Genomic DNA, 57,671 nt, shown 5'->3' with positions numbered 1-57,671 from the left:
GTTCATTCGGATCAGAATAGTAATCAGGATTGAATTCATCATCGATCGATACCCCGAAAAGAGAAACGAGACTGGGAAGAAACCCAATCACGCCGAGGACGACGGCAACTGGAAGGTAGAATTTTTTACGCTTGTACCACGGAAGCTGCGATTTCTTTTCCATAGGAAATCCTCCTTTTCACTTAGTGTAACATGTTCTGAGTTAGGCGTGTTAATAATTACCTTCAATACTTAAAAATATACTAAAGCGGTGTATTGGTACATCTGATGGGGCAAAAAGTTTCGCTAGGTAAATCTAGGAAAGGGTCGTTTTTTTTGTCATTGCTGCCAGAATCAAGTTTTTATATAAAAAAGGAACCGAGTAAGAAAGCAATTCTTCTTACTCGGTTCCTTTTATTGAAAATAATCCTTGGCTTGGTCCATCAAGGTTTGAAAGTCTGATTCTTTTTTTCTTATTGCCTCTGTTAGGGTAAATAAATAACCGTTGGGGTCTTTGATGGTCATTTCAAGGGCATTCCAAGGCTTTTCCATCAAAGGTTCCACGATCCACTTTGAGGGAATTTTCTGAGCGATATTCTGAAGATCATTCATCGCTACATTCAAAATTGCCCCATCGCCAACAGTGAACGCTTCTGCTGCAATCAGCATCAAATCTTGGTAGTCAGCAAGACGCAGGTGGTCCATCATCACTTGATTTTCTTGATTGCGAAACTGATACAATGACTGGAAACCCAAGATTTCTGTGAAACATTTCGATGATTGCACAATATCTTTTGTCTTCATTTGGTAAAACATTGGCATAACATAAACTTTCATTTTGACACCTCCTCTTGATTAGAGGATACCGCTTGACGCAGCGTCAAAGTCAATAGACATTTTCGTAGTGAAGCAAAGCTTGATAATGGCGTTTCTTTGGCACTTAAGTCAAGGAAAAATGGGCAATAATTTTTTGACTCACTTCATCAGGTGACAAGTGGGTATTGTTGATTTTCAGCGAAGGAATCGTTGGGAAAAGGGTAGTTAATTCCTCTGGCAGGCTTTCTAAGCGATAGTTTTCATACGAAGACAAAAGCTCATTTCTAGAAAAAGCCAGCGCTCTTTTTGACGGCTTTGCGGCTAAACGGTCCTCATGGCAATTGCGCTTTAAACGTTCCTCAATATCAGCCACTAATTCGATAAAATAGACCTCTTGTCGGGCATCGGTAAATAGCTGGGCGATCTCTTGTAAAAAAGCTAAATCTCCCGCTTGATCGAAATCAATCAAGACCGTAAAGATGATTGATTTTGTCGTATTATTGGCTTCATTATGAACAAAGGCTTTGAAGAGTTCGATCCGCGTTTGATTAGACAAAGCAAATGCTGCTGGGCTATAGCCAAGAAAATTCGCAAAAAGATCAATGGTCTGGTGATTGAATAATAGTTTTGCATCCAATCGTTTTTCCAGTTCTTTCCCCACAGTCATTTTTCCTACCGCTTGCGCGCCAACCAAGACGATCAATGGCATCACAACACATCCTTTTTATCAATCGTAACAAAGGTGGGCTATCGTGTAAATCGGTTCTTAGAAAGAAACGATTGAGAAGCTGGAGTTTTTTATGTGGAAACCAAGGATGCTCTTTTTTAGGTAAAAAGGAATGAGCGAAATTTCTCCGAGACAGGAAAAAAGATCATACAGCATAGTAGCACGGTCTGGAACAACAAAATGACTAGTAGATTGATCGTTTCAAATCGTGAATAAAGATAGAAGTGGATCAGCCATTCGAAGACATTGACAAGGACTAAATAAAGGTAGTGCGCTTTTTTGACCTTGCAGTTTTTCAACCAATAATAGCTTAAGTAATAATCCAACAAGACCATCAGCAGTAGAAAAAGTTTACTGAAAGCCGTCAGATTGTCATGCTGGGAGGCGAGTTTTTGAAAAAACAACAAAAGTGTGGGAGTGGGAATATAAATGATCAATAGGGATAGAAAAAAATAGACAATAAAGGGCATAGGCATTCCTCCAAGATAGTGATAGAAAAAACATAGATAAATTAGCAAATTTGACCGTGCACGTCAATTGGTTTTGTTATCGAAATTTTCGATAATGGATGATTGGTATTGATTGAAGGAAAAAGGATCATAGGAAAGTCGATGGCTATTGATTCAGCAAAGCGCTGATAGCGAAGGAGTAATTAAGGGACAGGAAAAAAGAAATACTCCCTTTCCTTAATGGAAAAGGGAGTAGAGGGATTGATCCAACGGAAACATCTAACCCCATGTCTCATTGAGTTTATCCGCATAAAACAAAAGTGCCTGTCGGTAAGACTGGATGTCTGGATCGCTAGAGGTTTCGGCAAGCAGGGTCAATAATCGTTCAGCGGCTTGCTCATACTCGGCTAGATTAAACAGTGTCATGGCATAGAAGGTTTGCAAAGCATGATTTTTTGGAAACAGCTGCATCGCGTGTAAAAACACTTCTTCGGCTTTTTGATACTTGCCGAGGGCACGATAGGTGCTGCCTAGACCTAGGTAGGCATCTGGCAAGTCGTTTTCTGATAAACCTAACGCGATTGCTTGTTCATAATAAGGAATTGCCTGTTGTTCTTCCCCTAAAAGATCATAACTCCAAGCCGTTTGGTAGTGGACAAAGGCATCTTGGGGATTTTCGGCAGCTAATTGAATCAATTGTTCATTTGATTGTTGCAGCTTTTTTTCAGCCCGCAGTTGGATCGCAGCAGCTAGTCGTTCATTCATTGGTTCGAAGCTCCTTTTCAAATAGTAGAAAATGACACGGATAACTTGCGAGCCTAGCTAAGTGGAAAGATCAGCCCAGCTTTCACCTGCAAAGGAAAAACCGCATGCTTCATACAGCTTGTAGGCTGGCTGATTTTCAACCGTCACTACCAGATAAAGGTGAGTGAGTCCCATGGCTTTTGCTCGTTGGATCACTTCATTCATCATTAGTTTGGATAAGCCTTTGCCTTTAAAGGCTGCGCTCATAACAACAAATAATAGCAGGGGAAGCTCTTGAAACGTGCTGGTTACTACGGCACCGATAGGATAATTATCCATTTGCAACTGAAAAGAAAGCTCTGGACTCAAGGGACCGTATTTTCCGTCAGCAGTCTCTCTCAGCTCTCTTTGCCAGTCAGCAATCGATTCCCCTTCGTCATCCGTCGTTTCATGATAGGCCGAATAAAAAAGTTCTGCGACACTTCGAGAATCCGGGATAAAGGGGTCAAAAGAAAGGGCGGATTCTTGTAAAGCTTTGGGGGTATGTTGTAAGTCACAAGCCATAATGATTCGTTTCATAGAAGCACTCCTCTCTGCTCGTTTCATTTATTATAGCAGAGCAAAGCTTTCTCAAGATCGTTTTTTTCTAATGAAAGCCCAGATACAACGAATTCCTTCGTAGATTGCAGTAAAGACAGCAACCAGAAACAAAAACGACATGTAATGGATCAAAAAAGCCAGTTGAAACCACAAGCCATAGACCATCGGCAGGACGACGAGCAAACAAATTCCTAATTCGATGTTTCGCTTTCTTCTTATTTGAAACCAACGTTCATCTGACATCCTTTTTTCCTCCTGTTCATTCTTTACACACGCTCTCGGATAAATATCCATATTTTTATAAAATATTCAATATAGTTGCGATATTTTGATTAAAAACTAGAAAATTAGTTTATTTTTTGGTAATCTTGAAGATAAGATTAGAAATAGCTGTTGTTTTTTATTTTGACTTATTATCCCACGAAAGACAAGGTGAGCTCAATGGAAAGAAAACCGATGTATTTAAAAAATGGGCTTCCCCTAACAATGGAGCCCGGTAAGATTTATACATGCCTTTACCGAGGCGGTTATTTCATTTGTGAAGAAAAGGGCCAACCGCTGCCATCGATAAAAAGAGAAGCGAAATAAGCGAACTTCTCACTTAAGATTTGTCAGGGATCGAACGGGTTGTTGGAATTGTTATCTCCTTTTTGGTACCAATCAAATGATGTCTAGCATTTTCAAAAAATCTCAACGTTCTTCATTCAGACCATTCTAAGGCTTAAATTGATTTTGACCGATTTCAATTTAGTAAGAACAATCCGATCACTGACAAATGTTAGGTGAAAAGTCCCCAAGAGACTGAACGAATAGTAATGGTTATTCGGACAGCCAAGAGCAGTGGAATTACGAGCGAACATACAATAGTAGAAATCGTCTTTTTCTCATAAAAAACGATTCTACTTGAAGGAAACATTTTTTTTTGCTATAATAGTTCAGGAATTGAAAAATAAAATAGACAAAGGTTGAGCATTTTTTATGCTTCAAGGATCAGGTTTGCCAAGGGGTGAGGCAAACATTCTTGGAGGAATGCTGGCCTTTTTTTTGTTATCAGCATACTTCTTCGTGAGGTATGCTTTTTTTGTTTATTTTTCAGTTGAGAATATAAATCACTATGGGAGGGAAATCGATGAGAGAAGCTTTGACTCGTTTACGAGAAGCAGAAGAAGCCAATGAACAGCAATTGCTCGCTTTGAAAAAAGAACTGCAGTCGGAAGAAGCGCAGCAGCAACAAGCATTGCAAGAGCGGGCTTCCGCTTTGGAAGAAGCCCTTGCTCAGGAACAAGCAACAGTCGAAGACCAGTTGCAACAGTCACTAGAAGCACAAAAGCAGCAGCTGGCAAAAGAGACCCAGCAAGTGTTAGATCGTTACCAAAAAAATATGCAAAGCTTCCAAGAGCAAGCGGTTCAACAGATCGTTGAAGGAGTGATCGGAACTTATGGCAGTAACCAAACTAAATAAACTAACGTTGATCACCCCGAAGCACTACCAAGAAAGGGTATTGACGAAGCTGCAAACGATGCAGTTTGTTGAAATCGAGAACGTATTTGAGCAGGAAGCGAACGAAACTTGGCTACGGGAATTTTTTGCAGGAGCCACCCCAGAAGGTGCTTCTCACCAACCAATGATTCGTCGACTGCAAGAAGCAATCCGCTTTATTCGCCAAAATGGTGATGCGAAAAAAGGCATAGAATGGCAACGAGATGCCTTGCGGCTGTCGGACTTTGAAACAAGCTTCGATGAAGCAGCAGCATTGACGGAGCTGGTTGAAGTCGAGAAGTTGCAAGAGCGCTGGGTAGAGACGATCGAAGCGATCGAAGCAGCGACGCAGACGGAAGAATGGGCGACACAGTGGCAAAATCTTGACGTGCCGTTGGAGATCGAAGCACCTGCTCATACAAGTTTTTTTGCTGGGCGTGTCGAAGGCCCACGCTGGGAAGATCTAGCTGAAGCCTTGCGACAATTGGAAGAGGTTCATATCGAAGTGATCTATTCTGAGCCAAAAAAAGTCAATTTCAGCTGCCTATTTTTAGCAGCGATCGAAGAGCAAGTGTTCCAATTGTTTCACCGATATGGGGTGAAGAAAGAAACCGGTCTAACATCCGAATCACCAAAAGTGGTTTTGCAAAACGCGAAACAAGCGTTGACTTCCTTGACCCAGCAGCGCAAAGAACTGATTACAGAAATCAGTCAGCACAAACAACGGCTGATCCTGTTACAGCAAGCGGAAGAACTGTTTTTGACTCGTGAGAATCGGGCAATGATGCAACAGCGCTTAGCAGCTGGTCAGACCTTTGCCCTCTTGCGCGGCTGGATCGCAGAAAAGGATCAACCGTTAGTGGCGGAAATGGTCCAAGAATCCTTTGCCAACGAGATTTACTATTCGTTTGAAGAACCCACTTCAGAGGAGATCGCTGCTAATCAAGTGCCAACGAAGCTAAAAAACGCCTCGTTTATTCAACCCTTTGAAATGTTGACGGAGATGTATAGCCTGCCAAAATACGATGAGATCGATCCAACCCCATGGATGACGCCCTTTTACTATGTTTTCTTTGGTATGATGGTGGCTGACTTAGGTTATGGTGCATTAATGGCTGTAGCGACCACGATCGGGCTGCACGCCATGCGTTTGCCCAAAGGGACCAAACGGTTTCTGAAATTGTTCCAGATTTTGTCCGTGCCAACTATGATTTGGGGCGCAGTCTACGGCTCTTTCTTTGGCGCTACATTGCCCTTCCAACTTTTATCACCTTCCGAAGATTTTATGGCGATCTTTGGTCTATCCATGATTTTTGGTGGGATCCAACTGTTTACAGGCCTTTATTTAGCAGCCAAAGAACATATCCGCAAAAAGGATCTTTTAGGTGCAGTCAACGATGGCTTTGCGTGGCTAGGACTTTTGAGTGGTCTTTTAGTGGCAGCCGCAGGCAATCTTTTGATCGATGTCCCAGCACTAACAACCGTCGGCTTGATTTTAGCAGGCTTTAGTGCCTTATTGATCATCGTGGTACCGATTCTGAAAGGGAAAACCAAAGTGGGCGGCTTCTTTTTTGGGTTGTATGACTTGTACGGTGTGACCAGTTACATCGGCGACTTTGTCAGCTACAGCCGCTTGATGGCATTAGGGATCTCCGGTGGGAGTATCGCAGCAGCTTTCAACTTATTGGTGGGCTACTTGACGCCAGCCGCTCGTTTTTCTGTAGGCATTCTCTTATTGGTTGTTCTACAAGCTTTAAACATCTTTTTATCGTTACTGAGTGCATATGTGCATGCCGCACGTTTACAATATGTAGAGTTTTTCGGAAAATTTTTCACTGGTGGGGGGCGCCAATTTGAAACCTTCAAGCCAAGTGAGAAATACGTTGATTTTGATAAAGAAAATGGAGGAGACAATAAATGATTGATTACTTAATTAATAATAATGGTGGTATGGTGTTTGCAATTATCGGAATGGGGATCGCTACGATCTTTTCTGGGATCGGTTCAGCCAAAGGGGTGGGCCAAACTGGTGAAGCAGCGGCAGCCTTAACGACGAATCAGCCGGAGAAGTTTGGACAAGCCTTGATTTTACAATTACTTCCCGGAACGCAAGGGCTATACGGATTCGTTATTGCGTTTATGATCTATGGTAGCTTAAGTGGTGAAATGTCGACAGTGACTGGTATGGCGTATTTGATGGCCTCGCTGCCAGTTGCCTTTACTGGCTTATTCTCAGGAATGGCCCAAGGGAAGGTCGCTGCAGCTGGGATTCAAATTTTAGCGAAGAAACCAGAGCATTTCTTTAAAGGGGTCATGTTCTCAGTAATGGTTGAGATGTATGCCATCTTAGGTTTTGTTATTTCTTTCTTACTTTTAGGAACGATTTAAAGGGGGCGAAGATATGGACGCAATCGACAAAATGATTGCTGAACTAGACCAAGAAGCGCAGACAAAACGGGAACGTTTGGCTGCCGCTGAACGTGCTAGGATCAGTGAAACGATGGCACGTGACTGGGCGAAAAAAGAGTCGGACTTGCAGCTTCGTGCCCAGCAAGCAAAAAAGCAAGCCGAAAAACATTATCAGCAAGCCCTGAATCGCCAAGCAAGTGCCGCTAAGCAGCAGCAAATGGTGAAACAAAACGAATACCTGACACAACTTTTTGAGCAAGCGTATCAACAAATGGTTGCCTGGACGCCAGAAGAGCTGCAGTCATTTGCTGAAAATGTGCTGCAGCAGTTGCCGATCAGTGGGACGGTGACCTTCCACTCTGGTCCTGAGCAAGCAGCCCATCTAGATGCCGCTTGGCTTACGTCTTATCAATCAAAACTGCCGTATCAAATCAAAGCCGGCGCACCATTGACAGAAGCAGGCTTTTTGGTGGATGACAACGGCATTCAATACAATTTTACCTATCAGGTATTGCTTGATGAATACAAGAAAGAAACCCGAGAACGGTGGTTGCAGATCATACAACAAGGAGGTTGATCCATGAGGAATTATCATCAATTGAATCCAATCATTCGGCTGAAAGAGATGACGTTGCTAAAGCCGCAAGAAGTCGAACAAATGATTGCGGCAAAAGGGTTTGCTGAAGTCGAAGCTGTCTTGCAGCAGACCCATTATCAACGCTATTTGAAGCCAGATTTTCATGAACGATTCGAAACCTATCTCGATGAAGAATTGTTAAAGACGATCAAAGAATTGGCCGAGTTGGTTCCTGATCAAGAGATCCTCCGACTGTATATGATGCCTTTTACTTTCCATAATCTAAAAGTCTTGACCAAAGAGTCAGTCACTGGAAAAGATTATGATCATCTACTGATCGAAGATGGTTTTTACACGATCGATGAGTGTCGGACCGCCATCAAAACGGGAACCTCAGAGGTATTGCCTGAGAAAATCGTGACTACGATCCAAGAGGTGCGGGAGTACTTAGAAGGTGGCGCCGTGCTGCAAGGCATCGACATCATTTACGATCGCCGGTATTTACATGAACAACGGCGACTGGCAGATGAAATCAAGATCCCTGAGCTACAAGAAGCTGTCATCAAGATGATCGATCTGACCAATATAACGATTGCCGCTCGTTGTGTACTTCAAAAACGTTCGCGCAGTTTTATGGAGGCAGTCTTAGTGAGTGTCGGCAGTATCCCGAAAGAAGAATTTTTAGCGTTTGCGGATGCGTCCTATAGTGACTTTTTAGCCTTCTTATTAGAAAGTGATTACCAGGAAGTGTTACGGCCTTTGATTCATGAACAGGTGATCGACTTTGCTGGCTTGGCACTTTTACAAGACAATTTGATCACAGAAAGCTATGGCCAAGCCCAAACGGATGCTTTAGGACGACTGCCTTTACTGGCATTTTTGAATGCTAAGGTTTTGGAACTGCAAAATCTGCGTATCTTGCTAGTAGGCAAACGCAGTGGCTTTACGGAAGAACAACTCAGAGAAAGGATGCGGCACTATGACTCATAAAATCGGCGTAATCGGCGAGAAAGAATCCGTCATTCCTTTTCAACTATTTGGCTTTCAGGTCTGCTATGCCTCGGAAGAAAAAGAAGTGAAGCAGGCGCTGGCAAAATTAATGAAGAACAGTACGATCATCTACCTGACTGAAAAATGTGCCGAGCTGATTCCCGATGAATTAGCAAAAGTCCAACAAAAAATGACACCTGCAGTCATCTTGATTCCTGATTATGATGGTTCCCGAGGAATCGGCAAGCGAATGATTCAAGAAAATGTCGAAAAAGCAGTTGGACAAAACATACTATAGAGAGGAGCCGATGTTGTGGACAAAGGAACAATTATTAAAGTATCTGGTCCATTGGTGTTAGCCAAAAATATGGGCCATGCAAGTTTAGAAGATATCTGTTATGTAGGAGATTTAGGCGTGGTCGGTGAGATCATCGAAATGCGCGGCGACGTCGCTTCGATCCAAGTCTATGAAGAAACGTCTGGGATCGGACCTGGTGAACCAGTCGAAACCACCGGTGAACCGCTATCCGTCGAATTGGCGCCTGGGATCATGTCACAAATGTTTGATGGCATCCAACGTCCCTTAGAAACCTTCATGTCTGTCACCCAAAGCAACTTCTTGACGCGTGGGGTGCAATTGCCTGCGTTGGATCATGAGAAAAAGTGGCCCTTTGTACCGACAGTCGAAGTCGGCGAAGTAGTCAGTACCGGGATGGTCATCGGCACCGTGCAAGAAACACCGTTGATCAATCACAAGATCATGGTTCCTCATGGCGTTTCAGGAACAGTCAAGGCTGTTTATGCGGGGGAATTTACGATCGATGAAACGATTTATGTTTTAGATACACCCAAAGGAGAACGGTCTTTCACGATGCTGCAAAAATGGCCCGTTCGTCATAGCCGTCCAGTAAAGCAAAAACTGAATCCAGTCGAACCAATGATTACTGGCCAGCGAGTGATCGACACCTTCTTTCCAATCGCTAAGGGCGGGGCGTCAGCCGTTCCAGGACCTTTTGGTGCAGGGAAAACTGTCGTTCAGCACCAAATCGCCAAATGGGCGGATGTCGATCTGGTCGTCTATGTCGGCTGCGGCGAACGCGGCAATGAAATGACCGATGTAATGAACGAGTTTCCAGAGTTGATCGACCCTCGTAGTGGTGAATCTTTAATGGCGAGAACCGTGTTGATCGCTAACACCTCCAATATGCCGGTAGCCGCTCGGGAAGCGTCGATTTATACTGGGATCACGATTGCGGAATACTTCCGAGACATGGGGTATTCCGTGGCGATCATGGCGGATTCCACCTCACGTTGGGCAGAAGCACTGCGAGAAATGTCTGGTCGTCTGGAAGAAATGCCTGGGGATGAAGGGTATCCAGCTTACTTAGGCAGCCGCTTGGCAGAGTATTATGAGCGTTCTGGAAAAGCGATTTGCTTAGGTTCTGATCAAGAAGGCAGTATCACTGCCATCAGCGCCGTTTCACCATCAGGCGGCGATATTTCAGAACCAGTTACCCAAAATACGTTGCGGGTCGTAAAAGTCTTTTGGGGCTTAGATGCCACTTTAGCGCAAAAGCGTCATTTTCCATCGATCGATTGGTTGAAGAGCTATTCATTATACGAAAACGAATTGGGTGCCTTTTTGGACCAACAAATGCAAGTAGATTGGTCCAAACAAGTAACAGAAGCCATGCGGATGCTGCAAAAAGAATCTGAGTTGTCAGAGATCGTTCGACTTGTCGGCATCGACGCTTTGTCCGAAAAAGATCAGTTATTGCTGGAAACCACCAAATCATTGCGAGAAGATTTCTTGCAGCAAAACGCTTTTGACGACGTCGATACGTTTACCTCTCGTGAAAAGCAGTTCAAAATGCTGGAAACGATCTTGCTGCTCCACAAAGAAGCGGAAGATGCGTTGACACTAGGTGCGTATCTTTCAGAAATCTATGCAGGAACCGAAGAATTGCGAGATAAAGTGGCACGTATGAAGTACCTGCCTGAAGCAGAATTAGCAAAAATTCCTGCTTTGCATCAAGAGATCAAAGCAACGATGAAAGAAATTTTACAGAAAGGAGACCGCACTGATGATCAAGGAATATAAAACGATTGGAGAAGTCGTCGGACCATTGATGGCCGTCGATCGCGTCTCCGGTGTCAAATACGAAGAGTTGATCGAAGTCCGCATGCAAAACGGCGAAACGCGGCAAGGACAAGTACTTGAGATCCAAGAAGACAAAGCGTTGGTCCAAATTTTTGAAGGAACCGGCGGGATCAATTTGCGGGAATCTGCGGTCCGCTTTTTAGGACATCCTTTGGAATTAGGCGTTTCCGAGCAAATGATCGGGCGAGTCTTTGACGGCTTAGGTCGGGTCAAAGATGGCGGAGTAGAGATCGTCCCAGAAAAATTTATGGACATCAACGGCGAAGTGATCAATCCAGCAGCACGGGATTATCCTGATGAGTTTATTCAAACGGGGATCTCATCGATCGACCACTTGAATACGCTCGTTCGGGGACAAAAGCTACCGATTTTTTCTGGTTCTGGTCTGCCTCATAAAGAATTGGCTTCGCAAATTGCGCGTCAAGCACAAGTGCTGAATTCAGAAGACGATTTCGCTGTTGTGTTTGCTGGCATCGGGATCACCTTTGAAGAAGCAGAATATTTCATGGAAGATTTTCGTCAAACTGTCGCCATCGACCATTCTGTCGTCTTTATGAATCTAGCCAATGATCCAGCGATCGAGCGGATCGCTACTCCCCGAATGGCACTGACGGCAGCCGAATACTTGGCTTATGAAAAGGGCATGCATGTCTTGGTGATCATGACGGATATGACCAACTACTGTGAAGCTTTGCGGGAGATCTCCTCTGCTCGTCGTGAAGTGCCAGGACGTCGCGGCTATCCTGGGTATCTATATACCAATCTATCCACGTTATATGAACGTGCTGGACGGATTCGCGGCTTGAAAGGTTCAGTGACCCAGCTGCCGATTTTGACCATGCCAGAAGATGACAAAACCCATCCGATTCCCGATTTGACCGGCTATATCACCGAAGGACAAATCATCTTGTCTCGTGATTTGTATAAAAACGGCATCCAGCCGCCCATCGATGTCTTGCCGTCATTGTCACGGTTAAAAGATAAAGGGACCGGCGAAGGCAAGACACGTAAAGACCATGCCGCAACGATGAACCAGTTGTTTTCTGCGTATGCTCAAGGAAAGCAAGCCAAGGAATTGGCAGTCGTTTTAGGAGAATCGGCATTGTCGGAAGTAGATAAAACCTATGCCAAATTTGCGGAACGCTTCGAAAATGAATACTTGAACCAAGGGTACCGCACTAACCGTTCGATTATCGAAACCTTGGAATTAGGGTGGGACTTGTTGGCGATGCTGCCAAAAGTCGAACTGAAGCGGATCAGCGATGCCTTACTGGCGGAATACTTACCGGGAGAGGAGAACAATGGCGCAAAAAACCGTTAATCCAACCCGCATGGAGTTGTCGCGCCTCAGCAAACAATTGGCGACAGCCAAACGCGGACATAAATTATTAAAAGACAAACAAGACGAACTCATGCGTCAATTTATTGAATTGATCAAAAAGAATGACCACTTGCGTAAAGAAGTAGAAGAACAATTGCAGCGTGCCATGAAGGCATTTCGCTTAGCCAATGCCACGATCAATGAAAAATACATTGAAGAAATGTTTATTTTACCAGCAACTGAGGTCTCCCTTGAGTTATCCACGAAAAATATCATGAGTGTGGAAGTGCCAGTGATGCATTTTGATTATGACGATACGGTGATGCAAGCGCCGATCGAATATGGCTTTTTGAATTCCAATGTTCCGTTAGATAATGCGGTCGCCCGTTTTACCGACGCCATGCCGAAGCTGTTGGAGCTAACGGAAATCGAAAAGACCTGTCAATTGATGGCAGGGGAAATCGAACGTACTCGCCGACGCGTCAATGCCCTAGAATATTTGACGATTCCCGAGCTGGAAGAAGCCATTTATGGAATCAAAATGCGGCTGGAAGAAAATGAACGAGCAAACGTAACAAGAATGATCAAAGTGAAGAATAAATCAAAATAAAATGGTATGATAAGTGAAAAACAACTGCAATAAACTAGGATTACCAAGCCATTGGTTTTTGCAAAAGGTCAAAGGAAATGAAAATGAAAAAAAGAAATCGTTTGAAAAAAAAGCTGGCATCGCAACGCTTTTTGATTCCGCAGATCGTCACACTGGTCTTCGTTTTGTTGATATTGGCAGGAACTGGCTTACTGATGCTGCCGGCTGTCACCCAAAGTGGTGAAGGTACCAACTTTTTAGATGCACTGTTTACTGCCACATCGGCTGTTTGCGTGACGGGTCTTTCGACCTTGACAGTAGCCGACCATTACAATCTCTGGGGCCAAGGGGTCTTGCTGATGTTGATTGAGATCGGTGGGATCGGCTTCATGTCGATTCCCGTCTTCTTTTACATCTTGGCGAGAAAAAGAGTCCATCTTAGTACCAGGATGATTTTGCGGGAATCATTGAATCTGGATCGGATGTCTGGAGAGATCCATTTGGCATGGTACCTGATTCGGATCGCCTTTTTGATCCAAGTCAGCGGGATTATCTTGCTGGCTTTTGCATTCGTGCCCCGTTTTGGTTGGGAGCAAGGCCTTTGGTACAGTGTTTTTCATGCGATCTCGGCCTTTTGTAATGCTGGGTTTGATTTGTTCGGAAACAGCATGGTAGGGTTTCAAAATGACCCGTTTGTGCTGGGGATTATCAGTTTCTTGATCATTGCCGGCGGTCTTGGGTTTCTCGTTTGGTTCGATCTCCTGCATACGGCGTCCAAAAAACGGTCCCTGCATAGCCGCTTGGCATGGATCGCTATGATCGTTTTGGTGGTTTTTGGAACGGCAGGGTTCTTTTTGACCGAAGCCAATTCACAGTTGATCACGGGTGACTCGGTCATCGAACGTTTTTTCCAATACCTCTTCTTAGCGGTCACCCCAAGAACCGCGGGATTTTTCAGTATTGATTACGGACAAATGAGTCAAGCAGGCTTGATGCTGACGATGATTTTAATGTATATCGGCGGGACCTCGGGATCAACGGCTGGGGGATTGAAGACAACGACGTTTGCAGTCTTGATCATCAAGATCCGCAGTTTATTGAAAGGGCGCAGTCGAGCGGAAGTGTTCGGTCGCACGATCAAAGAATCTGCTGTATCGCGTGCCTTTACGTTGTTCTTCCTTACCTTGACGTTATGCTTCGTAGCGATTTTCTTATTGTCGATCACTGAGCGTATGCCACAAAACCCAAACTTTGGATTACCAACCATTGCCTTTGAAGTTTTTTCCGCTTTTGGAACCGTGGGGTTGACCATGGGGTTGACGCCTTACTTGTCGGTTTTTGGCAAACTATTGATCATTTTTTTGATGTTCATTGGTCGAGTTGGCATCATGACCGTTGCTTTTTCACTGATGAAAAAAGCCAACAAACAAGAAGCCGGCTACAAATATCCTGATGAAACCGTGATGATCGGGTAACGAAACAGGGAAACGAAGCACGCTTCGTTTCCCTGTTTTTCGTTTATTGAAGTACTTCTAACATCACATCTCGTTGGTCATCGCTGACATTCCCCGCATAATTTGGTGTGATTAAAGATAGACCACCCTCTTTATTTGTAAATAGGTACAGGTTTTGGTTAAAATCAGGATTTCCATTGGAAGTGATCCCTTTCGAAAAGGTCAACTGAGTGTTCACTTTTACTGTGCGAATCTCATTGTTTTTCGCAGAAAACACGCGAATCTCTTTTGTTGCGATCGTATCGACTTGTGCTTCATAGCTTGCGCTGTCGCCGATCGAAATGATCAATGGGCTCGTATTTTGAATCGTGACAGCATCTGGTACATTGACGCCATGGAAATAAAAAGTCAGTGAAGGGCCATATTGGGAAAGATCAACGGCATATGGAAACTCATTGGTGGATACTGAGCTTGCTGTTGTTTGCGTTGCGTCAGAGTGATCCGTCGATTGCTGGCTTGTGGTTGAAGTTTTTGAAGTGGAGCTTGACGCTAAGGAGCTGCTTTCAGTCGTTTGCGCCGTCGTGCTTTGTTTGCTTTCAGTAGACACACGACTCTGACTTAGCTCGCTTGTTGATTGCGCGGTATCTTTTTCGTTGTTACAGCCTGTCAAAAGCCCCAAACTGACGAGCGTCAGTGTGCCAATCAAAGAAAATGTTTTTTTCATTGTTTACTTCATCCTTTCCTTAGAATACTAAAGCATCTAAAACAAGCAAACTATTGTGTCGGAATGCACAATTTTGCTGACATAGCGTTTAAATATTCTTTAATGTTAAAGATATTGTAATCCAGAACACTGAAAAAGAATAGGAAGTTTTTGCTGAATTTTTCGTCAATTCTATCATAAAATATTCATTAACGTCCGCAGCAGCTGGCTAGTTTTGTATAATAAAGTTTCAGCCATAGTGGCGAAGCTTTCTGGCGGCTTGCGTAACGCAGGGATCTAGATTAAAATACCTTGGTATAAGAGAATGGGGTGGTGAAGAGGATGGAAAAAGAACGGATGGGCCAATGGTTAGCCTTCACGAATCAGCATCAAGCGATCGAAGCTCGCTTGGAACAAGCCCTCAAAGCAGAAAGCAATCTGTCTTTGAATGAGTATTACGTGCTTTATTACTTAGAAAAGACCCCCAATCATAGCATGCGCCTCAACGATTTGATCGCCCATTTTGATTTGAGTCAAAGTGCGATGTCACGCATGATCATGCGCATGGAAGACAACCTGTGTGGTGTGATCGAACGGCATTCTTGTCAAGAGGATAAGCGGGGGATCTATATTGATTTGACCCAATCAGGGGAAAAGAAACTGCAGCGCTCAAAAGTCGTTTTTGAAAAAGTCTTAGAGGAAATGCTAGACTAAAGATGTTTTCACTTGTTTTCTCCTTGATTCTTTTGTAATATAGATGCATGTGCATGTATATTTTGGCAAAAGAGAAAAAAATGCACCGATTTGCTTTAAGGATCTCCTTAGGTAACCAAGCCAGTCAGATTTACAAACCGAAATGAATCCAATGGAAAAGGTGGGAAACCCATGCGAAATGTAACAGACAAAGCAACATTTAAGCGCGGATTACAGTTGAAAAATCGAATCATTATGGCACCAATGACGACCAAGATGTCCTTCTTTGATGGGGTGATTACGAAAGATGAGTTGGCTTACTATGGCTTACGCTCTGGGGAAGTCGGAGCAGTCATCACAGCGGCAGCCAATGTCCAAGAAGATGGCAAGGGCTGGGAAGGGGAATTAGGCGCTTATGACGATGCCTTTTTACCTGGATTAAGCAAATTAGCCAGCACCATCAAAACAAATGGGACCAAAGCCATTTTACAGATTTTTCATGCCGGTCGGATGACGGATGACTCAGTTCTACGAGGCACACAACCCATATCCGCCAGCGCGGTTGCAGCTGAACGACCAAATGCCCAAGTTCCCCGAGAAGTTACGGTGGATGAGATATTAGCGATTATTGAAAACTTTAAAAAAGCTACCGAACGGGCGATCAAGGCGGGGTTTGATGGCGTAGAACTCCACGGAGCCAATACGTATTTGATCCAACAATTCTTTTCTCCTCACTCAAATCGTCGATCCGATGAATGGGGTGGCTCACTAGAGAACCGTTATCGTTTTATTGAGAAGCTCGTCGATGAAGTATTGGAAACAGTAGACCAATCAGGTGTGAAGGAGTTTATCGTCGGTTATCGGTTTTCACCGGAAGAATTCGAAGAACCAGGGATTCGCTTTGAAGATACGTTGTTCTTAGTGGACCAACTGGCAGAAAAAGGATTAGACTATCTGCACATTTCTCTTGCAGATTATACCCGTAAATCGATTTCAAAAGCGTATCAAGAAAAATCGATGTTGATGTATGTCTATGAAAAAATCGCTCAGCGGGTTCCTTTGATTGGTGTAGGGGATGTCCGAACGTCGAAAGATGCCGCGGGCTTGCTAGAACATGCAGATTTTGTTGCAGTGGGGCGGGCATTATTGATCGATCCTCATTGGGGACAAAAAGTCTTAGACGGTCAAGATGAGTTGATCCGCACCACGGTTTCTACTTACGAACGTGAGGAACTCGTATTACAAAATGGCGTTTGGGGTTTTATGGAAAACATGATGCCAGATCGACTAAATGAAGAATAATAAGCAGACAACCACCTTTGCCTTGGGCAAAGGTGGTTTTTCGCGATTGCCACTCATTTGGGTCACGTTGAGAAAAGCTGTTTTTTTCTCTAATGAAACCTTGTTAGCTTCAAAATAGCGAATCAAGAGAAGAATTTGAGAAACAAGCCTGTAATCGGAAGAAAGAGCGTGGAAAGATTTTTTTAGTTAAAATACACGAATGAATTTTTGTTTTATTTTAATAAATAGTCAAACAATTCAGAATCATTCATTTTTCTTACAAAAAGATAGCGCAAGTCGAGTTGATTGATAAAAAAACAATCAGTTGTTAGACTGAATACAGGTTAAAAAAACAAAAAGGGGATGTAATGATGAAAAAAGGATTCAGAAATTATTTAGGTTCAGATGAGCGGGAGGCAGGCTATAATTTGTCTTGGGGTTCTATCTTTGCAGGGGTCGTAACATTTATCGCATTGTTCATGACACTGTCAATGATCGGCTCAGCAATCGGTTTTGGTTTGGTGGAACCAACATCAAATAATCCATTAGATGGTGTGGGTACAGGATTATTGATTTGGACAGTCATTACCTTTGTCTTGGCATTATTCGGTGCTGGTTTTGTTTCAGGTGTGGCGGCTCGACGTGTTGGATTGGTTCATGGTTTCTTAACATGGGCAACTAGTATGATCGTGATGATGGTTATGCTCTCTTACTTAACGATCGGTGCATTTTCTGTAGTCGGTTCACTTTTAGGAAACGTTGCTTCTGCTGTTGGCAGTGGCGTTGAAACAGTTGCCTCAGGTGCTGGCGATGTCGCTTCAAAAGCCTTCGATGAAATAACAGGAAACATGGAAGACGTCAATACAGATGAATTACAAGCGAATGTCAATGATGTTTTACAAGATACCGATGTTCCTGAATTGCAACCAGACTACTTGCAAAATCAATTGTCTGATGCGACGAACGACATCAAAGATGCCGGCAAAGACATTGCAACCAATCCAAATGATGCTGATAAAATCATTGATGATTTAGCAAGCAAATTACAAGATCGTGCTACAACGATCGGTGATTCAGTCGATAAAGAAGCAATCTCAAATGCAGTGGCTCAAAACACAGATCTAAGCCAACAAGAAGCGGAAGAAGCAACGAACAATATCGTGAACGGCTTACAAGATGCTTCTGATGAAGCACAAAAACAAATCGAAAATGCACAACAAAATCTTGAACAAGCCAAACAAGACATTGACCAAGCAGTGGAAGACGCTCGTCAAAAAGCGGAAGAAGCAAGTGATGCAACAGCCAAAGCGTCTATTTGGGGCTTTGTGGCAATGGTCTTAGGACTCGCTCTTACGTCAATCGGTGGTATGGTGGGAGCAAACTTAGTTAAAACTGCTGACCACGAAAACCGTATCTAATTTTACCTCTCATCAAGAGAGCTAGTGATTTATAAACCAGTGAACAGCGTTCTGCCAAAGATTCAAATGGCAGCAGCGCTGTTTTCTGCTTTTAAACAAGCGGTTGAAAATCCCCATTGACGAGTGATTTTTCTCATGCTACACTGGCTCTGAGGATTGTTACCGCTTTAGGCGGGCTATACCTATTTTTTTGTGTGAAGAAATCTAAAGAAGAATAGGGTCGTTAAAATGAACGTAACAAAAGTGATCAATAACAACATTGTGATTTCTGAGAATGAGGAAAAACAAGAATTGGTCGTCATGGGCAAAGGCTTAGGCTTTAAGAAAAAGCCGGGCGATGCGATCGACGATACCAAGATTGAAAAAGTCTATCTCAGTACACAAGAGTGGAATGTCACAAAACTAACCCAATTACTTTCTTCTATCCCTATCGAACATATTCAAGCAGCGAATGAGATCATCAGTTTTGCAAAAGTTTCCCTTGGGAAAAAGTTGAGCGAAAAATTGTTTCTGACGCTGACCGATCATATCAATTATGCTATCGAGCGCTATCAAAACGGCATGGAAATCAAAAATGCCTTGCTATGGGAGATCAAGCGGTTTTATAACCATGAATACCTCATTGGCAAAGAAGCGTTATCGATCATTAAAAATCGCTTGGCGATCGAGCTGCCGGAAGATGAAGCCGGCTTCATTGCTCTGCACATCGTCAATGCTGAGTTGGATATGGCGCAGGTCAGTCAAGTATCGGAAATGGCGAAGATCATTCAGCATATCCTAAACATCGTCAAATATCATTTTTCAATGGAGCTTGATGAGTATTCATTGAACTACGAGCGCTTTGTGACCCATTTGAAATTTTTTGTCCAGCGCTTATTCAGCGGTACAAAGCTCGATGATGCAGGAACCGGCAGTTTTATTTTTATGTTGAAAGACCGCTACATGAAGGAATATGCGTGTGCGTTGAAAATCAGTGACTACATCAACAAAGAATTCGGTAGACCGTTAGAAGAAGACGAATTGATCTATTTAACTATACACATCAAACGAATAACAAGTGCTTAGGATTGTTACTGGATTGGCAGGCTATACCTAAATGAACTCCCAAGGGGTTTGTTTAGGTATTTTTTTATGGTTTGACACACAAAAAACAAGCGAAAGACCAAAATAGGAGGAACGACATGAATTACAAAGAGTTAGCAAAAACGATCATCACCAATGTTGGTGGGGAAGAAAATATCCAAAGCTTGACCCATTGTGCGACACGCTTGCGCTTCAACTTGAAAGATGATAGCAAACCCCAAGAAAGTACTTTAAAACATACACCAGGGATCATGGGTGTGGTCAATAAAGGTGGGCAATACCAAGTAATCATCGGCAGTGATGTTGGCAATGTCTACAACGAAATCACTGCCCAAACCAATTTAAACAGTGACCAAGAAACAGCAGAAGACGATCGCGGACGTGTTGCGAAAGTCATCGATACGATCACCGGGATCTTCACTCCAATATTACCAGCCATCACGGCAGCTGGGATGCTAAAAGCGGTTCTTTCATTGCTAGTGGTCTTCAATGTCTTGACGGCAGAGAGTCAAAGTTACCAAATATTAAACTTTATGGCGGATGCGGCGTTCTACTTCTTGCCGATTTTGCTGGCTGCTTCTTCTGCACAAAAATTCAAAGCCAATATGTATTTAGCTATGATGGTAGGGGGGATTTTACTCCATCCGAACTTTATCGCGATGGTGACAGCAGTCAATGAGGCAGGCGGCGGCATCCAATTATTCGGCTTGCCGATTTCACCAGTGAGTTATTCATCATCGGTTATCCCAATCATCTTGAGTGTTTGGTTTATGTCTTACGTTGAACCGATCGCCGATAAAGTCTCGCCAAAAGCAATCAAATTCTTCAGCAAACCGTTGCTAACGATCTTCGTCGTAGGGACAGTAGCATTAGTTGCTTTAGGCCCTCTAGGCTACATGATCAGTGAAGCGATCTCTACAGGGATCCAAGCCTTAGAAACGGTTAGCCCATGGATCGTTCCATTACTGATTGGCGCCTTCACACCATTGTTCGTGGCAACTGGTACCCACTATGGATTGGTTCCTATCGGTATCAACAACCGGATGACCACAGGTTATGACACAGTGATCTACCCTGGCATGCTGGCTTCAAACGTCAGTCAGGGAGCTGCAGCTATCGGCGTTGGTTTTAAATCAAAAGATTCTACGATCAAACAACTGGCATTTTCTGCTGGTCTGACTGGGCTATTCGGCATTACTGAACCGGCGTTGTATGGGGTCAATTTGCGGTTTAAAACACCCTTGTATGCAGCAATGATCGGTGGCGGATTTGGTGGTCTATTTATGGGAATCATGCGTGTCCGCAATTTCTCAGGCGGATCACCAGGACTGTTGACTTTGCCAAGCTATATCGGCGATGACACCTTACGTCATTTGACCAATGCTTGTATCGGTGCGGCAATCAGTATCGTGATCACATTTATTGCGACATTATTCTTATACAAAGACCCTGTCACAGAAGAAGCACCTGAAGCAACACCGACAGACAAAGCGCAAGAACCCGCACATCAAATCAGCGGCGCAGAGATCAAAGCACCTTTAAAAGGGGAACTAAAAAGCTTGCAAGCAGTCAATGACGGCATGTTTTCGGAAGAGATTCTTGGCCAAGGGGTAGCGATTGAGCCAACCGTCGGAGAAGTGCTAACTCCAGTAAACGGGACTGTCACAGCAGTCTTTGATTCAAAACATGCTATTGGCTTGACCAGTGAGGAAGGCATTGAACTATTGATCCACGTGGGGATCGATACAGTGCAATTAAATGGTGAAGGCTATGCCTATCAAGTAGAAAAAGGGCAAAAAGTGACAGTCGGGGATCCATTGATTACGTTTGATATTGAATTTATTAAAGAAAAAGGCTATCCAGTAATCACGCCGATCGTTATCACCAACAGTACTGAAGTGGGGGACATTTTGACGGCTAACAGTGGCCCGATTACGTTTGGCGATCAAATCATCAAAGTGATCGGCTAAAAAAGGAGAATAAGACATGGGATTTCCAGAAAACTTTTTATGGGGCGGTGCAACAGCCGCCAATCAATGTGAAGGCGGGTTTAATCAAGGCGGGCGTGGGCTTGCCAATGTCGATGTAATTCCGACTGGCAAGGACCGCCGAGCAGTTATTACCGGCAAGCGTGAGATGCTTGCTTTTGAAGAAGGGTATTTCTATCCAGCCAAAGAAGCGATCGATATGTACCATCATTTCAAAGAAGATATCGCCTTGTTTGCGGAGATGGGCTTTAAAACCTATCGTTTATCGATTGCTTGGTCAAGAATTTTTCCGAAGGGGGATGAAGAAACCCCTAATGAAGAAGGCTTGCGCTTTTATGAAGAACTTTTTTTAGAGTGCCGTAAATACCAAATCGAACCCTTGGTGACGATCACTCATTTTGACTGTCCGATCCATTTGATCAAAGAATATGGCGGTTGGCGCAACCGTAAGATGATCACCTTTTATGAAAACCTTTGTCGAGCGATCTTCACTCGATACAAAGGATTGGTGAAGTACTGGCTGACCTTTAACGAAATTAATATGATTTTGCATGCCCCATTTCTCGGTGCTGGGCTGACCTTTGCTGAAGGCGAAAATGAAGAACAAATTAAATACCAAGCTGCTCATCATGAATTAGTCGCAAGTGCGTTGGCAACAAAAATCGCCCACGAGATCGATCCAGAAAATAAAGTTGGCTGTATGCTGGCTGCGGCTAGTTATTATCCTTACAGCTGCAATCCGAAAGATGTCTGGGAAAGCAAAAAAAGCGATCGCGGCAACTATTTCTTTATCGATGTGCAATCGCGAGGAGAATATCCAAATTATGGTTTGAAGATGCTAGCTGATAAAGGAATCACTTTGGAACGAACCGCCGAAGATGCGGCTTTATTAAAAGCCCATACCGTCGATTTTATTTCCTTTTCATACTATGCCTCTCGGGTTGCTGCTTCAGAAGATTCCGGTGTTGAGAAAACGGAAGGCAACTTGTTCCCGACCATTAAAAACCCGTATTTAGAAGCGTCAGAATGGGGCTGGCAGATTGATCCGCTTGGTTTGCGAATCACGATGAATGATCTCTATGATCGTTACCAAAAGCCGCTTTTCATCGTCGAAAACGGTCTAGGAGCGGTGGATACGCCAAACGAAGATGGAAAAATCAATGATGTGTATCGCATCGACTATCTACGTGCGCATATCGCTGCGATGAAAGAAGCGATTGACCAAGACGGTGTGGAACTGTTGGGCTATACTTCATGGGGCTGTATCGATTTGGTTTCTGCAGGAACCGGAGAAATGAAGAAACGCTATGGCTATATCTATGTCGATCGCGACAATGAAGGCAATGGCACATTAGCCCGCAGCAAAAAGCAATCCTTTTATTGGTACAAAAAAGTGATTGCCTCAAATGGGGAAGACTTGGCTTAAGCCAGTTAACTAACGATTATCATTAAGGAAAGAAACGCCAGCGGAACAGAACTGCTCATGGAAGCAGCCTGGTTCTGTTGGCGTTTTTCTTATTTAACGAAAGAAATTATTCTGCTTCCTCCCGCTGGATCGGCAGCAGCAAGCGAACGGTGGTTCCTTCGTTGATGCGTGATTCTACAGTCAATCCGTATTTTTCCCCATAGAGCAGCTTGATACGCTGATCAATATTGTCTAAGCCAATACCCGAATAGTGTTCAAAGTGGTTCGCGGAGCTGGTTGGGTGCTCTTCATTGAACCCGATGCCCGTATCGATGATCTCAATTTTCAGGCCTTCCTTACTGACACGAGAAAAAATCTGGATCAATCCTGAATCCTCTTCGGGAAAGGCATGCAGGTAGGCATTTTCGATAATCGGTTGCAAAATCATTTTCGGTACGAGAATATTTTCACAGCCATCTTCTGAAAAAATCGTCGATTGGATGCGATTGCCATAACGCACGTTCATTAAAACGAGGTATTCTTCCACGATCGCTAGTTCATCTTTTAAAGGGACGATCTCTTTGCGGTTAAAGGTATGCCGCAACAATTGGACAAAACTTTCAATCGCTTGGGTGGCGGCCTCTTGTTCGTTTTGCCAGATTAAAAACTTGATAGCGGTCAAGGTGTTGTAGACAAAATGCGGTTGGATCTGCATTTGCAGTGAACGAATCTCGAACTTGCGTTTTTCGGCTTCTGTGACCATTAAATGATCGACATAAGATTCCAAGTCCTCCAGCATCAAGTTATAGGCACGCCCCAATTCTCGCGTTTCATACGTCCCGTTGATGGTGACCTTGTCGCTGAAATCGCCTTGAGTGACCGCCGGCAGCTTGGCAATCAGCTGATAAATCGGTTGGGTGATGTTGCGGATGATCCAAAATGCCAGCAGACTAAAGAGTAAAATACTGACGACAGAAATCAAAAGAGCTGGCTTGATCAGATTCATATTGCGTACCAGATGCGATTCATCCAAGACATCGTAAAAAGTAAAGTGATACGAATAAAGGGGCAGCTGATTGATGCTAGTATCTCTTTTGACCGTGACGAGGCGATCTTCAAACGGCTGGCCTAAAAGGCTCGGATCAGAAGTGGAAAGAATTTGATTTTGTTCATTGACGATATAGATCGAGTGGAGACTGGTATCTAAGAGTTGACGATAGATCGAAGAAAAATCGGATTCTTTTAAGAAAATCAGGGCATAGCCGAAAATCGTTTCTTCTTTCATTAATTTGCGCACGTACATCAAGCCAGGGGAGTCGCTGGTGGAGGTACTTAAGCCTTGGTCCAAGAAATAATATTGACTGATGGCGTCATTGTCATTGATCTGCTGGATAAAGGCACTGGCGAGAAAATCATCTACTGATTGATTGCGAACCGCATCGTTTTGAAAGAAAGTGCCCCCGTTGACCCCAATCAACACCAAATTCGAGGGGATGTCTTGAAACAAAGAGCGCGTGTCTTTTAATTGCTCGTTTAATTCTAAAATCGTACGGCCTTGATTCATGTCGCCTTCTAAGTATGTTTCAACGGCTTTGCTTTCATCGACGATATCAAAAATTCGATGGATATTCTCGTTCAGACGCTCATAATCTTCTTGGATTTTTTCCAGTAGCAGCTGATTGGAACTCTGGTACGAAGCAACATAGGCATCTTTCGAGCGACCATAGATCACGACGACGGTTAGCAGACAAACACTAATGACCCCGACGACAACAAAGAGGAAGATCCGACTGAATAATTCATTTTTCTGAATCCATTGGTTGATTTTCATAATTGATTCAACCGCCGATACTTCGATGGAGTGACCTGACATTCTTTCTTAAAGATACGAGAAAAATAGCTGATATCCGAATACCCGACCGCTTCACTGATTTCAGATAGATTCAGATCAGATTGTGTCAGTAGTTCTTTGGCTTTATCCAAGCGGGTTTTCTTTACATACTCAGAAAAGCTCATTTTCAGTTTCGCAGAAAGAAAAGCCGAAAGATAGGTGTAACTAAAATGAAAGGTTTCAGCCAGTTCAGACAAAGACAGACTTTTAGTGTAGTTGTCTTGAATGAAGCGCTGGATCGCAACGAGTAGATCATCTTCATCCAGCGGTGATAAGGTCGTCAGCTGTTGACGAATATCATCAATGGTCGCCAACAACAAATCAGAAAAATCTTCCAAATACTGCACGTGACCGATGGCATGCAAAAATTCGGCTTTTAAGCGGCTAAAGCGTGGAGCAGTGGGAAATTCTTCTTCCAAGCGGGACAGTAACGTGTAAAAAATACTGCTGGCCTGCTGTTTTAAAAATGTCGGATCGACATTGGATAAGATCATGTCATTAAAATATTCCTCAATTCTGGTGATTCCTAATAAAAAGTTGTTGTCTAACAAAGCCCGTAAGAACTTCTTCGTATCAAAGCGATCACTTTCAATGTACAAAAAGAGTTCGTGTTCTGGCACCAACCGTTGACGTTTATAAAAAAACGATTGTCCTTGGCTTTTGGCTTTGAGGGTCACAAAATGGTCCCGCAACTGTTCAATCTTTTGAAAGGGCACACTGAGAGTAAAGAAGGCGTCTGGCTCGGTAAAACGCAATTGTTCCAACGTTTCTTTCAAAGAGGAATAAACATCCGTTCCTTCTGGATAACTGATCACTAAGCCGGCATCTTTGTTACTGGTTTGAAAAAAGAGCGTCTTTACCTGCGGTTGTGATTGAGTAAATTCCGTTAATGCATGCAGCAGCTGATCATTGGCACGAAAGCCACTAAAATTGGTGGTCAAAATTCGGGCTTGCTGTTGCGACTGATCTAATGCAAGGTAGTCCGCCAAAGGAGCCAACGGTTCTTCATACCCTGCTAAATAGCGATTCAACGATTCTTGCAGCTGCGTCTCCTCAGTCACGGAGCCTTTCGTATGTGACAGCTTTTGTGAGATGTTGTGCAGCGTCTTCAACAAGAGTGTCGGTGTCAGTGTCGGTTTTAAAAGATAATCTACGGCACCATTTCTAAAAGACTGACTGACGTATTGGAAATCATCGTAGCTGCTCAAGACCAAAAAATGGACTTCTGGATATTGTTGTTGAATGATCGTTGTGAGTTGAAGACCGTCCATTTGTGGCATTTTCAAATCCGTGATCACGATGTCGGGATTCAGTTCATGGATCAGCGCCAATGCTTCTTGCCCGTTCGCTGCATCGCCTAAGAGACGGAACCCTTCTTGCTCCCAACGTATCATATGTTTCAATCCATCTCGGATCGTTGCCTCATCATCAACGACTAAGACCGTGCGTAAAATAGTCATGGTATCCCCCCTATATCTCTTCTTTATTATAAACGCTTTCAAAAAAGAAAGGTATTGTAACTTTTTTCTATTTTTGGACAAATTTAGTAAGCTCTTTCATAATCGTTGAATACGGTTACAAAATCAGTGTATAGTTAGCCTTGTAAATAAAAGGAAAGAGGGATAAAAATGAAAAAACTACTTGCATCGATGGTAACGGCGGCTGCAGTGCTGACTTTGGCGGCTTGCGGAAACAGCAACACAAGCTCTGGGGATTCCGGCGAGTCCTCAAACAAAGTCACGGTCTGGGCATGGGATGAGACCTTCAACATCAAGGCAGTCAATGAAGCCAAAAAAGTGTATGAAAATCAAGATGTCGATGTGGAAGTTGTGACGATGTCGCAAGATGATATCGTCCAAAAATTAAATACTAGTCTGGCATCAGGAAATACGGACGGACTGCCAAATATCGTCTTGATCGAAGACTACCGAATCCAAGGGTACCTTTCTTCTTATCCAGATGCGTTTAGTGATCTAACGGATATCGTGAATGAGGAGGATTTCTCCAGCTATAAATTTGCGGTCAATAAAGTCGACGATGTCATTTATGGGGTGCCATTTGACAGTGGCGTCGCAGGACTATTTTACCGCACAGATTATTTGACCGATGCAGGCTATGAGCAAGCGGATCTCCAAGATATTACCTGGGATGATTTTATCAGCATTGCCAAAGATGTCAAAGAAAAAACGGGTCACGCTATGATGTCGTTAGACCCAAGCGATCTTGGCTTGGCACGAATCATTATGCAATCTGCAGGCGAATGGTATACCGGTGAAGATGGCTCCACCGTGACCATCAAAGACAATGAATCCTTCAAAGCCGGTCTAAATGTCTTGGCAACATTGTTGAATGAAGGCTTAGTTGAACAAGTTTCCGATTGGGATGGCGGGGTCAATGCCGTTCAATCGGGGAATGTTGCGTCTGCGCCAACCGGTGCGTGGTATTCTAGCACAATTCAAGGCGCTGAAGATCAAAGCGGCAAATGGGCGATCGCTCCGATCCCATCCATCGCTGGCGATAGCAATTCAGTCAATGCTTCCAGCATCGGCGGAGCAGGCTGGTACGTGATCAAAGGGGTTGACGGCGAAGAAAATGCCAAAGACTTTTTAGCCAATACCTTTGCTTCAAACAAAGAATTGATGGGTACATTAGCTACCGAGATCGGTTTAGTTTCAACCATGAATGCTGCAGAAGAAACGGAAGAATATACGTCGGGTCTTGATTTCTATGGCGGTCAAAAAGTCTTCCAAGATTTCTCACAATGGTCACAAGAAATTCCAGCCGTGAACTACGGCAATCACACCTATGCCATTGAATCCGTCTTGACTGAAAGCTTGCAACGAGTGATCAACGGTGAAGACATCGATAAAGTATTAGAAGAAGCACAATCACAAGTGGAAGCACAAATTGCAAACTAATCGAACAACTTTGCAGAAACTCGTGAGCGATCGCGAGTTTCTGTGTTAAGGGGGAATTACAATGAAAAACAAAACAAAAAATTGGTTTGCAAACGGCAATGCCTTTATTACCTTACCCGTCATTTTGATCACGATGCTGGTCTTTATCCCGATGGTCTCGGCATTGTTCACGTCATTCCAATCAGGACCACCGACAGCGATGACCTTTAACGGTCTTGGCAACTATCAGCGGATGTTGAGCGACTCAACCTTTAAAAAAGCCTTTGGCAATACGTTTTTATACTTATTAGTCCAAGTTCCGATCATGCTCTTTTTGGCGCTGATCGTATCGAACATATTGAATGACAAAAAATTGAAATTTAAAGGGCTGTTCCGCACCGCCTTGTTTTTACCATGTATCACATCCTTGGTTTCTTATTCCTTGATCATGAAAAGTCTCTTTTCGGCAAACGGGTTAGTCAATAACTTTTTGACGCAGCTACATCTGATCGATGCGCCGATCCAATGGTTGACAGATCCTTTTTGGGCAAAAGTACTGATTATTTTTGCCATCACGTGGCGTTGGACCGGCTACAATATGATCTTTTTCATCTCTGGCATGCAGAATATCGATCCAAGTATTTATGAAGCGGCAGAGATCGATGGCGCTTCAAAATGGGATCAATTCTTCAAAATCACGATTCCCAACTTGCGTCCAATCATCCTATTTACCACGATCACTTCAACGATCGGTACGCTGCAATTATTCGATGAAGTTCAAAATATTACTGGCGGTGGACCAGCCAATGCTACGACGACCTTGTCACAATACATCTACAATTTAAGTTACAAATTCACGCCAAACTTTGGGTATGCCGCTGCGGTCTCCTTTGTTATCGTGATTGCAATCGTGATTTTATCGATCATCCAAACGAAAATAGGAGGAAAAGAAAATTGAAAACAATCTCACTCACTTTAAAATACGTCTTTCTTGCGATTTTGGCTTTCATCTCTATTTTTCCATTTGTTTGGATGATCCTAGGGATGACCAATCAAACCTTTGATATCGTTGCCGGGAAAATCATGATTGGGGATCAGTTGGTCATCAACTTCCAAAATCTTTTTTCTTCCGATTTGAATTTTACTCGGGCATTAGGAAACTCAGCGGTGATTGCCGTGATTACGACCTTCTTTGCACTGTTGTTCTCCTCCATGGCAGGGTATGGCTTTGAGATCTATCGGACGAAAACCAAAGACCGTATCTTTAATATTCTATTGCTGTCGATGATGGTACCTTTTGCCGCTCTAATGATCCCGTTATATCGGATGTTCAGCAAGCTTAGCGGCACACCAATCGGGATCAATACCTTCGCTGTCGTGATTTTGCCCTCGGTCTGTACCGCCTTTTTGATTTTCTTTTTCCGCCAAAACATCAAGGCATTCCCTAGAGAATTAGTCGAAGCTGCTCGGATCGATGGCTTGAATGAACTGAGTATTTTCTTTAGAGTCTACATGCCGACGGCTAAAAATACTTATGCAGCTGCCGCGATCATTACGTTTATGGGCAGCTGGAACAATTATTTGTGGCCATTAGTTGCCTTGCAATCACCAGACAAACGGACCGTTCCACTGGTTCTTTCGGCTATGGGTGCTTCTTATACACCTGATTATGGCATGATGATGTGCGGCATTGTGATCGCCACACTGCCAACGGCCATCATTTTCTTCGTTTTACAAAAACAATTTGTCCAAGGTATGCTGGGATCCGTGAAATAAGCGGGGCATCAGCGAACAATTATAAAGTAGAGGGTACGATATGATTCTTTTTGACAAACAATTAAACGTCTTTCATTTAAGCAACGATCAAATCAGCTATCTCATACAAATAGAAGAAGGGGGCAATGTGGCACACCTTTATTTTGGAAAAAAAATCGCTCATTATTCTGGCGGCTATCGTTATCCACGTCTTGATCGGTCCTTTTCGCCCAATCCCCCAGACAGCAGCGACCGGCTTTTCTCATTAGACACCTTGATGATGGAATTTCCTGGCAACGGCTTCGGAGATTTTCGAGAAGCAGCTTATAGGATTCGCCAGTCTAACGGTAGCCGAGTCAGCCATTTTGTCTTTAGTGATTACCAGATTCAACAAGGCAAACCCGCCCTAGCAGGATTGCCTCAGACACATGGTGCCGACGACGGGATCGAAACACTGATTCTGTCCTTAAAAGATGATGTGGCGGGACTCGAACTGCAGCTGTTTTACACGCTTTTCGAGGATGCGGCAGTGATCGTCCGCTCAAGTAAAATAATCAACCACGGAATCCAACCTGTTACGATCGAGCAGCTGGCGAGTCAAGCGCTCGATTTTCCTAACCGTCCCTTTGATTTGATCCACTTGCCGGGGGCATGGGCGAAAGAACGCCAAGTCACCCGAGAACCAATCAATCGCGGCATCAAGCGTTTGGACAGCAAGCGTGGTTCCAGTAGCCATCAGCAAAATCCCTTTGCCGTCATACTGGAACCTAATGCTACGGAGTTTGCTGGGGAGTGTTTTGGTTTTAGTTTGCTGTATAGTGGCAACCATGAAATTATCATCGAAAAAGATCCTTACCATCAGACTCGTGTGATAATGGGGATCAACAGCCATCAATTTGCCTGGCAATTGCCGCCAACTGAAAGCTTTCAAGCCCCAGAAGCCGTGATTGCTTATAGTGAGGCTGGCTTGAACCAGCTGTCAGCCACCTATCATGACTTTTATGATGAGCATTTGATTCGGGGCAAATACAAAAAGCAAGAACGGCCGATCCTGATCAATAACTGGGAAGCAACGTACTTTGATTTCAATGAAGAAAAACTGGATGCCCTCGTTGATGAAGCGAAGGAGCTGGGAATTGAACTGTTTGTTTTGGATGACGGCTGGTTTGGTCAGCGAGAAGATGACCAAACCTCATTAGGCGATTGGTTTGAAAACGAAGGCAAGCTAGCTTCTGGCTTGGCAGGATTTGCCCAAAAAGTCCATGACAAAGGGCTGCAATTCGGGCTTTGGCTGGAACCAGAAATGGTTTCGGGTGACAGTGAACTGAACCGACAACACCCCGATTGGCTGTTACAAGTACCAAATCGCAAGCCAGCGCTTAGCCGCAGTCAGTATGTGTTGGACTTTTCTCGACAAGATGTCAGAGACCATCTCTATCAGCAGTTAACCCAACTGTTTGATACGGTTGCCATCGACTATATCAAATGGGACATGAACCGCAGTCTGTCGGATGTCTATTCCTTGCTCCTCGATCCTGCCCAGCAAGGGGAGGTCGCGCATCGCTATCTGCTGGGCTTGTATGAGTTCCTAGAGAAACTGACCACTGCCTATCCGACGATCCTGTTTGAAGGCTGTTCTGGCGGTGGCGGGCGCTTTGATGCCGGTTTCTTGTATTATATGCCGCAGATTTGGACCAGTGACAACACCGACGCCATCGCCCGCTTGAAGATCCAGTACGGAACCAGTCTGGCCTATCCGCCATCCACCATGGGGGCACATGTCTCGGCGATCCCGAACCATCAGACCCAACGGGCAACGGATCTAGCGATTCGCGGCAATGCTGCGATGTCTGGCTTGCTGGGCTATGAGCTTGACTTAACACAGCTGACAGAAGAAGAAAAAGCGCAAATCAAAGAACAAATCACTTTTTATAAAAAACATCGGCGCCTGCTGCAGTTGGGCCGCTTTGTTCGACTGCTCAGCCCTTATGAAGGCAATGACGCCGCCTGGCTGTATGTTTCTCCAGATAAAAAAGAAGCGATCGTCTTTTACTTCCGAGTCTTAGCCGAAGCCTCTGCACCATTGGTTACTTTAAAGCTGGCTGGTCTTGATCCTGACCTCACCTATCAAAGTGGGGGAGAGAACTTCGGTGGCGATGAATTGATGCAACTCGGGTTATATATCGATCCTCATTTAGCAGGGGATTACGCCACGCAGCGGTTTCATTTTGTTGCAAAAGTGCCCCACGAATGAAAAAAGCGTTCCGTCAAAACATGCTGTTTTGACGGAACGCTTTATTGTGCTGCCGCAAGCTTTTGGCTAATGATCGGCAACTGAGAGGCTATTTTAGAACAAATGATTTATTTTTTTCTCGAGAAGTCGTATGATGAAGGAGGAGGCAGGCAGTTTGCTTCTGACAATCAGTAAGAGGAGGGTGTTCAACATGGACGAACAGCCACTAGCGAATGAAACAGAAGAAGGGTTGATTGCTGCAGGATATCGGAAGTATCGTGGTGAAGCGATCGATATTTATTACAACAAAGAGATCTGCACCCACAGCGGTAATTGTGTGCGGGGCAATCCCGCCATTTTTGAAGTTGGACGGCGTCCCTGGGTGATTCCTGATAATGGGGAAGCAGCCCAAGCGGCACAAGTGATCCATACCTGTCCAAGCGGTGCATTAAAGTATGTGTTAAAGGAGGAACAATCATGGAAATCTTAGAAGAAAATGCTCGATTTGTGTTAAAAGACGGTGACAAAGAAATTGGTGAAATGACGTGGTCAAAAGCCGGTGAAACGCGTATGATCATTGATCATACCTTTGTCGATCCTGCTTATCGGGGACAAGGACTCGCCGAAAAATTAGTGGCAAAAGGGGTGGAAAAAGCCCGCAAAGAACAAAAGAAAATCATTCCTTTGTGTCCCTTTGCCAAAAAAGAATTTGAACGCAAACCAGAATATGCCGATGTTTGGAACCAATAAATCAACCAAAACAACCCCCGCCAACTCAAGAGTCTCTCTTTGAGGTGGTGGGGGTTGTTGTATGACTGATCAATGTTGGAATTGAGCATGGTACAGGCGATAGTAATAGCCTTGTTCTGCCAGTAATTCTTCATGGGTTCCTTGCTCCACGATTTGACCGGCATCCATTACAAGGATCTTGTCTGCTGCTCGAATCGTTGATAACCGATGGGCGATCACAAAGCTGGTTTTGCCTTCCATCATTTTCAAAAAGGCATCTTGGATTTTTTTCTCAGTCAGAGTATCAACCGAACTGGTTGCTTCATCCAAAATCAGCATTGGTGGGTTACTGATCATCGTGCGGGCAATCGTCAATAGCTGTCGTTGTCCGTCAGAGATCTTGATGCCTTGATGACCGATCGGTGTATCTAGTGTTTCTGGTAAGCGCATCACATATTCATACATATAGGCATGCTTTAGGGCATCATAGATTTCTTCATCTGTGGCAGTGTCATTTCCGTATTGCAAGTTTTCTCGTAAAGAGGCATCAAAGAGCCATGTATCTTGCAAGACCATTCCGAAGCTTTGCCGTAATTCTTCTCGTTTCAACTGACGAATATCGGTGCCATCGATCTTGATCGCGCCTTTATCGACATCATAGAAACGCATCAACAAATTGACCAACGTCGATTTACCGGCACCGGTTTTTCCGACGATTGCGACGGTTTCTCCAGGTTTTGCAGTAAAAGTGAAATCTTCGATCAATTTTTGACCAGGATCATAAGCAAAAGACACCTCCTCAAAGGCAATCTCGCCTTTGATCTCTCCCAGTGATTGAGATTCTTGATCATCGGCTGTTTCTGGCTCTTGATCCAACAGCTCAAAGGTTCTTGAAAGTCCAGCCAATGCCGTTTGGATCTGGGTCGTAATTCCTGACAATTCAATGAATGGTTTCGAAAACTGACTGGAGTAGATCGTAAAGCTGGAAATCATCCCAACCGTGACAGCACCTGAACCAGAAAAGTAAAGCAGACCGCCGACAAAGCCGACTGACAGATACGCCAAATGATCGACGAATCGTGAAAGGGGATTGGTCAAAGAAGAAGAAAACTGTGCCTTTTGCCCCCGGACATTCAATTCTTGGTTGATCGTTTCAAAACGGTTTTGGTTGATGGTTTCTCGATCAAAGGCTTTGACGATTTTTTGATTGCCGATCATTTCCGTAACAAAGCCAGAAATTTCGCCGACGATTTCTTGTTGCCGAGCAAAATGCGATTGTGACGTTCGTGCCACGATCCAGTTGACCAAAAAGATGATCGGGGTCGAAACCAATACGACCAACGTTAAGGGCACACTCATTTGCAGCATGACGACTAAGGCGATCAAGACGACCGAAATACCAGAAAACAGCTGGTTGAAGACTGCAGCGACGGCAATGGAAATATTATCCATGTCATTGGTAAAACGACTGACGATGTTGCCGTGGGAGTTTTGGTCATAATAGCGCAAAGGCAATGTATTGAGATGCGCAAAACCTTTTTTGCGCAAATCGGCGACAGATAAATACGCCACGCGGTTACCCAGTCGCTGGATCAACCATTGACTGACCACAGTCACTAAAACCACTCCGGCAAACAGAAGCAAAATACGATAGAGAGTGCTAAATTGCACTTGATCAGCACCTATCAGCTGATCGACGGCTTGACCAATCTGATACGTCATATAAACCGAGGAGACGCCAGCAGCAATCCCGAGGACAACTGCTGCCCAAGTTTCCTTCGCATAGGCAGTCAAATAAGGGAGGTAGCGACGAAAGGCCGACCAATCGAATGATTTCTTTTTCATGCTTCTTCCTCCTCTGCCTGTGATGCGACGATTTCTTGGTATTCTTTTGAAGATGCCAACAGCTCTTCATGGGTCCCTTTGCCTACCAAATTCCCTTGGTCTAAGACTAAGATCTGCTGCGCATCTTGAATGGAGCGAACCCGTTGAGAGATAATGATGACCGTGCCACGAATGCTTTCTTTTAAAGCCATCCGCAAATCAAGATCGGTTTGATAGTCAAGGGCACTTAGAGAATCATCCAAAATCAAGATATCTGGTTTAGCGATCAATGCTCTGGCAATCGTTAACCGTTGTTTTTGTCCCCCAGAAAAGTTCTTGCCCCCTTCAAAAATCGGGGTATCCAGTTGCTGCGGCAAGGCTTCAACGAAGTCGCGGCTTTGAGCGATTTCGAGTGCTCGCCAACACTCTTCATCGGTGGCCTCTTTTTTGCCCCATTGCAAGTTTTCTCGAATCGTTCCCGTAAACAGCACGGCGGTTTGAGGCACCATGGCGATTTTTTGGCGTAATTGCTGTAAAGGCCATTTCCGCACATCGTGTCCGTCAACGATCACTTTGCCATCTGCCACATCGTAGAAGCGGGGGATCAATTGGGTCAAGGCAGATTTCCCACTCCCGGTTGGTCCAGTGATACCTAAAATAGACCCCGGCGCGACTTGGAAATCAATGTTTTTCAAGGCTAATCCGTATTCTTTTGAAAAGCGGAAATCAACGTGCTCAAAGCGAATCGCTCCGACGTTGTTTTTCGGCTGATCCATAAAGACTTCTGAAAGCTCGTCGCCGATCGACGGCTCAGTGGCTAACACTTCGTTAATCCGTGAACCAGATGCTGCCGCACGGGTAAAGATGATCACTAAGTTGGAAACCACGATCAACGCTAAGAGCATTTGATTCATGTAATTGACCAGTGCCAATACTTGTCCTTGCTGCAAATTGCCAATATTGACCTTGAATCCACCGATATAAAACAACGCGATAATGCCGACATTCATGATCAAGGTGGTGGCAGGCGTCAATAAGGCAGAGAGATTTGTGACCCGTAAATAGACCTCACTTAAATCATCAGTTGCCTTATCAAAGCGTTTCGTTTCCGTTTTTGTGCGGGCAAAGGCACGAATCACCCGAATCCCGCTTAAATTTTGACTAACTAGCTCATTCAACTCATCTAAATGGACTTGAACTTTCTTATACAATGGCACGGTTTTGGCGATGATCCAGAATAAGACGATACAAAAGAGCGGTAAAACGAGTAGGAAAATCAAGCCAGCTTGCCAATCAATGACAAAGGCCATAATCACAGAACCGATACTTAAGAAGGGCGCCCGGACAACCAGCCGAATCAGCATCGCCAAAGCAATCTGCATCTGATTGATGTCGTTGGTCATTCGAGTAATCAACGTATCAGTACCGAATAAGTTCAGTTCGCTATGGGAAAGGGTGTTGATTTTTTTCATCAAGCGATTGCGTAATTCTGTCCCGAATCCTTGAGAAGCGACGGAAGCATAATACTGACAGATGACGGCACAGATCATGCCTACCACGGACATCACGATCATCCAGATCGTCATTTCAACGACTTTCGACCAATTGTTTTGCCGTAGCCCCTCATCGACTAAAGCGGCCATCTGTAAAGGCAGGACCAATTCAAACACCGCTTCTAAAAATTTGAAAAACGGACCAAGAATAATCTGTTTGCGATAATCCTTGGCGTAGCGTAACAAGCTTATCATAAAAAACCTCCTAAATTATTGCGGATGAGCGGACTTGTTCATCCTCATGAGCTTATGAGTGAACTTCAGCAAGATGTTCACTGACTAAACAGGCAAAAACCAAACTATCGGTCCATTCCCCCTTGTTCCACCAGTCTTGGATAAAATGTGCTTCTTGGCGCAATCCAATCCGTTGGCAAAGCTTGGCTGAGGCCTGATTGCGGGCATCTAGCGTCGCTTGGACCCGATGGATCTTCTGACTGGCAAACAACCAGTCCAACAACTCTTTCAAGGCTTCTTGAGCAAACCCTTGTCCGCCAAATGACGGATGGAAGGCATAGCCGATTTCAACGGAAGACGGCTGACCAGTAGACCACACCGACAAATCGCCGATGACCGTTTGATCGTGTAGTACCGCCAAAGAAAGACCTGCTTGGTCCGTCAAAGTGTGCTGTTGACATTTTTTGGCAAAAGACGCCGCTGCCGTTTCTGTCTGCCAAGGCTCATGAAGTAAGAAACGGCAAACTTCCGCTTGCTGATAAATAGCAAAGGTATCGGCAAAATCACTTTCTTGAAACGGACGGATCGTTAACCGTTCACTTTCCATACATACCATAGACAGCCTCCATTTCTTTAGGGACATCTTACCATAGAACGAAATAGCCGAAAACATTATCAGAAAAATACAACAACTTTCTTGTAAAAGAGTGTAAATTTCATGAAAATTCTTTCTTTTACAATTAGAACTTGCCAGTTGCTACCCATTTACCGCGCCTGCCAGCGGGCAAGAAAGGTTTTTTGCCAATCGCCTAAAGGCAAGATCACTCGCTGCATTTGAAAACGGTAGGTTTCCCCTCTATAAATAAAACGAATAGGAACCAGCATGCCCACCACCGGATCTTTGTGCTCTTTTGTTAACTCAGCAAGCGGCACGATTTTGTGCTGCAGGACTTTTGTCGAGAAAAGATTCAATGCCAAAATCGTCAATTGCTGATCATCTAAGACGAGCAGGGTACGGCTGGTGATGGCATTGAAGGACTGCCATTTTGCATAGCCGATCACAGCTCCTTCCGTCAAATAGGGGGCTGCCAACGCTTGGAAGGTTTTTTTATTTAAAAGAAACATGGGTAGAAAACTCCTTATAAGTAAGAATCGTTTTAGGCAGAGTGTCAACCATCATCGAACAGCGTGAAGACGCTTAGTCAGTTGTAAATGGCTGCAGCATCCGCCGAACTTTTTCAGTATACGCCTGTTTGAGGGCTAACGGTTCGATTTCTTTGATGGTTGGCCCAAATTGCAAGAGAAAGTCAGCTAGAAAATCAAGCTCATTGTCGGCAATGTGTCCTTCTAAGCAAAGATCACTAGGACGTTCCACCACTGCCATATCAGGATATTTTTCTTGCCACAAGCGTTCCTTTGCCGATAGATCAAAGCGGATGTGATAGCCCAGTGTTTGTGTCAACACTTGTTGCTGCAGCTGTTTTTCAGCTAACTGCTGCAAGGTATAGCCTGTTTTTTCAGTCGGAGCAAGTCCCTGAATTGCATCACAGCGATAGCGGCGAAAGGCCTGCTTTTGACAATCAAAGGCCAAACAATACCAGTAACCAGCACGAAAATCCAGCTGATAGGGTTGTACGGTCTTTTTCGTTTTTTGATAACGCTGATAGGTAAATTGGATGACCTGTTCTTGTACGATCGCTGAAAAAAGCGCTGAGAGGATCGGTGCACTCGTCAATTGAGGCACCCCTTGAAATGAAACCGCCGTCTCCATTTTTTCTAACCAGTCGGTATCTCCTTGATAAAAAGACTGCAAAAGTTTTCGCCGCAGCCCTTGATAGCTCCGATCAAAAGGAGAATCGGATAATTTTTGTAAGAGCTGTAAAGCAAAGAAAAGGGTATAACGTTCATTTTTGTCAAAGTACAAGGGGGTCAGTTGATTTTTTAAGATCTGATAGCCGCCATAACGACCGGTTTCTACCACGAGAGGCAAGCCCAGCTCTTCCAACGATTGGACATCGCGGACGGCTGTGCGTTTTGAAATCGCAAAGGTTTTCATCAAATCAGCTAGATGAAAAGTGGTTTTTCCTTGTAAATACAATAGCTCCTGAGTTAAACGTTCTGATTTTTTCATTTCTTTCTCCAATGGTGCCAAGTTTTGGCAATATTCACAGTTACACTTATGGTAACAAGAAAAGGAGGAACCAACAAATGATCGAACCAAAAATCGCTTTATTTTTAACCTTAGACGGCAAAGCCCAAGAAGCCATCCACTTTTATCAGGAAACATTAGACGCGACCCTCTTATTCGCCATCACCAACCAAGAATATCAAGAAAAACTTGATCCAACACTGGAGATTCTTGCAGGTCAAGAACAGTATCTTTCTCATTCCATCCTACAAATCGGAGATTTCCAGTTGCAGCTGGCTGACAATCCATTGATCGAAGGGGAGCCCATTAAAGCAGGGAATCACTTATCCTTGAGTTTGACGATAGACGACACCAAAACAGCTCAAAAGCTTTATCAACGACTAGTGGAAAAGGGCAGTCAGGTGATCCAGGCACCTAGTGAAAATCCGTTTGCGTTTTTTTATGCAAGTGTTCGCGATCCATTTGGTGTAATTATTCAGCTTACTGTCGAAAAAGAAGTTGATCCATCAAAAAAGGGTGAATGAAAAAAATCGTTTTTTAATAAAATATCCATAGAAGTTGACTAATTATCCAGCTTTCTTTCATCATCAGAATTATTTTTAAGGAATGTTTAAAGGACTTCACAGAAAAAGAATAAAACTTCTTAAAAAAATAGGCGGATCGCAAAAATTCTGGTACAATCGGGGAGAGCAATTCAGGAGAAATGAAGGAGGCACTATGGATAGAAAGACGAGATATAAACAGCAAAGAGCCCACAAAGCGCGCAACAAACGCGTGATTATTGGAGGAATCTTTCTTTTCGCCATTGCAGGCATCGTTTTATTTGCCGGCTATACGTATTATGCAGCAAAAAATTCAGTGGATAAAATGTTTAAAGAATCCGCTGTAATCAGTTCCAATAAAAGTAAAGAAGACAACTCATTGAAAGCTTCTGATGTTAATTCAAAGTTTGGGATCTTGCTGATGGGTGTCGATAATGACGCGGAACGTGAAAAGACAGAACATTTGGACAGTGCCCGTACCGACAGTTTGATTTACATGGTATATGATGGCGAAAACAAGAAAATCGATATGGTTAGTCTCCCTAGAGATATTTGGACCAATATTTATGATGGAACAGGAACTGGGACAATTGCTACTACAGCCAAGATCAATAGTGCATTCACGATTGGTGAGGAAGACGCAACGATTGAAACAGTCCAAAACTACCTGCAATTGCCAATTGACTATTACGTAAACATCAATTTTACAAGTTTTGAAAAAATAATCGATGCGATTGGCGGAATCACTGTTGATGTGCCTTACGACATCAACAAGAAATATACTTCAGACAACACGGGAGAAACGTTGATTCCAGAAGGACGTCAATTGTTGAACGGTGAACAAGCCTTGATTTTTGCCCGTATCCGGAAAATGGATACTGATGTGGATCGAGGAAACCGTCAGCAAGAAGTTATTGAAGCAGCGATCCACCAAGCTTTGAAAATCAATAATGTCACCAAGTACCAAGAAATTTTAGATTCTGTCAGCGAAGATGTGAATACAAACTTTAAGTTTGAAGACTTAGTATCTTTAGCGGGCAATATGTTGTCTGGGTTCGATATTCAAAAACATACCTTTGAATGGTACGATGGGGAATCTTATGATGGACAATCGATCGTATATATTCAAGACTATTCTTACAATGAAATCCGTAATGATATGCTGAAAGCCTTAGGTCAAGCACCAGCAGATTCGCAAGCAGATGCCAATACAGAAACACAAACCGGTGTTGGAAACGAGACAGGTGCAGGAACTGGTGACGGATACGGCTCGGATGTCGTTGATGACGGAACCGGCTACTAATCAAGAGAAAAAAGTCAGGAACATTCCTGACTTTTTTTATACCCTCAGACCTTTAAAAATCGATTGAAAACAAGTTCAGTCTCTCAAGCCGCTTTCGTTTGCATCTCAGAAGTGCAGTGCTATTCTTAAGAAAAGAGACAACTTGTTGCAGCAAGTCATACACTGGGGGAGGAACCATGATGGAAAAACAGCAAGAACAAAAAGCCCGAAGAATCGTCTTGTTGACCCATGTATTAGGGTTGCTCATGAAAGCCATCGGGTACTTCCTTAGCGGCAGTGCAGTTTTAATGAACGAAAGTATTCACAGTATGATCGATTGCATCAATCAAGGACTTCTAGCCATCGGTGAAAACCGAGCACAGCGAGGACGCAGTGAACTGCATCAGTTTGGTGAAGGACGAGCGACCTATTTTTTTAGTACCGTAGTTGCCATGACAGTTTTTTTAGGCGGTGGGATTTTAGCGGTTGTTGAAGCCAGCCGTGATCTACTAGACCCAACCCACGAAGTGGAACAGCTCCAGCTGGTGGCAGCGATCTTATTTGTCAGTTTGTTTATTGAAGTGACGGCTGTACAAGAGGGATGGCAAGAAGTCAAAGAACAAAACAAGCAAAACCAGCCCCTCGTCCGTTTCTTAAAAGAAAGCCGCGATTCCGATCTGCTTTTAGGCTTCACGGAAAATTTGTTTGCCTTAGGTAGTGTGACGATCGCCATCGCAGGAATCTCATTGACTGCTTTGACAGGCAATCCGGTATTTGATTCCCTCGGGGGCATTTTAGGTGGATTGTTGTTGATAGCTGCTGCTGTCTTTTTAGCCAAAGAATTTTATAGCCTTTTGATTGGCGAAGGGGCATCCGCATCAGATTTAATGGCGATCAAACAAATTTTAGCCAACCCTGCCATCATTCAAATCAAAGATTTACGAACCCTCCATCTAAGCCCAGAGGAACTTTTGATCGTCGCCGACCTTAGCTTGAAACTAGCGCCGGATGAAGAACCAAGCACGTTTATTGATACCATTGAGCAGCAAATAAAACAGGCTTTGCCTGAACTGCGGGTCTATTGCTATATCGAGAGTGAGGAAGTTCCCTCATAAAGTAGAATAAATACGAAGCATTCTTCGGTTGGTGATTCACAATTCAACCCAGGAATGCTTGTTTTGGGTAGTGGTGAGCTCGTGTTGAATGAACACAAAGGATCAATGGCTTGTTTTAACTTTAGGCTTTTTTGACGATCAGGAATTAGATTGTAAGCGGAAAGATGCAGCGATTTATCTATTTTTTTAGCAGTAAACATTTTTTTTGTTCAAAAGTTTGTGTTTTTTTGTTAAAATAAAGTAAGGACAGTGAGCGTTCTCTTTTTAAAGTTATTTTTTTGCTAGAGTTGTAACATTGTAAATCACAACATAGCGAAAGCTCAGGTTATTAAGAAAACGCCGAAACGAATGCCTGTTTGCCATTACTGGCACGCTGTCAAATCGACACCAAAAGCTGAGGTGCTAATTTTGTCACGACTGTTTTTTTACTTTACTTGTGAAGCAAAATCCTTTGCGAACATCTTCATCCATGATAGGTTAGAAATAGGCCGAATGGTTTTTTCACAAAGTACGTACATAGAAAGATCACTTGCGATGACTAAAAGCAGCGACTTCATTGCTCGCAAAATGATCGATGCTCATCACACATACCTTTTCCCTCAGCCAGTCAATCTGCGCTTGCTTTTCTTATTGGTTATATTCCCTTCAATCAGCAATTGCCTGAACCGATTAAAAATCAAAAAATGACTGTGCAAGGTATCTGTACCGCTTTATCCCTTCAGAAACGTGGAAACCCTCGGCAAGAAGTTTACAATTAAAAGGAGGAATTTGATGGAAAAATTTTACCAGCAAAAGACTGAAGAGACCTTGAAACATTTTGAAAGTGACCGCAAGCAAGGCCTAAGCGGGAAAGAAGCCGACAAACGCTTAGAAAAATACGGAGAAAACACGATCCAGCAACAAGAATCCCTTTCTGTATGGGAATTGCTGTGGCATAACTTGAACAACTTGATTGTTTATCTCTTGCTAGCAGCTGCGTTACTCTCTTTTGCGATGGGGGAAACGGTTGAAGGAATTGCAGTATTGATTGCCGTGGTGATTGCTGTAATGACCGGTTTCATTACAGAATTACGAGCACAAAAATCAATTGATTCACTTCAAAGCATGATTTACACTACCGCAAAAGTGATTCGTGATGGAGAAGTAATGGAGATCGAGTCGGCAAAAATCGTTCCAGGCGATATTCTCGTTCTGGAAGAAGGGGATGCTATTGCGGCAGATGCTCGCTTACTTGAAACGAGCAACTTTGCCTGCATCGAATCAGCGCTGACCGGTGAGTCAGAAGCTGTTGAAAAAGATGCACGAGAAACTTATGAAGAAGATGTTCCATTAGGCGATCGCCGCAATGTCGTTTTCGCAGGAACTGCGGCAACTCGAGGAAATGCCTATGCAGTAGTGACAGAAACCGGCATGAAGACCGAGGTTGGAAAAATCAGTGACATGCTGACGGGTGACAAAAAACGTCAAACGCCGTTAGATATCGAATTGGACAAGCTAGGAAAAGCAATCATTATTGCAGCGCTCTTTGCTGCGGTGGCAGTTTTGGTCGCAGGTATTTTGACGAATCAGCCATTTGTCGAAATGATCCATATCTCGATTATTTTAGCGGTCGCAGCGATACCTGAAGCAATGCCAGCCGTTTCGACAATCACATTGTCTCGAGGCATGCGGACGATGGCCGAGCACAAAGCACTCGTCAAAACGTTATCAGCCGTAGAGACTCTTGGCGCCACCAGTATCATTGCCAGTGACAAAACGGGGACGCTGACAGAAAACCAAATGACGGTTGCCGAGATCATTTTAGGTTCTGGGGAAATGTTCAAAGTGACAGGAAATGGGTATGAACCCAACGGAAAATTCTATAAGGCAGACTCGGATGATAATTCCGAGATCGACGCAACCAATCATGATGCACTGCAAGGGATGGTTGCAAATGGCGCTTTATGTACCACCGCCACTTTACGTGAAAACGAAGGGCAATACGAGATCCTCGGTGATCCAACGGATGGGGCGTTTGTCGTTTTAGGTCAAAAGATCGGCATCGATCGGCAAAAAGAGCAGGACAGCGGGCTGAAGAAAATCGCAGAAATGCCCTTTGATTCCGACAACAAATACATGGTGACCGTGTATGAAGGAGAGCAACGGACATTGATCATCAAAGGGGCACCAGATGTCTTAATTGATTTAGCTGATGCTGATGCCACAGAAAAAGAACAACTTCATGAATACAATGACACGTTAGCCAGTCATGGGCAGCGGGTGATCGCTGTCGGTTGCATCAAGGATTATCAAGTTGGGACGGACGAAGCAGAACTGAAAGCAGCATTACAGGAAATCAAGATCCAAGGCTTTGCGGGCATCGTCGATCCGCCCCGAACAGATGTCAAAGAGGCAGTGAAGGTCGCCCAAGAAGCGGGGATCCGAGTGAAGATGATCACGGGGGACCATCCGAAGACCGCATCAATGATCGCCAAAGAAATTGGTTTAATAGATCATGAGAAAACCATGACAGGTCGAGAGATCGATGAATTGGCAGGTCAAGAAGGCTTTAACGAAAAAATCGAAGAAGTCGCTGTCTTTGCTCGAGTCTCTCCAAAAAATAAATTACAACTTGTGGAAGCCTTGCGTGAAGAAGGCGATATCGTTTCAATGACCGGCGATGGCGTTAACGATGCGCCGGCACTCAACGGCGCCGATATCGGGATCGCCATGGGGATTCGTGGGACAGAAGTAGCCAAAGAATCTTCCGATATGATTTTAACGGATGACCGTTTTGGAACAATCGTCGATGCCATCAAAGAAGGACGCATCATTTTTGACAACATCAAAAAATATGTTTCTTTCTTGTTCTCATGTAATATGGTTGAGATCGTGACGATCTTTTTAAGTGTCATCTTCTTGATGCCAATGCCGATCCAACCGTTGCATATCCTTTTCTTGAATCTAGTCATCGATATTGCGCCAGCAATGGCGTTAGCCTTTGAACCAGCAGAAGACGATATCATGAAACGTCAGCCACGGTCGAAAGCTGATGGCCTCGTCAACAAACGCTTCTTAGGACGCATCATTTTAAGTGGTGTTGTGATTGGTTTGGTGGCGTTTGGCTTCTTCAATTTCTTGATGTTGACGGATCACGAGTTGCTTTATGCACAAACAGCGACCTTTACCTTTATGGCAGTAGCACAATTGATGCATATTTTCAACGTTCGTAAGAGCAGCGGTTTTGGCTTAGACAAAACTCTCTTGAAAAACAAACCGTTGATGGGGGCATTGCTCCTTTCCGTAGGTTTGCAGCTTTCAGCAGTCTATGTACCGTTTATGAATGAGCTATTAGACACGATGCCAATTCAAGCCGGCACGTGGGGGATCATCTTCGCTGCTGCAGCGATCTCTACACTGATTGTGATGGGCTTGAAGAAACTCTTCCAATTAAAATAAAATAAATTATCCAGTATTTTCTCAATACCGGAGTAACGAAGACCCGCAGCCTAATGGCGCAACTTCGCCAAAGGATTCTTGATTCGATCCTTGATGAAGTTCGCCTAGCTGCGGGTCTTTTTTGCTTACTCTTTACAAGCAAAAGAAAATGATTTATACTTGACTAGTCAACAGTTGACAAGTCAATGATGAAAGGAGCGGTTTATGCAATGAATTTACGTGAGCTAAGCGGATTGCTCTATCGGATGAAAATCGTGAATCAAGAATTAACGGCAATCTTTGAAAAAGAGACTGGCTTTAGTCTGACCCGTTATCAGTTGCTGCAGTTTTTGAATGAGCAAGGACGCTGTACCCAAAATCAAGTACAGAATGAATTGAAGATCGATAGTGCAGCGGTCACTCGGCATTTGAAGATTCTCGAAGAAAAACAATTTGTGACACGGGAACGAAACAAAGACAATAACCGCGAGATTTTTGTTTCTTTGACACCGAAAGCACAAGCCGATTTGGCTAGTTGTGCTTCAAAGCATGCCAGCTCTGAGGAGTCGTTAGGCATCAATTTGACCGAAGAAGAAGAAGCACAGCTTCTAACATTACTTATGAAATTAGTTCCATGAAAGAAGGCAAACCCATGACAGAATACAGCAATAACAATTTTTCAGAGATCACCTTTGGCCGAAAATCGGTCCGTGTCTATGATGAAACCTACAAAATCCCCCATGAAGAAATGTTGACCATGATCCAAGAGTCAACGACAGCACCTTCCTCAGTCAATATGCAGCCTTGGCGCTTTGTCGTTGTGGAAAGCGATGAGCAAAAAGCAAAATTGAAACCGTTGATTCGTTTCAACGTCCGACAAAATGATACATCTTCTGCAATGGTCTTGATTTTTGGCGATATGCTTTGTCATGAACTAGGAGAAGAAATTTATAACAAAGCAGTAGCAGAAGGCAAAATGCCAGCGGAAGTACGTGACCAACAATTAGCAGCGATCATTCCTCATTACGAAAATCTTACAAAAGAACAAATGAATGATGTGGTGAAGATCGACGCTAGTTTAGCAGCGATGCAATTTATGTTAGTTGCGCGGGCACATGGCTATGAAACCAACCCAATCGGCGGCTTTGAAGCAGATCAATTAGCAGAAGCTTTTGGCTTAGACAAAGAACGTTATGTTCCTGTCATGATCCTTTCAGTCGGAAAAGCCAAAGAATTAGGCTATGAATCCGTTCGGTTAGACGCAGAACAAATTACGACATTTCTATAAGAGGAGGGAAAACGATGGAAATCATCAATGCAACGTTTTACATCAAAGAAGAAAAGCGGGCAGATTTTTTAGCCGCTGTTACCCCATTAATAGCATCGGCAAGAACTGAGGATGGCTGCCACGGCTATCATCTCTATGAATCATTGGAAGAGGACAATCGGTTTGTCATGGTCGAAAAATGGGCGAATCAAGAAGCGATCACCGCCCACAATCAAAACCCGCTGCTGCAACAATTATTCCAGCAAATGCCTGACTTCGCAGCCAAACCGAGCGAGATCATTGTCGCTCAACAAGGAGAATAAAGATGACGATTTTATCGACGATTTTAATTGTACTGGTTGCCTTAGAGTTTTTCTATATTCTCTATTTAGAAACATTTGCCACTACGTCCAAAGCAACGGCGCGGGTCTTCAACGTGACGAAAGCAGAACTTGAACGACCGATCGTTGTGACCTTGTTCAAAAACCAAGGGGTTTACAATGGACTCATTAGTTTGGGGTTACTGTATAGTATTACCTTTGCTTCAGCACCATTGGAAATCAGTCGCTTGTTGCTGATCTACATTATCTTAGTAGCTGCATATGGCAGTGTGACTAGCGACAAGAAAATTATTTTGACCCAAGGCGGTCTAGCGATCCTTGCCTTGCTGTCCACCTTTTTTTAACCAATAAAAGAAGAAGCCCCCTAATCTAAGAAAGCCTTTCTATACAATAGAAGCTTTCTTAAATCGGGGGCTTTTAATGTTTTGGCAAAGAGTACTCAGAACGTGAAAAAAATGATAGGATAAGAGAAGGGACTAACGATTTTCTGGACGTAAACTGGTTGCCGCAAATAAGGCTTTTACTAGAATGGGTGTTAAGATCGCAGCTGTGATCACCTCAGAGATTCCATTCGTTATAGCAATTCCACCGAGGGTCACGAATAAAGCCGAAGCATCGACACCATAGGTATTGGCAACTAAGCCAGTATATAAGGTTCCCATTAGGGTTAAGACCAAAACTGTATTGGTGATGGTCCCAAAGATTGCTGCAACAATCGAAGCAGCGACGACTTTTTTGGTCTTTTTGTAAATGATCGTAAACAAGAGACCAGCCACTAAGCCAACCAACACACGGGGAACCACCGAGATGATTGGGTTGGTGAAAACGGCAATGTCCAAGGGCGTTGTCGGAGAAGTAAACGCACGGATCATGGTAAAAACACCCCAGACTAAGCCGATGAACATCCCGTCTTTTGTCCCTAAAACGATGGCAGCGACGATCACCGTGATATGGATGATCGTTAAACTAGTGATACCGATCGGAATAAATCCAAGGAAAGGTACCATCGTCTGTAAAATAATAATAGCAGTCAAAATGGCACGAATGACAAGGCGATAGGTTTTGCTTTTTGTATTCATTGTAAAAACTCCTTTTTTTATAATGACACTCGTGTCATTTTTAAGTTAGGTTGATTATACAACAAAATGACACGAGTGTCATTAATAATGTGATGAAAGGAGCCAAAAAAATGGCGAAGAAGCAGCAGAGCGAATTGACTACAGCGGAAAAGAAAAAACAACAAAAGCGTGATTTGATTCTTGAAAGTGCCAAAGTCGTCTTTAGTAAGAAAGGTTTGATTGATGCGACAATGAAGGACATTATCGAAGAGTGCGGCATTAGTCGCGGTGGCATTTATTTGTACTTTCGTTCGGTGGATGAGATTTTTTTGGCAGTGTTAGAGCAGCGTTCCAAACGAAAATTTGATGATGTACGAGAGATGATCATGGAGCAAGTACCCTTTGAAACGATTTTAAACAAATATTTTTCCGACCATCGCAAGCGTCTACTCCACAGCATTTCTGACGGTATGCTGCGAGCCGTCTACGAGTATTACTATACGCATAAAACCGAAGCCTCCAGTTCACTGCAGCAAGCTCAACTCGCTGAGACGAAACGGACGATCCATGAGATTTTTCAAGTGGGCGTTCAGCAAGGTGTATTAAAAGATGAAAACTTGGCAGTGATTGCAGAAAACTATATGTTCGTGATTGAAGGATTAGGGATTTTGGCTCTGACCGGTCACATCACAGAACAGACCATTGATGACCAAATCGCCGTAATGAGACAACTACTCCCTTATCGTGAATAACACAGACAAAAAAACTCGCTCTTTTCTAGAAAACACTAGGAAGGAGCTTTTTTCGTCTGTTTATAACTTTGTGAATCAAGCATATTTTGCAGAAAATTAATGTAATAAAAGTGAAATCTACAACATTATTTATTTTTTCTTAAGAAAAAGGACTTTTTCTATGAAGTTTTCTTGAACAGTTGATACATAGGGATTCACTCGGCGTGTCGGTGGGATAGGAGTGGGGAACATGTAATAAAAAAACAGAGCTTATTTATGTAACTAAAATGTAAATCGCTTACGGATTGGGTTTGTTGCTGAACTATGGTAAAATGAAAATGGTCAAATAAATGAAAAAAAAGTTTTAAAATTGAATTTGGAGGATCAGATGAAGAAGAAAATCTTTGCAACAGTGTGTATGTGCGGCATTGTATTGTCATCATTCGGCGGACCTGTGACCGTTTTTGCTACGAATCACGATCAATTGATCGAACAAAAAAATAACGAAATTGATCAGTTGAGACAGCAACGTCAAAGCGTACAAGGGGAAATTGATGGATTGTCTGCAGAAATTGATTCGTTAAATCAAGAAGCAGCAATCATTTTAGCGCAGCAAAGTGATTTGTTGCAAGCGATCGAAGGATTGGATCAGGAAATCAGTCAGTTAGAAGAGCGCATTGCCAAACGCTCAGAAAACATTGAAAAGCAAGCCAGAGAAACACAAGTTAATGGAAAAGGCGACCATTTTCTAACAGCGGTACTAGAGGCGGACTCTGTCAGTGATCTAGTCGGTCGTTTGCATGCGATGACGACGATTATTCGAGCGAATAATGAAGTGATCGAACAGCAAAAAGCCGACCAACAAGCTGTTGAACAAAAGCGTGCGGAATCACAAGAAAAAGTGGCAGAATTGCAAGCAGCACAGAGCCATCTGGAAGCACAAAAAGGTGTTTTGGAAGCAAGCCAAGCAGAATTAAATGTCTTAGTTAGTAATTTAGCCTACGAAGAAGCAACGAAAGAAGAAGAAAAAGAACAGCTGCGTGCGGAAAAAGAAGCCTATGAAGCGGAGCAAGCAAGAATTCGTGAAGAAGCTGCCCGAGTAGCTGCTTTACAAGCCCAAGCGGAACAAGCGGCGCAACAGCAGGCAGAACAAGCTGCAGCGGAAGAAGCAGCCTTTAATGAAGCAGCTGTTCAAGTAGAGAGCACAGAACCTGACGCAGAAACAGAGAGCCCAGCGCCAGTGGAAGAGCCAGAAGCACCAGCAGAAACGCAACCAGAGGAAACGCAAGAATCTGAACCGGTTGAAACACCAGAGGTTCCAGAGGAAACACCAGTAGATACACCAGAAATTCATGAGCCAGAAACACCAGTGACACCTGCAGCACCTGAGACGCCAGCGGACAGTGCACCTGCAGTTCCTGCACCAACGCCAGTTACACCAACACCGGCGCCAACGCCTGCTCCGTCACCTGCACCGATCGTGACGCCGCCAGCACCTTCTGCACCGGCATCAACAAATGGTGCTGCAATCGTGGCAGAAGCCTATAAGCATATCGGAAAACCCTATGTGTGGGGTGCCAAAGGACCGGACAGCTTTGACTGTTCTGGGTTTACTCGCTATGTCTTTTTACAAGTAACAGGGAGAGATATTGGTGGATGGACGGTGCCACAAGAAACAGCCGGTACAGTGATTTCCGTTAGCCAAGCACAACCAGGAGATCTTTTATTCTGGGGTTCATCAGGTAGCACCTATCATGTAGCCATTGCTTTAGGTGGCGGACAATACATTCATGCACCACGCCCAGGACAAAATGTTTCTGTTGGCAGCACCGCTCATTTTACACCTAGCTTTGCAGTAAGAATGTAAGAAGTAGCTAGCTGTAGTTTTAAGGAGAGACAAATGGAAGAAAGAAAACAACTTCGTTATCGTGCGAAGAAACAAAAAAGAGGGCTTCTTTACCGTAAAAGTGCGGCGGCAACCGCTGCACTTGTTAGTACGGTGAATATTTTGCCGATGAATGTTTTAGCAGATACACTCGAGTCAGCAGAAGCCCAAAATGGTGTTCAAGTAGTTGAAACAGCAGAGTCAACCCAAGACACATCGACGCATGATTCAGTGAGCATTGTAGAAGATCAAGAAGTGAACGAGGGATCACCAGCAACTCAAGATAGTACCGATCCATCAGAAGCTGAAAGTGCGGATGGAGTAGACATCCAAGAGGTACCCGAAAATGCACCAGCAGATGATGCTTCTGAACAGAATGAAGCAGAAACCGATAGTGATATTCCTGTTCTGTCAGAAGAAGAGCGGATCGCCATTGAAACGAAGGTCATGCCCAACTATAACAATCCAATGGCACGTTCCAACAATCAGCAAGCATTTATTCAGCAAGTAGGACCAATGGCACAAGAAGTTGCCGGGGCAAATGACCTCTACGCTTCGGTCATGATTGCCCAAGCGATCTTAGAATCGGGTTGGGGGCAATCCACGCTGACCACTCTTGCAAATAATATGTTTGGTATCAAGGGATCTTACAATGGACAATTTGTAGAGATGCAAACCATGGAAGATGACGGGAATGGCAATCTCTATCCGATTATTGCTAGGTTTCGTAAATACCCCTCATTAAAAGAATCTTTTCAAGACAATGCGCATGTTTTGAGAACTACCTCATTTTCGCCGGGTGTTTTCTTCTACCATGGGGCATGGAAGTCTAATACAAATTCTTATCGTGACGCGACTCAATGGCTGCAAGGACGTTATGCCACCGATACTTCTTATGCAAGTAAGCTAAACAACTTGATTGAAACGCACAATTTGACCCAGTACGATACATCAAGTGGTGGCGGTTCAAATGATAACAACAATAACAATTCTGAGCAGGCGATCAATAAGCAATTCAGAACAAATGCAGCACTCAATATCCGTTCGGATGCTTCCACTAGCGCCTCGATCGTTGGTTCATTGGCTGCCAATGCAACATTTGAAGCAGTAGCGCAAAAAACTGGTACCAGTGTGAACGGCAATACGACGTGGTATCGAATTCAAGGACGTGGCTGGGTAAGTGCTGCTCACGTGACGGAGATCTCATCGAATACGGGCGGGAATGATAACAACAATAATAATGGTAACAACAACAATAACAACAATGCCGAACAAAGCATCAACAAAGAGTTCCGCACAACTGCTGCCTTGAACATCCGTTCAGATGCATCGACTAGCGCTTCTGTTGTTGGCTCCTTGGCAAGTAATGCGACATTTCGAGCAGTCGCTCAAAAGACGGGATCGAGTGTCAACGGAAACAATGTGTGGTATCGAATTCAAGGACGCGGCTGGGTGAGTGCTACGTACGTGACAGAAGTGAACGCTGGAAGTAATAGCTCTGAGCAAAGCATCAACAAAGAGTTTCGTACAACCGCAACATTGAATATTCGCTCTGATGCGTCTACCAGTGCCAGAATAGTTGGTTCTTTGTTAAACAACTCCTCTTTTCGCGCGGTTGCGCAAAAGACCGGAACCAGTGTGAATGGCAACAACGTCTGGTATCGAATTGAAGGGCGTGGCTGGGTAAGTGCAGCGTATGTTCAAGAAACGAACACTTCCTCATCAAACAGCACCACCTATACCGTACGTTCGGGAGACACTCTATGGGGCATTTCGCAACGCTACAGTGTGACTGTGAATCAGTTGATGCAGTGGAATAATCTTTCTGGCTCATTGATTCTTGTAGGACAGCGTCTTGTAGTCCGTAGATAAAATGAAAAAACATCTGGAACCATTTTTGCGGCTATTTGCCAAAATGGGTCCAGATGTTTTGTTTATTCTTCTTTGAAGCTGTTCATGATCGCTGTTAGCTCGTCTTTTGAAGAGTCGTATAAGCTTTCTAACGTCCAACCATACAACTGAACATAATTATTGTCGGTTTCAAGTACATAATAAATATAGTGGATATTTAGCCCTTCAACTGTCGCTGGGAAATCAACGAAATAGGCCTTCGTGTCAGGAATTGGTAAAAAGGTGGCGGTCGTATCGAAGCTTGTTGCCAAATTTTCTTGAACCAATCCGAGATAAGTTTCTAAATCGGCAAAATCTTGTTTCGATTCAACGACTGCAGCTAAGTATTTCGTTTCTAACGCATCTGACAACATGAAATCATTGTCAGGATTCAATGAAGTGAAATCGGGTACCTCTTGCCAATTACTAGGCAAATCGATGGTATAGTTTGTTCCACTCACGCCTGTGATGGTTTGTTCCGAACTCGGTAAAGCCGCTTCGCTGGAAGAGCCCGTCGATTCTTGCGCGACTTCTGTTGACGAAGTCATAGATAAGCTTGTAGCGCTTGCATTTTCCGTGCTTTCTGAAGCTGGTTTCTCCTCTTTTGGCGTACAGCCAGCAAAAAGAAGTGTGAACCCCAATAAACTAAAAACAACACTTTTTCTCATTATTCTCACGTTCCCCTTTGTTTTCTATTTTCAAATAACCAACATTATTTAGTTAATCGTATAATAGGAAAGGAAATAACGCAATAAAATATTCTCAGTTACTGCATGAAAAGAAAAAAATAAAGGATTGTTAAATAATAAATTTAAAAAAATGAAGCCGAAATAACTGACTGTTACCGCTTATTTTCACTTTTTTCTTAGATTGATGCAAAAGTTGATTATAAATACGGGGCGACTTTTGCTATGCTTTAGAAAAGAAAGGAAGCATTAAAAGAATAGTGAAGTTAAAAATTGTGTGTTTTTTATTTATCTATTTGTTTTGAATAATTGTCAGAATTTTGTTGCGAAATACTATGGCTTCTTTCGATACAAAAAGTAGGGCGACATCAGCGACAGCCGGATAGAGAAAGATAGCTCAAAGCGGCGAGGAATAGAAGAAACATAAGATCTACGTTTAAAAATAATGGAACTAGGGGGAAGGAAATTGTTTTATCAATCAGTAAATGAGTATCTAGTAAAAATGAGAGAAGGATTATCTGCTGAAACCATTAAAGGTGAAATGCCATCAGTCTATGCGTACTGGTTAGCACAGGAAGCAGAATTGAAAAAAATATTGAAAAACAAAGACATGGCTTTTTGGATGGATATCCAAAGAGTTCTCTTGATCGATGCAAAATTAGTATTACTTCGCAGTTACATCAATGACTACGATTTTCACGGATTTTCCGAAGATGAGATCATTGCAAATGTGGAACAAGATCATTTTACCTTCAACAAAGAACTATGTGGCTATAGTTTGAAAGAACAAGTGCACCCATCAATTATTTTTGGTGATCAATAAGCAACGAAAAAAGAACGTTCAAACAGGGAATAAGCTACTGCACTGATTCAAAATAAGACTGATTGATTTGTGGTATGATTGTGATGACAAGTACGATTGCACAGATCATTGTGACAGTTTGAAAAGGAGCGGATAGGTATGGTTCAATTTGAACGGATCATTTTATTATTTTTCTTGTACTCATTTATCGGTTGGCTTTGGGAAACCATTTATTGCTCACTAAAAGCCAAGCACTTTGTTTATCGGGGCTTCCTTGTTGGTCCCATCACACCCATCTACGGCTTTGGGATTCTTGGCGTTGTCTATTTATTGCGGCCATTGCATGAGCAAGTGATTCCACTGTTCTTTGCGGCAGCGTTGTTGGTTACCGTGCTTGAATATGTGACAAGTTATTTACTTGAGCGTTTTTTTCATGCCTCATGGTGGGATTATAAAGAAGTCCCATTAAATATCAATGGACGGGTGGCATTGCCGATTTCTCTTTTTTGGGGCGTGTGCTGTGTGCTCATTGTTCGATTTGTTCATCCGCAAATGCTGGAGATTGTTCAAACATTGAGTGCTCGCGTAGGATTCGTATTGCCAGTTTTCTTATTAATGGTTCTCTCTTTTGATATGGGCTATACCCTAGCTAACTTGGTTGCCTTTCAGAAAGCGGTGCAACAGGTCAATCAAGCCTTTGAACAGCACAAAAAAGAATTGGCTGAAAATATTGAGCAATATAAAAACGATTGGCAAGGGCGCTTCGCAGCGTTTCCAGAAGAATGGCGCGTATTAAAACAGAATCTACCGAGATTGAATTTCCATCAAAGAAGACTCTTAAAAAACTTTCAAAAGTTAGAAATCAATCAGATAAAAAGCAGTCAGGAATTGTCTCGATTTATTGAAGCGATCCGTAAGAAAAAATAGGTTTGTTACGGTAAGATTACAAAAAATAAACCCTTATCAATGCTGATTCTTCCCACTTCTGACTGATTTTAGTTGAAACAGACGATTAAAACACCCACTATTACGATAATTTGTAACAAATTGTAAAGGTCCTGCAATAAAATTCTTCTTAAGAATTTGTATAATAGGATATGTTGGAAAACATAGTGAGAAGTGAGGGAATTTTTTGAAGGCAAAGAAACTACGAACAATCGTTGTCGCTGTCTTTGCGGCAGGAATCGTTTCTCCAATCTTTGCGCAGGCTGAGTCACTTGAATCATTGCAAGAGCAAGAAAGTGCCGTCATGCAGCAAAGTCAGGAAATCAGTACGGAAGTACAGATTGCATTGACTGATGTGAATGCGAAATACAGTGAGGTAGAAGAGCTAAAAGCTCAAATCGCTGAAAATGAAGAATCATTAGCAACAACCAAAGCAGAAATCAAAACTGCACAAGAAACAATTGAAAAGCGTGAAGCAGTCGTTGCGGAACGTATGAAAGACATCCAAGTCAATGGCGGGGCTACCAGAGACTGGACGGTACTGTTAGAATCATCAAACATCCAAGATTTTATCAATCGTGCCTATGCGATGACGATGTTACAAAACTTGGAAAAAGAAAAGATCGATTCATTAACAGCTGAAAAAGAAAAGCTAGAAGCTTTAGAAGAAAAAGCACAGTCAACACAGCAATCATTGAAAGAAAATCAAACCGCATTAGAATCAGAAGCCAAAACACTGGATTCAAAAATTGCGAATCTACAAGCCCAATTGAAAGAAAACGAATCAACCTTGGCACAAATCGCTTCAAGCAAAGAAGCTGAAACAGCTCGCTTAGCTGCTGAAAAAGCAGCAGAAGAACGAGCAGCCAAAGAAGCGGCAGAACAAGCAGCGAAAGAAAAAGCAGAAAAAGAAGCAGCCCAAGCTGCCGAACGTTCAAGCGCTTCTGAATCACAAGCGGCTGCTTCATCGAGCAGCAATACGACTGAAAGCAGCACCTCATCATCGAGCAGCTCTTCAAGCAGTAACAATAGCTCAAATAGCAGCTCAAGCAATACAAACACTAACAATAACAATAGCAACAACAGCAATACAAGTAGTGGTCGGACATTGATGATGGAATCAACTGCCTACTCTTATAAAGAAGCTGGCTCCAGTTTCTTTACAGCAAGCGGTACAGACTTACGTAAAAATCCAATGGCAGTTGCCGTGGATCCAAGCGTGATTCCGTTAGGCACCTTAGTCAATGTTGAAGGCTATGGCGTAGCACTAGCGCTTGATACTGGTGGCGCGATCAAAGGAAATATCATTGATGTTCACTTTGATAACGTAGCACAATGTATCCAATGGGGACGTCGTCAAGTAAAAGTAACGATTCTCGATTAATCAATCAACTAGCAAGAAGCAGCTCACTGAATGAAGTGGCTGCTTCTTTTTTTGCTTTTAATAGAATAAGGCATAAGTAGAGAGCGTATCGCTGTGTCAGTGCCGACCCGAACGATACGCTCTGTTTTGATTTAAATTGCTCACAAGTCCTTACAATCGTTCTCTCAGTTATTTATTTTGTGGTGATCTAATCATACTAGAGAACGATATGTTTTTAAATACCTAAAATGAAAATGGGGCTGAAGAATCAGTTATGATTCCTCAGTCCCATAAATTAAAGAGCCAAGATTTTCATTTATCAAGGATTGAAGTTGGCATTCAGTTTTTCTTCTAAAGCTTCCCAGTCGTGCTCATCGGGAAAAGTTTTGAATAGCAAATAATCAATGTCTTGGGCATATTCGGTAATGTATTCCGTATAGTTGGTGACGATCAAGTCAATTTGATTTTTTTCCAAATAGCCTGCCGACAATTCATTGGAGTCTGGAAAATAAAATGTCCGAGAGCTGCGCAAATAACGAACAGATTTGCATTTTAATAATTGGCATAAATAAAAGGGACCTTCAAACAAAAAAGCGATATTCTTCTTTGCTTGCCAGTACAAAGATTTAATAGAGGTAACGTACATCGTAAGACTCGTTCCTAAGTGTTCCAGTGTGATACTGTCCCAAATTTCTCTGGCTAATGGTTGCGTCAACAGATAGTTTTTAAATAGATGGTAATCATCCATATACGCCTCTTCGACAAAATGAACGGTATCCGAAATCATATGGTTTAATAAGGGGGATAATAATTGCTTGATTTTTGCTACCGTAAAAAAGGATTCTACTAAGAGCCGATCACGAGCGCTATCTTGAGTATCTGGAAAACAATCCTTGACAAAGGCTGCAGCAAGCTGCTTAATTTCAGGCCAATGATTATACTCTTTACAAAAGGAATGTTCGATCGCCAAGTTGCTGATCGAGCGGCGGGTTTTCACCAATAAGAACAAATAAAGGACTTCCTCATAGGGAAGTTCTTTTTGGTATTGTTCACTCATTGCCTCGTTGATTTCAGAAAATAGCCGAAAATCATTATATTGCTCAAATATTTTTTTTATTTGCTTAGGCAACTCGATACCTTGACCCGCACAATGGCGCTCAAAGGTGATATACAGGTAATAATTGAATTCACCAAATGAACAAGCATGCTGGTCAAGTTGATAACATCTAGAAAAAGCGCTAGCAGTGATATTTTGGATGGCGATCGGCGGAAAAATCGTATGGGCAGTAATTTCCGATTCGTAATAGAAATCATGGAAAAACTTGCGAATATTGATCTCCTCACCAATAAAGCAAATAGGATTGGTTTGGATCTCCAAACGATAGAAAGAAAAAATCGGTTGCACTTTCCGCAAATAGCGAAGAACAGTGCTTTCTGATATATGGTACTTCTCTGCCCATTCAGATGAGCTATAAAGATCATTGTGGAAAATACTTTCGATGATATGGAAGAGAATCTCATTGGCAATCAGCGCACGTTTTTTCGTTAAATAAACAGCTGAATGTTTGATCGAAAAAATATACCCCTTGTGAGAAGAGTCGATCGATAAACAATCGCCAAAGTACTCTTTTAGATCCGTCACATCCGTAACGATCGTTCGCGTGGTACTTCCTGAAATTTTTGCCAAACCTTGAGTCGAACATTGGTAATTTTTCTCGAATGCCCTCAAAATTTTCAGCCATCGAATCGTTGCAGTGTTAGTAATAAAATTTATTTGAAAATTTCTCAAGACGTGGCTCCTTTCATGAACAAAATCGCAAATCTTACTTATTCATCTTAAAGAAGATAGGGAAGAAAAAACAAATCACGTATTTCATCGATTGGTGAAATCTATACCTGAGTCTATGCGAGATTTTTTGCATTTTCTATAAATCAACTGACGATCGGCATATATATAGGTAGAAACACGTTTTTTCCAGCATGTCGAAGAAGATTGATGGAAATTGAATAGCCAGAGAGGGGGCGAGACGATAAGTTTTTAGTGGTGGAATAAAAATTAAATGATTATTGTTTTTCGGGGGGCGATTGAATATTAAGGGGAACAGAATTGAAGAAAAAAGTCACATTGCGAAAGGCAACTTATAATTTTAACAGGAACGATTGACGTAAATAAATAGCAGCCGCAAAGGAAACCCTAAGTGCGCCAAGAAAAGAATTCAGCTTTGCCAAATTAATTTATAATAACAAGAAAAGTGTATAAAAATACTTTCTGAAT

54 protein-coding genes and 1 other annotated feature (1 of these 55 cut by a window edge) are annotated in these 57,671 nt (G+C 43.2%); of the genes, 36 read left to right on the top strand and 18 right to left on the bottom strand.

The features are described 5' to 3' along the window. From A5877_RS03355 to A5877_RS03325, 7 genes are all read right to left on the bottom strand, one after another. Positions 1 to 163 carry the 5' portion of a hypothetical protein gene (locus tag A5877_RS03355; protein WP_005234854.1) on the bottom strand. It extends 26 nt beyond the left edge of the window, so only the first 163 of its 189 coding nucleotides appear in the window; the start codon lies at positions 161 to 163; the stop codon falls past the left edge of the window. Between the two features lie 230 nt (positions 164 to 393). After that, complete coding sequence (locus A5877_RS03350; protein WP_086316379.1) at positions 394 to 816, bottom strand: glyoxalase; 423 nt, start codon at positions 814 to 816, stop codon at positions 394 to 396. 103 nt (positions 817 to 919) lie between these two features. Beyond that, a complete protein-coding gene (locus A5877_RS03345; RefSeq protein ID WP_086316378.1) occupies positions 920 to 1,504 on the bottom strand; it encodes an AAA family ATPase in 585 nt (194 codons plus the stop codon). Positions 1,505 to 1,620: 116 nt separating this feature from the next. Next, positions 1,621 to 1,992 carry a hypothetical protein gene (locus tag A5877_RS03340; RefSeq protein ID WP_005234865.1) on the bottom strand — a complete coding sequence of 124 codons (372 nt, stop codon included), beginning with the start codon at positions 1,990 to 1,992 and terminating at the stop codon, positions 1,621 to 1,623. 258 nt (positions 1,993 to 2,250) lie between these two features. Next, the gene (locus A5877_RS03335) at positions 2,251 to 2,736 is read right to left on the bottom strand and encodes a tetratricopeptide repeat protein (RefSeq protein ID WP_086316377.1); all 486 of its coding nucleotides are present in this window, start codon (positions 2,734 to 2,736) and stop codon (positions 2,251 to 2,253) included. 57 nt (positions 2,737 to 2,793) lie between these two features. Then, entirely contained in the window at positions 2,794 to 3,321 is a 528-nt protein-coding gene (locus tag A5877_RS03330; RefSeq protein WP_086316376.1) for a GNAT family N-acetyltransferase, read from the bottom strand. A 24-nt stretch (positions 3,322 to 3,345) separates the two neighbouring features. Next, complete coding sequence (locus tag A5877_RS03325) at positions 3,346 to 3,558, bottom strand: hypothetical protein (RefSeq protein ID WP_008378885.1); 213 nt, start codon at positions 3,556 to 3,558, stop codon at positions 3,346 to 3,348. 720 nt (positions 3,559 to 4,278) lie between these two features. Then, positions 4,279 to 4,332 (top strand) — a sequence feature (sodium ion sensor (DUF1646 type); this cis-regulatory element may regulate processes involved in with the transportation of sodium ions). Positions 4,333 to 4,444: 112 nt separating this feature from the next. On the opposite strand from A5877_RS03325, the gene A5877_RS03320 reads away from it, so the two are divergent. The 10 genes from A5877_RS03320 (at position 4,445) to A5877_RS03275 (ending at position 14,317) form a co-directional block, all read left to right on the top strand. Next, positions 4,445 to 4,777 carry a hypothetical protein gene (locus A5877_RS03320; RefSeq protein ID WP_008378883.1) on the top strand — a complete coding sequence of 111 codons (333 nt, stop codon included), beginning with the start codon at positions 4,445 to 4,447 and terminating at the stop codon, positions 4,775 to 4,777. Beyond that, positions 4,755 to 6,716, top strand: coding sequence for a V-type ATP synthase subunit I (locus A5877_RS03315; protein ID WP_086316375.1), 1,962 nt, complete (start codon positions 4,755 to 4,757; stop codon positions 6,714 to 6,716). The genes A5877_RS03320 and A5877_RS03315 overlap by 23 nt, the downstream gene beginning before the upstream one ends. Continuing rightward, positions 6,713 to 7,183: a V-type ATP synthase subunit K gene (locus tag A5877_RS03310; RefSeq protein WP_005225567.1), complete on the top strand. Its 471-nt coding sequence runs from the start codon at positions 6,713 to 6,715 to the stop codon at positions 7,181 to 7,183. The genes A5877_RS03315 and A5877_RS03310 overlap by 4 nt, the downstream gene beginning before the upstream one ends. Before the next feature lie 13 nt (positions 7,184 to 7,196). Next, positions 7,197 to 7,781 (top strand): hypothetical protein, encoded by a 585-nt coding sequence (locus A5877_RS03305; protein ID WP_086316374.1) that lies wholly within the window; start codon positions 7,197 to 7,199, stop codon positions 7,779 to 7,781. A 3-nt stretch (positions 7,782 to 7,784) separates the two neighbouring features. Further along, positions 7,785 to 8,771, top strand: a complete 987-nt coding sequence (locus A5877_RS03300; protein WP_086316373.1) for a V-type ATPase subunit — start codon at positions 7,785 to 7,787, stop codon at positions 8,769 to 8,771. Further along, entirely contained in the window at positions 8,761 to 9,069 is a 309-nt protein-coding gene (locus A5877_RS03295) for a V-type ATP synthase subunit F (protein ID WP_005225570.1), read from the top strand. Before A5877_RS03300 ends, A5877_RS03295 begins: the two co-directional genes overlap by 11 nt. 15 nt (positions 9,070 to 9,084) lie before the next feature. Then, on the top strand, positions 9,085 to 10,872 hold the full coding sequence (locus tag A5877_RS03290) for a V-type ATP synthase subunit A (protein WP_086316372.1): 1,788 nt from the start codon (positions 9,085 to 9,087) through the stop codon (positions 10,870 to 10,872). Continuing rightward, on the top strand, positions 10,856 to 12,253 hold the full coding sequence (locus A5877_RS03285) for a V-type ATP synthase subunit B (protein ID WP_086316371.1): 1,398 nt from the start codon (positions 10,856 to 10,858) through the stop codon (positions 12,251 to 12,253). Before A5877_RS03290 ends, A5877_RS03285 begins: the two co-directional genes overlap by 17 nt. Then, positions 12,234 to 12,863 (top strand): V-type ATP synthase subunit D, encoded by a 630-nt coding sequence (locus tag A5877_RS03280; protein ID WP_008378868.1) that lies wholly within the window; start codon positions 12,234 to 12,236, stop codon positions 12,861 to 12,863. Before A5877_RS03285 ends, A5877_RS03280 begins: the two co-directional genes overlap by 20 nt. Positions 12,864 to 12,940: 77 nt before the next feature. Beyond that, entirely contained in the window at positions 12,941 to 14,317 is a 1,377-nt protein-coding gene (locus A5877_RS03275; protein WP_016613536.1) for a TrkH family potassium uptake protein, read from the top strand. A 43-nt stretch (positions 14,318 to 14,360) separates the two neighbouring features. Here A5877_RS03275 and A5877_RS03270 read toward each other — a convergent pair whose 3' ends face one another. Continuing rightward, positions 14,361 to 15,020, bottom strand: coding sequence for a hypothetical protein (locus A5877_RS03270; RefSeq protein WP_086316370.1), 660 nt, complete (start codon positions 15,018 to 15,020; stop codon positions 14,361 to 14,363). Between the two features lie 321 nt (positions 15,021 to 15,341). Here A5877_RS03270 and A5877_RS03265 point away from each other — a divergent pair, with 321 nt between their 5' ends. The 6 genes from A5877_RS03265 (at position 15,342) to A5877_RS03240 (ending at position 22,888) form a co-directional block, all read left to right on the top strand. After that, on the top strand, positions 15,342 to 15,713 hold the full coding sequence (locus tag A5877_RS03265) for a MarR family winged helix-turn-helix transcriptional regulator (RefSeq protein WP_016613534.1): 372 nt from the start codon (positions 15,342 to 15,344) through the stop codon (positions 15,711 to 15,713). Positions 15,714 to 15,884: 171 nt separating this feature from the next. Next, positions 15,885 to 16,994: an NADH-dependent flavin oxidoreductase gene (locus tag A5877_RS03260; RefSeq protein WP_086316369.1), complete on the top strand. Its 1,110-nt coding sequence runs from the start codon at positions 15,885 to 15,887 to the stop codon at positions 16,992 to 16,994. Positions 16,995 to 17,341: 347 nt separating this feature from the next. Beyond that, positions 17,342 to 18,391, top strand: a complete 1,050-nt coding sequence (locus A5877_RS03255; RefSeq protein WP_005234911.1) for a hypothetical protein — start codon at positions 17,342 to 17,344, stop codon at positions 18,389 to 18,391. Between the two features lie 228 nt (positions 18,392 to 18,619). Beyond that, entirely contained in the window at positions 18,620 to 19,456 is an 837-nt protein-coding gene (gene licT, locus A5877_RS03250) for a BglG family transcription antiterminator LicT (RefSeq protein ID WP_005234912.1), read from the top strand. 116 nt (positions 19,457 to 19,572) lie between these two features. Then, positions 19,573 to 21,444, top strand: coding sequence for a beta-glucoside-specific PTS transporter subunit IIABC (locus tag A5877_RS03245; protein WP_086316368.1), 1,872 nt, complete (start codon positions 19,573 to 19,575; stop codon positions 21,442 to 21,444). A gap of 16 nt (positions 21,445 to 21,460) precedes the next feature. Continuing rightward, entirely contained in the window at positions 21,461 to 22,888 is a 1,428-nt protein-coding gene (locus tag A5877_RS03240; RefSeq protein WP_086296957.1) for a 6-phospho-beta-glucosidase, read from the top strand. A 106-nt stretch (positions 22,889 to 22,994) separates the two neighbouring features. Here the strand turns inward: A5877_RS03240 and A5877_RS03235 are convergent, their stop codons facing one another. After that, positions 22,995 to 24,698, bottom strand: coding sequence for a sensor histidine kinase (locus tag A5877_RS03235; RefSeq protein WP_086316367.1), 1,704 nt, complete (start codon positions 24,696 to 24,698; stop codon positions 22,995 to 22,997). After that, a complete protein-coding gene (locus A5877_RS03230) occupies positions 24,695 to 26,218 on the bottom strand; it encodes a response regulator (RefSeq protein ID WP_086316366.1) in 1,524 nt (507 codons plus the stop codon). The genes A5877_RS03235 and A5877_RS03230 overlap by 4 nt, the downstream gene beginning before the upstream one ends. Positions 26,219 to 26,386: 168 nt before the next feature. On the opposite strand from A5877_RS03230, the gene A5877_RS03225 reads away from it, so the two are divergent. From A5877_RS03225 to A5877_RS03200, 6 genes are all read left to right on the top strand, one after another. After that, positions 26,387 to 27,676 carry an ABC transporter substrate-binding protein gene (locus A5877_RS03225; RefSeq protein WP_008378836.1) on the top strand — a complete coding sequence of 430 codons (1,290 nt, stop codon included), beginning with the start codon at positions 26,387 to 26,389 and terminating at the stop codon, positions 27,674 to 27,676. 61 nt (positions 27,677 to 27,737) lie between these two features. Beyond that, positions 27,738 to 28,613: a carbohydrate ABC transporter permease gene (locus A5877_RS03220; protein ID WP_005225588.1), complete on the top strand. Its 876-nt coding sequence runs from the start codon at positions 27,738 to 27,740 to the stop codon at positions 28,611 to 28,613. Beyond that, the gene (locus tag A5877_RS03215) at positions 28,610 to 29,431 is read left to right on the top strand and encodes a carbohydrate ABC transporter permease (RefSeq protein ID WP_008378833.1); all 822 of its coding nucleotides are present in this window, start codon (positions 28,610 to 28,612) and stop codon (positions 29,429 to 29,431) included. The genes A5877_RS03220 and A5877_RS03215 overlap by 4 nt, the downstream gene beginning before the upstream one ends. 40 nt (positions 29,432 to 29,471) lie before the next feature. Then, complete coding sequence (locus A5877_RS03210) at positions 29,472 to 31,664, top strand: alpha-galactosidase (RefSeq protein WP_086316365.1); 2,193 nt, start codon at positions 29,472 to 29,474, stop codon at positions 31,662 to 31,664. 190 nt (positions 31,665 to 31,854) lie between these two features. Beyond that, positions 31,855 to 32,133, top strand: coding sequence for a (4Fe-4S)-binding protein (locus A5877_RS03205; RefSeq protein ID WP_008378829.1), 279 nt, complete (start codon positions 31,855 to 31,857; stop codon positions 32,131 to 32,133). Further along, complete coding sequence (locus A5877_RS03200) at positions 32,121 to 32,393, top strand: GNAT family N-acetyltransferase (RefSeq protein WP_005234932.1); 273 nt, start codon at positions 32,121 to 32,123, stop codon at positions 32,391 to 32,393. The genes A5877_RS03205 and A5877_RS03200 overlap by 13 nt, the downstream gene beginning before the upstream one ends. 69 nt (positions 32,394 to 32,462) lie before the next feature. Here the strand turns inward: A5877_RS03200 and A5877_RS03195 are convergent, their stop codons facing one another. From A5877_RS03195 to A5877_RS03175, 5 genes are all read right to left on the bottom strand, one after another. Next, the gene (locus A5877_RS03195; RefSeq protein ID WP_061054371.1) at positions 32,463 to 34,217 is read right to left on the bottom strand and encodes an ABC transporter ATP-binding protein; all 1,755 of its coding nucleotides are present in this window, start codon (positions 34,215 to 34,217) and stop codon (positions 32,463 to 32,465) included. Further along, entirely contained in the window at positions 34,214 to 35,944 is a 1,731-nt protein-coding gene (locus tag A5877_RS03190) for an ABC transporter ATP-binding protein (RefSeq protein ID WP_061054370.1), read from the bottom strand. The genes A5877_RS03195 and A5877_RS03190 overlap by 4 nt, the downstream gene beginning before the upstream one ends. A gap of 52 nt (positions 35,945 to 35,996) precedes the next feature. Beyond that, positions 35,997 to 36,539, bottom strand: a complete 543-nt coding sequence (locus tag A5877_RS03185) for a GNAT family N-acetyltransferase (RefSeq protein WP_034878476.1) — start codon at positions 36,537 to 36,539, stop codon at positions 35,997 to 35,999. A gap of 149 nt (positions 36,540 to 36,688) precedes the next feature. Then, positions 36,689 to 37,048 carry a hypothetical protein gene (locus A5877_RS03180; protein ID WP_086316364.1) on the bottom strand — a complete coding sequence of 120 codons (360 nt, stop codon included), beginning with the start codon at positions 37,046 to 37,048 and terminating at the stop codon, positions 36,689 to 36,691. A 73-nt stretch (positions 37,049 to 37,121) separates the two neighbouring features. Further along, positions 37,122 to 38,054: a YafY family protein gene (locus A5877_RS03175; protein WP_086316363.1), complete on the bottom strand. Its 933-nt coding sequence runs from the start codon at positions 38,052 to 38,054 to the stop codon at positions 37,122 to 37,124. Between the two features lie 77 nt (positions 38,055 to 38,131). Here A5877_RS03175 and A5877_RS03170 point away from each other — a divergent pair, with 77 nt between their 5' ends. The 8 genes from A5877_RS03170 (at position 38,132) to A5877_RS03135 (ending at position 46,380) form a co-directional block, all read left to right on the top strand. Then, positions 38,132 to 38,596: a VOC family protein gene (locus tag A5877_RS03170; protein ID WP_086316362.1), complete on the top strand. Its 465-nt coding sequence runs from the start codon at positions 38,132 to 38,134 to the stop codon at positions 38,594 to 38,596. A gap of 193 nt (positions 38,597 to 38,789) precedes the next feature. Then, positions 38,790 to 39,917, top strand: a complete 1,128-nt coding sequence (locus A5877_RS03165; protein ID WP_008378814.1) for an LCP family protein — start codon at positions 38,790 to 38,792, stop codon at positions 39,915 to 39,917. Between the two features lie 176 nt (positions 39,918 to 40,093). Beyond that, entirely contained in the window at positions 40,094 to 41,011 is a 918-nt protein-coding gene (locus A5877_RS03160) for a cation diffusion facilitator family transporter (protein WP_086316361.1), read from the top strand. Positions 41,012 to 41,782: 771 nt separating this feature from the next. After that, positions 41,783 to 44,449 carry an HAD-IC family P-type ATPase gene (locus A5877_RS03155; protein WP_086316360.1) on the top strand — a complete coding sequence of 889 codons (2,667 nt, stop codon included), beginning with the start codon at positions 41,783 to 41,785 and terminating at the stop codon, positions 44,447 to 44,449. Between the two features lie 209 nt (positions 44,450 to 44,658). Next, positions 44,659 to 45,066 carry a MarR family winged helix-turn-helix transcriptional regulator gene (locus A5877_RS03150; protein WP_008378808.1) on the top strand — a complete coding sequence of 136 codons (408 nt, stop codon included), beginning with the start codon at positions 44,659 to 44,661 and terminating at the stop codon, positions 45,064 to 45,066. Between the two features lie 14 nt (positions 45,067 to 45,080). Beyond that, on the top strand, positions 45,081 to 45,716 hold the full coding sequence (locus tag A5877_RS03145) for a nitroreductase family protein (protein WP_008378805.1): 636 nt from the start codon (positions 45,081 to 45,083) through the stop codon (positions 45,714 to 45,716). A gap of 14 nt (positions 45,717 to 45,730) precedes the next feature. Beyond that, positions 45,731 to 46,018 carry a putative quinol monooxygenase gene (locus A5877_RS03140; protein WP_086316359.1) on the top strand — a complete coding sequence of 96 codons (288 nt, stop codon included), beginning with the start codon at positions 45,731 to 45,733 and terminating at the stop codon, positions 46,016 to 46,018. A gap of 2 nt (positions 46,019 to 46,020) precedes the next feature. Beyond that, on the top strand, positions 46,021 to 46,380 hold the full coding sequence (locus tag A5877_RS03135) for a DUF1304 domain-containing protein (RefSeq protein WP_086316358.1): 360 nt from the start codon (positions 46,021 to 46,023) through the stop codon (positions 46,378 to 46,380). A gap of 132 nt (positions 46,381 to 46,512) precedes the next feature. Here A5877_RS03135 and A5877_RS03130 read toward each other — a convergent pair whose 3' ends face one another. Continuing rightward, positions 46,513 to 47,115 (bottom strand): ECF transporter S component, encoded by a 603-nt coding sequence (locus A5877_RS03130; protein ID WP_016613515.1) that lies wholly within the window; start codon positions 47,113 to 47,115, stop codon positions 46,513 to 46,515. Between the two features lie 110 nt (positions 47,116 to 47,225). On the opposite strand from A5877_RS03130, the gene A5877_RS03125 reads away from it, so the two are divergent. The 3 genes from A5877_RS03125 to A5877_RS03115 all read left to right on the top strand — a co-directional run bounded on the left by A5877_RS03125 (position 47,226) and on the right by A5877_RS03115 (position 51,582). Further along, positions 47,226 to 47,846 (top strand): TetR/AcrR family transcriptional regulator, encoded by a 621-nt coding sequence (locus A5877_RS03125; RefSeq protein ID WP_005225615.1) that lies wholly within the window; start codon positions 47,226 to 47,228, stop codon positions 47,844 to 47,846. A 367-nt stretch (positions 47,847 to 48,213) separates the two neighbouring features. Beyond that, complete coding sequence (locus tag A5877_RS03120) at positions 48,214 to 49,692, top strand: NlpC/P60 family protein (protein WP_086316357.1); 1,479 nt, start codon at positions 48,214 to 48,216, stop codon at positions 49,690 to 49,692. A 33-nt stretch (positions 49,693 to 49,725) separates the two neighbouring features. Beyond that, positions 49,726 to 51,582, top strand: coding sequence for a glucosaminidase domain-containing protein (locus tag A5877_RS03115; RefSeq protein ID WP_086316356.1), 1,857 nt, complete (start codon positions 49,726 to 49,728; stop codon positions 51,580 to 51,582). A gap of 62 nt (positions 51,583 to 51,644) precedes the next feature. Here the strand turns inward: A5877_RS03115 and A5877_RS03110 are convergent, their stop codons facing one another. Further along, positions 51,645 to 52,268 carry a hypothetical protein gene (locus tag A5877_RS03110; protein WP_005234960.1) on the bottom strand — a complete coding sequence of 208 codons (624 nt, stop codon included), beginning with the start codon at positions 52,266 to 52,268 and terminating at the stop codon, positions 51,645 to 51,647. A gap of 463 nt (positions 52,269 to 52,731) precedes the next feature. On the opposite strand from A5877_RS03110, the gene A5877_RS03100 reads away from it, so the two are divergent. The 3 genes from A5877_RS03100 (at position 52,732) to A5877_RS03090 (ending at position 55,417) form a co-directional block, all read left to right on the top strand. After that, complete coding sequence (locus A5877_RS03100) at positions 52,732 to 53,109, top strand: hypothetical protein (RefSeq protein WP_005234961.1); 378 nt, start codon at positions 52,732 to 52,734, stop codon at positions 53,107 to 53,109. A gap of 138 nt (positions 53,110 to 53,247) precedes the next feature. Further along, entirely contained in the window at positions 53,248 to 54,015 is a 768-nt protein-coding gene (locus tag A5877_RS03095) for a putative ABC transporter permease (protein ID WP_086316355.1), read from the top strand. A gap of 205 nt (positions 54,016 to 54,220) precedes the next feature. Further along, entirely contained in the window at positions 54,221 to 55,417 is a 1,197-nt protein-coding gene (locus A5877_RS03090; protein WP_016621504.1) for a 3D domain-containing protein, read from the top strand. 298 nt (positions 55,418 to 55,715) lie between these two features. Here the strand turns inward: A5877_RS03090 and A5877_RS03085 are convergent, their stop codons facing one another. Next, the gene (locus A5877_RS03085) at positions 55,716 to 57,185 is read right to left on the bottom strand and encodes a helix-turn-helix domain-containing protein (RefSeq protein ID WP_008378791.1); all 1,470 of its coding nucleotides are present in this window, start codon (positions 57,183 to 57,185) and stop codon (positions 55,716 to 55,718) included. Positions 57,186 to 57,671: the final 486 nt, after the last annotated feature.

The organism is Enterococcus sp. 3C7_DIV0644 (genome assembly GCF_002141235.1).
GTDB classification, from domain to species: Bacteria; Bacillota; Bacilli; order Lactobacillales; family Enterococcaceae; genus Enterococcus_D; species Enterococcus_D entomosocium.
The sequence above is the reverse complement of the archived record's forward strand: the minus strand, read 5'-3'. Positions and strand labels throughout refer to the sequence as shown.

Bases quoted from the DNA above. Each gene is read 5' to 3' on its own strand.
- A5877_RS03310 (WP_005225567.1), top strand. From the start codon at position 6,713: ATGATTGATTACTTAATTAATAATAATGGTGGTATGGTGTTTGCAATT.
- A5877_RS03190 (WP_061054370.1), bottom strand. From the start codon at position 35,944: ATGATAAGCTTGTTACGCTACGCCAAGGATTATCGCAAACAGATTATT.
- A5877_RS03245 (WP_086316368.1), top strand. From the start codon at position 19,573: ATGAATTACAAAGAGTTAGCAAAAACGATCATCACCAATGTTGGTGGG.
- A5877_RS03150 (WP_008378808.1), top strand. From the start codon at position 44,659: ATGAATTTACGTGAGCTAAGCGGATTGCTCTATCGGATGAAAATCGTG.
- A5877_RS03220 (WP_005225588.1), top strand. From the start codon at position 27,738: ATGAAAAACAAAACAAAAAATTGGTTTGCAAACGGCAATGCCTTTATT.
- A5877_RS03095 (WP_086316355.1), top strand. From the start codon at position 53,248: ATGGTTCAATTTGAACGGATCATTTTATTATTTTTCTTGTACTCATTT.
- A5877_RS03160 (WP_086316361.1), top strand. From the start codon at position 40,094: ATGATGGAAAAACAGCAAGAACAAAAAGCCCGAAGAATCGTCTTGTTG.
- A5877_RS03270 (WP_086316370.1), bottom strand. From the start codon at position 15,020: ATGAAAAAAACATTTTCTTTGATTGGCACACTGACGCTCGTCAGTTTG.
- A5877_RS03210 (WP_086316365.1), top strand. From the start codon at position 29,472: ATGATTCTTTTTGACAAACAATTAAACGTCTTTCATTTAAGCAACGAT.
- A5877_RS03115 (WP_086316356.1), top strand. From the start codon at position 49,726: ATGGAAGAAAGAAAACAACTTCGTTATCGTGCGAAGAAACAAAAAAGA.
- A5877_RS03305 (WP_086316374.1), top strand. From the start codon at position 7,197: ATGGACGCAATCGACAAAATGATTGCTGAACTAGACCAAGAAGCGCAG.
- A5877_RS03230 (WP_086316366.1), bottom strand. From the start codon at position 26,218: ATGACTATTTTACGCACGGTCTTAGTCGTTGATGATGAGGCAACGATC.
- A5877_RS03225 (WP_008378836.1), top strand. From the start codon at position 26,387: ATGAAAAAACTACTTGCATCGATGGTAACGGCGGCTGCAGTGCTGACT.
- A5877_RS03335 (WP_086316377.1), bottom strand. From the start codon at position 2,736: ATGAATGAACGACTAGCTGCTGCGATCCAACTGCGGGCTGAAAAAAAG.
- A5877_RS03255 (WP_005234911.1), top strand. From the start codon at position 17,342: ATGATGAAAAAAGGATTCAGAAATTATTTAGGTTCAGATGAGCGGGAG.
- A5877_RS03205 (WP_008378829.1), top strand. From the start codon at position 31,855: ATGGACGAACAGCCACTAGCGAATGAAACAGAAGAAGGGTTGATTGCT.
- A5877_RS03280 (WP_008378868.1), top strand. From the start codon at position 12,234: ATGGCGCAAAAAACCGTTAATCCAACCCGCATGGAGTTGTCGCGCCTC.
- A5877_RS03125 (WP_005225615.1), top strand. From the start codon at position 47,226: ATGGCGAAGAAGCAGCAGAGCGAATTGACTACAGCGGAAAAGAAAAAA.
- A5877_RS03165 (WP_008378814.1), top strand. From the start codon at position 38,790: ATGGATAGAAAGACGAGATATAAACAGCAAAGAGCCCACAAAGCGCGC.
- licT (WP_005234912.1), top strand. From the start codon at position 18,620: ATGAACGTAACAAAAGTGATCAATAACAACATTGTGATTTCTGAGAAT.
- A5877_RS03195 (WP_061054371.1), bottom strand. From the start codon at position 34,217: ATGAAAAAGAAATCATTCGATTGGTCGGCCTTTCGTCGCTACCTCCCT.
- A5877_RS03145 (WP_008378805.1), top strand. From the start codon at position 45,081: ATGACAGAATACAGCAATAACAATTTTTCAGAGATCACCTTTGGCCGA.
- A5877_RS03295 (WP_005225570.1), top strand. From the start codon at position 8,761: ATGACTCATAAAATCGGCGTAATCGGCGAGAAAGAATCCGTCATTCCT.
- A5877_RS03200 (WP_005234932.1), top strand. From the start codon at position 32,121: ATGGAAATCTTAGAAGAAAATGCTCGATTTGTGTTAAAAGACGGTGAC.
- A5877_RS03330 (WP_086316376.1), bottom strand. From the start codon at position 3,321: ATGAAACGAGCAGAGAGGAGTGCTTCTATGAAACGAATCATTATGGCT.
- A5877_RS03350 (WP_086316379.1), bottom strand. From the start codon at position 816: ATGAAAGTTTATGTTATGCCAATGTTTTACCAAATGAAGACAAAAGAT.
- A5877_RS03135 (WP_086316358.1), top strand. From the start codon at position 46,021: ATGACGATTTTATCGACGATTTTAATTGTACTGGTTGCCTTAGAGTTT.
- A5877_RS03175 (WP_086316363.1), bottom strand. From the start codon at position 38,054: ATGAAAAAATCAGAACGTTTAACTCAGGAGCTATTGTATTTACAAGGA.
- A5877_RS03285 (WP_086316371.1), top strand. From the start codon at position 10,856: ATGATCAAGGAATATAAAACGATTGGAGAAGTCGTCGGACCATTGATG.
- A5877_RS03320 (WP_008378883.1), top strand. From the start codon at position 4,445: ATGAGAGAAGCTTTGACTCGTTTACGAGAAGCAGAAGAAGCCAATGAA.
- A5877_RS03235 (WP_086316367.1), bottom strand. From the start codon at position 24,698: ATGAAAATCAACCAATGGATTCAGAAAAATGAATTATTCAGTCGGATC.
- A5877_RS03155 (WP_086316360.1), top strand. From the start codon at position 41,783: ATGGAAAAATTTTACCAGCAAAAGACTGAAGAGACCTTGAAACATTTT.
- A5877_RS03340 (WP_005234865.1), bottom strand. From the start codon at position 1,992: ATGCCCTTTATTGTCTATTTTTTTCTATCCCTATTGATCATTTATATT.
- A5877_RS03300 (WP_086316373.1), top strand. From the start codon at position 7,785: ATGAGGAATTATCATCAATTGAATCCAATCATTCGGCTGAAAGAGATG.
- A5877_RS03170 (WP_086316362.1), top strand. From the start codon at position 38,132: ATGATCGAACCAAAAATCGCTTTATTTTTAACCTTAGACGGCAAAGCC.
- A5877_RS03140 (WP_086316359.1), top strand. From the start codon at position 45,731: ATGGAAATCATCAATGCAACGTTTTACATCAAAGAAGAAAAGCGGGCA.
- A5877_RS03315 (WP_086316375.1), top strand. From the start codon at position 4,755: ATGGCAGTAACCAAACTAAATAAACTAACGTTGATCACCCCGAAGCAC.
- A5877_RS03275 (WP_016613536.1), top strand. From the start codon at position 12,941: ATGAAAATGAAAAAAAGAAATCGTTTGAAAAAAAAGCTGGCATCGCAA.
- A5877_RS03325 (WP_008378885.1), bottom strand. From the start codon at position 3,558: ATGTCAGATGAACGTTGGTTTCAAATAAGAAGAAAGCGAAACATCGAA.
- A5877_RS03110 (WP_005234960.1), bottom strand. From the start codon at position 52,268: ATGAGAAAAAGTGTTGTTTTTAGTTTATTGGGGTTCACACTTCTTTTT.
- A5877_RS03260 (WP_086316369.1), top strand. From the start codon at position 15,885: ATGCGAAATGTAACAGACAAAGCAACATTTAAGCGCGGATTACAGTTG.
- A5877_RS03120 (WP_086316357.1), top strand. From the start codon at position 48,214: ATGAAGAAGAAAATCTTTGCAACAGTGTGTATGTGCGGCATTGTATTG.
- A5877_RS03130 (WP_016613515.1), bottom strand. From the start codon at position 47,115: ATGAATACAAAAAGCAAAACCTATCGCCTTGTCATTCGTGCCATTTTG.
- A5877_RS03185 (WP_034878476.1), bottom strand. From the start codon at position 36,539: ATGGTATGTATGGAAAGTGAACGGTTAACGATCCGTCCGTTTCAAGAA.
- A5877_RS03345 (WP_086316378.1), bottom strand. From the start codon at position 1,504: ATGCCATTGATCGTCTTGGTTGGCGCGCAAGCGGTAGGAAAAATGACT.
- A5877_RS03100 (WP_005234961.1), top strand. From the start codon at position 52,732: ATGGAACTAGGGGGAAGGAAATTGTTTTATCAATCAGTAAATGAGTAT.
- A5877_RS03180 (WP_086316364.1), bottom strand. From the start codon at position 37,048: ATGTTTCTTTTAAATAAAAAAACCTTCCAAGCGTTGGCAGCCCCCTAT.
- A5877_RS03265 (WP_016613534.1), top strand. From the start codon at position 15,342: ATGGAAAAAGAACGGATGGGCCAATGGTTAGCCTTCACGAATCAGCAT.
- A5877_RS03240 (WP_086296957.1), top strand. From the start codon at position 21,461: ATGGGATTTCCAGAAAACTTTTTATGGGGCGGTGCAACAGCCGCCAAT.